This is a genomic window from Actinomadura oligospora ATCC 43269, assembly GCF_000518265.1.
GTDB classification, from domain to species: Bacteria; Actinomycetota; Actinomycetes; order Streptosporangiales; family Streptosporangiaceae; genus Spirillospora; species Spirillospora oligospora.
This window is the reverse complement of sequence record NZ_JADG01000009.1, coordinates 400,041-457,291: the sequence shown is the minus strand read 5'-3', so window position 1 is coordinate 457,291 and position 57,251 is coordinate 400,041. Positions and strand designations below refer to the sequence as shown.

General features: G+C 72.5%; 48 protein-coding genes, 1 tRNA gene and 1 rRNA gene (1 of these 50 only partly in view). 27 read left to right on the top strand and 23 right to left on the bottom strand.

The genetic code is table 11. The annotated features are described in order from the left end of the window. Positions 1-136 precede the first annotated feature (136 nt). From rrf to P696_RS0116035, 7 genes are all read left to right on the top strand, one after another. A 5S ribosomal RNA gene (rrf, locus tag P696_RS0116065) occupies positions 137-253 on the top strand. A 295-nt stretch (positions 254-548) separates the two neighbouring features. After that, a complete protein-coding gene (locus P696_RS0116060; RefSeq protein WP_026413140.1) occupies positions 549-1,262 on the top strand; it encodes an MBL fold metallo-hydrolase in 714 nt (237 codons plus the stop codon). A gap of 258 nt (positions 1,263-1,520) precedes the next feature. Further along, positions 1,521-2,744 (top strand): MFS transporter, encoded by a 1,224-nt coding sequence (locus P696_RS0116055; protein ID WP_026413139.1) that lies wholly within the window; start codon positions 1,521-1,523, stop codon positions 2,742-2,744. Between the two features lie 86 nt (positions 2,745-2,830). Beyond that, complete coding sequence (locus P696_RS52485; RefSeq protein ID WP_157429730.1) at positions 2,831-3,826, top strand: hypothetical protein; 996 nt, start codon at positions 2,831-2,833, stop codon at positions 3,824-3,826. A 138-nt stretch (positions 3,827-3,964) separates the two neighbouring features. After that, positions 3,965-4,633 (top strand): class I SAM-dependent methyltransferase, encoded by a 669-nt coding sequence (locus tag P696_RS0116045; protein WP_026413138.1) that lies wholly within the window; start codon positions 3,965-3,967, stop codon positions 4,631-4,633. Positions 4,634-4,727: 94 nt separating this feature from the next. Then, positions 4,728-5,186: a hypothetical protein gene (locus tag P696_RS0116040; RefSeq protein ID WP_026413137.1), complete on the top strand. Its 459-nt coding sequence runs from the start codon at positions 4,728-4,730 to the stop codon at positions 5,184-5,186. 78 nt (positions 5,187-5,264) lie between these two features. Continuing rightward, positions 5,265-5,675 carry a VOC family protein gene (locus tag P696_RS0116035; RefSeq protein WP_026413136.1) on the top strand — a complete coding sequence of 137 codons (411 nt, stop codon included), beginning with the start codon at positions 5,265-5,267 and terminating at the stop codon, positions 5,673-5,675. Positions 5,676-5,863: 188 nt separating this feature from the next. Here P696_RS0116035 and P696_RS0116030 read toward each other — a convergent pair whose 3' ends face one another. After that, positions 5,864-6,472, bottom strand: a complete 609-nt coding sequence (locus P696_RS0116030) for a TetR/AcrR family transcriptional regulator (protein WP_026413135.1) — start codon at positions 6,470-6,472, stop codon at positions 5,864-5,866. A gap of 114 nt (positions 6,473-6,586) precedes the next feature. Between P696_RS0116030 and P696_RS0116025 the strand changes: the two genes are divergently transcribed. Genes P696_RS0116025 through P696_RS0116010 form a run of 4 tightly spaced genes read left to right on the top strand, consistent with a single transcriptional unit; the run spans position 6,587 to position 13,060 of the window. Continuing rightward, positions 6,587-8,320 (top strand): acyclic terpene utilization AtuA family protein, encoded by a 1,734-nt coding sequence (locus P696_RS0116025; RefSeq protein WP_026413134.1) that lies wholly within the window; start codon positions 6,587-6,589, stop codon positions 8,318-8,320. Between the two features lie 56 nt (positions 8,321-8,376). Further along, positions 8,377-9,912, top strand: a complete 1,536-nt coding sequence (locus tag P696_RS0116020) for an acyl-CoA carboxylase subunit beta (protein WP_157429737.1) — start codon at positions 8,377-8,379, stop codon at positions 9,910-9,912. 2 nt (positions 9,913-9,914) lie between these two features. Next, complete coding sequence (locus P696_RS45875) at positions 9,915-11,909, top strand: acetyl/propionyl/methylcrotonyl-CoA carboxylase subunit alpha (protein ID WP_051467735.1); 1,995 nt, start codon at positions 9,915-9,917, stop codon at positions 11,907-11,909. Then, positions 11,906-13,060, top strand: coding sequence for an acyl-CoA dehydrogenase family protein (locus P696_RS0116010; protein WP_026413132.1), 1,155 nt, complete (start codon positions 11,906-11,908; stop codon positions 13,058-13,060). The genes P696_RS45875 and P696_RS0116010 overlap by 4 nt, the downstream gene beginning before the upstream one ends. A gap of 37 nt (positions 13,061-13,097) precedes the next feature. Here P696_RS0116010 and P696_RS0116005 read toward each other — a convergent pair whose 3' ends face one another. The 6 genes from P696_RS0116005 to P696_RS0115980 all read right to left on the bottom strand — a co-directional run bounded on the left by P696_RS0116005 (position 13,098) and on the right by P696_RS0115980 (position 21,149). Beyond that, positions 13,098-15,095 carry an ATP-binding protein gene (locus P696_RS0116005; RefSeq protein ID WP_157429729.1) on the bottom strand — a complete coding sequence of 666 codons (1,998 nt, stop codon included), beginning with the start codon at positions 15,093-15,095 and terminating at the stop codon, positions 13,098-13,100. A 53-nt stretch (positions 15,096-15,148) separates the two neighbouring features. Continuing rightward, positions 15,149-15,727, bottom strand: coding sequence for a P-loop nucleotide/nucleoside kinase family protein (locus P696_RS0116000; RefSeq protein ID WP_026413130.1), 579 nt, complete (start codon positions 15,725-15,727; stop codon positions 15,149-15,151). Beyond that, a complete protein-coding gene (locus P696_RS0115995; RefSeq protein WP_026413129.1) occupies positions 15,724-16,785 on the bottom strand; it encodes an enolase C-terminal domain-like protein in 1,062 nt (353 codons plus the stop codon). Before P696_RS0115995 ends, P696_RS0116000 begins: the two co-directional genes overlap by 4 nt. A 13-nt stretch (positions 16,786-16,798) precedes the next feature. Further along, positions 16,799-17,302, bottom strand: coding sequence for a hypothetical protein (locus P696_RS45870; RefSeq protein ID WP_051467709.1), 504 nt, complete (start codon positions 17,300-17,302; stop codon positions 16,799-16,801). Between the two features lie 19 nt (positions 17,303-17,321). Next, on the bottom strand, positions 17,322-18,797 hold the full coding sequence (locus P696_RS45865) for an LCP family protein (protein ID WP_051467707.1): 1,476 nt from the start codon (positions 18,795-18,797) through the stop codon (positions 17,322-17,324). Positions 18,798-19,712: 915 nt separating this feature from the next. Further along, on the bottom strand, positions 19,713-21,149 hold the full coding sequence (locus P696_RS0115980) for a GuaB1 family IMP dehydrogenase-related protein (protein ID WP_026413128.1): 1,437 nt from the start codon (positions 21,147-21,149) through the stop codon (positions 19,713-19,715). 649 nt (positions 21,150-21,798) lie between these two features. Between P696_RS0115980 and P696_RS0115975 the strand changes: the two genes are divergently transcribed. Then, positions 21,799-22,719, top strand: coding sequence for an Lrp/AsnC family transcriptional regulator (locus tag P696_RS0115975; RefSeq protein WP_026413127.1), 921 nt, complete (start codon positions 21,799-21,801; stop codon positions 22,717-22,719). 160 nt (positions 22,720-22,879) lie between these two features. Here P696_RS0115975 and P696_RS0115970 read toward each other — a convergent pair whose 3' ends face one another. The 6 genes from P696_RS0115970 to P696_RS0115945 form a co-directional block, all read right to left on the bottom strand. Further along, complete coding sequence (locus tag P696_RS0115970; protein WP_026413126.1) at positions 22,880-24,484, bottom strand: Na+/H+ antiporter; 1,605 nt, start codon at positions 24,482-24,484, stop codon at positions 22,880-22,882. Positions 24,485-24,601: 117 nt separating this feature from the next. Next, complete coding sequence (locus P696_RS0115965) at positions 24,602-25,480, bottom strand: LysR family transcriptional regulator (protein WP_026413125.1); 879 nt, start codon at positions 25,478-25,480, stop codon at positions 24,602-24,604. 125 nt (positions 25,481-25,605) lie between these two features. Continuing rightward, a complete protein-coding gene (locus tag P696_RS0115960) occupies positions 25,606-27,186 on the bottom strand; it encodes an MFS transporter (protein ID WP_034485033.1) in 1,581 nt (526 codons plus the stop codon). Further along, complete coding sequence (locus P696_RS0115955; RefSeq protein WP_026413123.1) at positions 27,186-27,449, bottom strand: UBP-type zinc finger domain-containing protein; 264 nt, start codon at positions 27,447-27,449, stop codon at positions 27,186-27,188. The genes P696_RS0115960 and P696_RS0115955 overlap by 1 nt, the downstream gene beginning before the upstream one ends. Before the next feature lie 97 nt (positions 27,450-27,546). Continuing rightward, positions 27,547-28,584 (bottom strand): GDP-mannose 4,6-dehydratase, encoded by a 1,038-nt coding sequence (locus tag P696_RS0115950; RefSeq protein WP_026413122.1) that lies wholly within the window; start codon positions 28,582-28,584, stop codon positions 27,547-27,549. Positions 28,585-28,771: 187 nt separating this feature from the next. After that, positions 28,772-29,338 carry a CGNR zinc finger domain-containing protein gene (locus P696_RS0115945; RefSeq protein ID WP_026413121.1) on the bottom strand — a complete coding sequence of 189 codons (567 nt, stop codon included), beginning with the start codon at positions 29,336-29,338 and terminating at the stop codon, positions 28,772-28,774. Positions 29,339-29,556: 218 nt separating this feature from the next. Between P696_RS0115945 and P696_RS0115940 the strand changes: the two genes are divergently transcribed. Then, positions 29,557-31,161 (top strand): Na+/H+ antiporter, encoded by a 1,605-nt coding sequence (locus tag P696_RS0115940; RefSeq protein WP_026413120.1) that lies wholly within the window; start codon positions 29,557-29,559, stop codon positions 31,159-31,161. Between the two features lie 266 nt (positions 31,162-31,427). On the opposite strand, the gene P696_RS0115935 is transcribed toward P696_RS0115940, so the two are convergent. Both P696_RS0115935 and P696_RS0115930 read right to left on the bottom strand, forming a co-directional pair. After that, on the bottom strand, positions 31,428-32,000 hold the full coding sequence (locus tag P696_RS0115935) for a hypothetical protein (RefSeq protein WP_026413119.1): 573 nt from the start codon (positions 31,998-32,000) through the stop codon (positions 31,428-31,430). Between the two features lie 226 nt (positions 32,001-32,226). After that, positions 32,227-33,561 (bottom strand): pyridoxal phosphate-dependent aminotransferase, encoded by a 1,335-nt coding sequence (locus P696_RS0115930; protein WP_051467706.1) that lies wholly within the window; start codon positions 33,559-33,561, stop codon positions 32,227-32,229. Between the two features lie 171 nt (positions 33,562-33,732). Between P696_RS0115930 and P696_RS0115925 the strand changes: the two genes are divergently transcribed. After that, positions 33,733-34,659 carry a LysR family transcriptional regulator gene (locus tag P696_RS0115925; protein ID WP_026413117.1) on the top strand — a complete coding sequence of 309 codons (927 nt, stop codon included), beginning with the start codon at positions 33,733-33,735 and terminating at the stop codon, positions 34,657-34,659. 18 nt (positions 34,660-34,677) lie between these two features. Here the strand turns inward: P696_RS0115925 and P696_RS0115920 are convergent, their stop codons facing one another. Beyond that, positions 34,678-35,148, bottom strand: coding sequence for an SCP2 sterol-binding domain-containing protein (locus tag P696_RS0115920; protein WP_051467704.1), 471 nt, complete (start codon positions 35,146-35,148; stop codon positions 34,678-34,680). 229 nt (positions 35,149-35,377) lie between these two features. On the opposite strand from P696_RS0115920, the gene P696_RS45860 reads away from it, so the two are divergent. The 4 genes from P696_RS45860 to P696_RS45855 all read left to right on the top strand — a co-directional run bounded on the left by P696_RS45860 (position 35,378) and on the right by P696_RS45855 (position 40,562). Further along, entirely contained in the window at positions 35,378-36,166 is a 789-nt protein-coding gene (locus tag P696_RS45860; protein WP_157429728.1) for a VC0807 family protein, read from the top strand. Between the two features lie 194 nt (positions 36,167-36,360). Then, entirely contained in the window at positions 36,361-37,500 is a 1,140-nt protein-coding gene (locus P696_RS0115910; RefSeq protein WP_245627678.1) for a L,D-transpeptidase, read from the top strand. 199 nt (positions 37,501-37,699) lie between these two features. Further along, entirely contained in the window at positions 37,700-38,932 is a 1,233-nt protein-coding gene (locus P696_RS0115905) for a L,D-transpeptidase (protein WP_245627677.1), read from the top strand. A 403-nt stretch (positions 38,933-39,335) separates the two neighbouring features. Beyond that, positions 39,336-40,562 (top strand): glycosyltransferase family 4 protein, encoded by a 1,227-nt coding sequence (locus P696_RS45855; RefSeq protein ID WP_051467702.1) that lies wholly within the window; start codon positions 39,336-39,338, stop codon positions 40,560-40,562. A 117-nt stretch (positions 40,563-40,679) separates the two neighbouring features. Here the strand turns inward: P696_RS45855 and P696_RS52480 are convergent, their stop codons facing one another. From P696_RS52480 to P696_RS45845, 3 genes are all read right to left on the bottom strand, one after another. Continuing rightward, complete coding sequence (locus tag P696_RS52480) at positions 40,680-41,885, bottom strand: alpha/beta hydrolase (RefSeq protein WP_051467700.1); 1,206 nt, start codon at positions 41,883-41,885, stop codon at positions 40,680-40,682. A gap of 25 nt (positions 41,886-41,910) precedes the next feature. Further along, positions 41,911-42,939 carry a YncE family protein gene (locus P696_RS0115890; protein WP_034485027.1) on the bottom strand — a complete coding sequence of 343 codons (1,029 nt, stop codon included), beginning with the start codon at positions 42,937-42,939 and terminating at the stop codon, positions 41,911-41,913. Between the two features lie 296 nt (positions 42,940-43,235). Beyond that, positions 43,236-44,342, bottom strand: a complete 1,107-nt coding sequence (locus P696_RS45845) for a carboxylate-amine ligase (protein ID WP_034485024.1) — start codon at positions 44,340-44,342, stop codon at positions 43,236-43,238. Positions 44,343-44,628: 286 nt separating this feature from the next. On the opposite strand from P696_RS45845, the gene P696_RS0115880 reads away from it, so the two are divergent. The 8 genes from P696_RS0115880 (at position 44,629) to P696_RS0115845 (ending at position 53,351) form a co-directional block, all read left to right on the top strand. Then, positions 44,629-46,449 (top strand): methylmalonyl-CoA mutase subunit beta, encoded by a 1,821-nt coding sequence (locus tag P696_RS0115880; protein ID WP_026413112.1) that lies wholly within the window; start codon positions 44,629-44,631, stop codon positions 46,447-46,449. After that, positions 46,446-48,692, top strand: coding sequence for a methylmalonyl-CoA mutase (scpA, locus tag P696_RS45840; protein WP_051467689.1), 2,247 nt, complete (start codon positions 46,446-46,448; stop codon positions 48,690-48,692). Before P696_RS0115880 ends, scpA begins: the two co-directional genes overlap by 4 nt. Continuing rightward, entirely contained in the window at positions 48,689-49,669 is a 981-nt protein-coding gene (meaB, locus tag P696_RS0115870) for a methylmalonyl Co-A mutase-associated GTPase MeaB (RefSeq protein WP_026413111.1), read from the top strand. The genes scpA and meaB overlap by 4 nt, the downstream gene beginning before the upstream one ends. Positions 49,670-49,818: 149 nt before the next feature. Beyond that, positions 49,819-50,799 carry a GNAT family N-acetyltransferase gene (locus P696_RS0115865; protein WP_026413110.1) on the top strand — a complete coding sequence of 327 codons (981 nt, stop codon included), beginning with the start codon at positions 49,819-49,821 and terminating at the stop codon, positions 50,797-50,799. Between the two features lie 207 nt (positions 50,800-51,006). Continuing rightward, positions 51,007-51,633: a GAP family protein gene (locus tag P696_RS0115860; RefSeq protein ID WP_026413109.1), complete on the top strand. Its 627-nt coding sequence runs from the start codon at positions 51,007-51,009 to the stop codon at positions 51,631-51,633. A gap of 133 nt (positions 51,634-51,766) precedes the next feature. Next, the gene (locus P696_RS0115855; protein ID WP_026413108.1) at positions 51,767-52,705 is read left to right on the top strand and encodes a hypothetical protein; all 939 of its coding nucleotides are present in this window, start codon (positions 51,767-51,769) and stop codon (positions 52,703-52,705) included. A gap of 109 nt (positions 52,706-52,814) precedes the next feature. Continuing rightward, positions 52,815-52,885, top strand: a tRNA-Asn gene (locus P696_RS0115850). A 25-nt stretch (positions 52,886-52,910) separates the two neighbouring features. After that, a complete protein-coding gene (locus tag P696_RS0115845) occupies positions 52,911-53,351 on the top strand; it encodes an HNH endonuclease (protein ID WP_026413107.1) in 441 nt (146 codons plus the stop codon). A 367-nt stretch (positions 53,352-53,718) separates the two neighbouring features. Here P696_RS0115845 and P696_RS55940 read toward each other — a convergent pair whose 3' ends face one another. Together P696_RS55940 and P696_RS0115830 are read right to left on the bottom strand one after the other, a co-directional pair. Further along, the gene (locus P696_RS55940; RefSeq protein WP_157429727.1) at positions 53,719-54,159 is read right to left on the bottom strand and encodes a hypothetical protein; all 441 of its coding nucleotides are present in this window, start codon (positions 54,157-54,159) and stop codon (positions 53,719-53,721) included. Between the two features lie 261 nt (positions 54,160-54,420). Beyond that, on the bottom strand, positions 54,421-54,810 hold the full coding sequence (locus tag P696_RS0115830) for a nuclear transport factor 2 family protein (protein WP_026413104.1): 390 nt from the start codon (positions 54,808-54,810) through the stop codon (positions 54,421-54,423). 81 nt (positions 54,811-54,891) lie between these two features. Here P696_RS0115830 and P696_RS0115825 point away from each other — a divergent pair, with 81 nt between their 5' ends. Beyond that, positions 54,892-55,668 carry a helix-turn-helix domain-containing protein gene (locus tag P696_RS0115825; RefSeq protein WP_245627676.1) on the top strand — a complete coding sequence of 259 codons (777 nt, stop codon included), beginning with the start codon at positions 54,892-54,894 and terminating at the stop codon, positions 55,666-55,668. A 101-nt stretch (positions 55,669-55,769) separates the two neighbouring features. Here P696_RS0115825 and P696_RS0115820 read toward each other — a convergent pair whose 3' ends face one another. Together P696_RS0115820 and P696_RS0115815 are read right to left on the bottom strand one after the other, a co-directional pair. Further along, positions 55,770-56,753, bottom strand: a complete 984-nt coding sequence (locus P696_RS0115820) for an aldo/keto reductase (protein WP_157429726.1) — start codon at positions 56,751-56,753, stop codon at positions 55,770-55,772. Between the two features lie 14 nt (positions 56,754-56,767). Further along, positions 56,768-57,251, bottom strand: the 3' portion of a protein-coding gene (locus tag P696_RS0115815) for an alpha/beta hydrolase (RefSeq protein WP_026413101.1). The gene runs 473 nt beyond the window's last position; only the last 484 of its 957 coding nucleotides appear in the window; the start codon falls outside the window, past its right edge; the stop codon is at positions 56,768-56,770.

The following is a 57,251-nucleotide window of genomic DNA, read 5'->3' as shown; positions in this document are numbered from 1 at the left end:
TGCAAGAAACACGAGATGATTCGCGTCCCTGTGTGGTTCCCAGAAAACAACTGGGTACCGCTATAAAGTGAATATCCGAGCTTGACGGCTCGAACGAGACTTGCCAACCCGGTGTTTCAGGGTTGTGCGTTGATCGTTCGGTGGTTATGGCGAGGGGGAAACACCCGGTCCCATCCCGAACCCGGTAGTTAAGCCCCTCAGCGCCGATGGTACTGCATGGGAGACTGTGTGGGAGAGTAGGACACCGCCGGACATATATTGGGTGAGGCCCCGCCAGAAATGGCGGGGCCTCACTTCTTTTTATGGGCCCCGCCACTTGTGGCGGGGCCTTTTTCCTTATCAGGGGAGTTTGGGGGATGGGCGGGCGGTGGCTCTGGGTTGGTTCCCGGCCTCAACAGGGTGGGATCTCGCTGCGGTGACGTTCCTGTCGGGCGGGGTGACCTTGGGGAGCGGTATCGTTCGTGTTTCGAGGATGAAGGGCTATTGACGTGCGTCACGTGGGCTAATTTCATGGCTTCCGACGTTGTTGGAGCCTGTTGGAGGAATCCGTGAAACTTGCACCGCATCTGCATCGTCTTGGCAACGACATCGTGGCGTGCTATCTCGTCGACACCGACGAGGGCATCACGCTCATCGACGCGGGTCTGCCCGGCCACTGGGGAGATCTGCAGAGTGAACTCGGCTCGCTCGGCAAGTCCGTTGACGACATCCGCGGGCTCATCCTGACCCACGGCGACTCCGACCACATCGGTTTCGCCGAGCGCCTGCGGAGCGAGCATGGTGTGCCGGTGTTCGTGCACGCCGCCGACTCGGTCCGCGCGCGGACGGGGGAGAAGCCCAAGACGCCGTTCGGTTCCATGCGGGTCGGGCCGACGCTGGGATTCTTCGGGTACTCGATCCGGAAGAACGGCATGCGCACGCGTTACATCAGCGAGGTCACCGAGATCAGCGAGGGCGACGTCCTGGACCTGCCGGGCACCCCGGTGATCATCGGAATGCCGGGGCACTCGCCGGGGAGCGTGGCGGTGCACGTTCCGATCGCCGACGCGCTCTTCGTCGGCGATGCCCTGACGACGCGGCACGTCCTCACGGGTCGTGAGGGGCCGCAGCCCGCGCCCTTCACCGACGACCCGGAGATGGCGCTGTCTTCGCTCGACCGGATCGCCGAGCTGTCGGCGTCGTGGGTGCTTCCCGGGCACGGTGCCCCCTGGCGGACGTCGCCGGCCGAGGTGAGCGAGGCGGTCAAGAAGGGCGCTGCCTGACGTTCGGCATCAGGCGCCGGACAGGGCGGGCTTGATCCGGTGTCGGGACGGTCGGTGGTGCGCCTTCGTTGGTGTGTCCACTCGGGGGCCGCCCTCGCCCGTCCGGGATGAGACGACCGATCGCTCTGGGCGGCTGAGTCTTGGGCGCGTTGGCGGTGGAGCGGCGACCAGGCTCTTGGTGCGGTGGGGTTGTAATTGCGAATAGTTTGCAACAAGCTGTAGGGGTTCGTGACGGTCGTCCGGAGTGCGGAGCCCCCTGTGCCTCATCTGCTGCCCGAGAGCGCGCCGCAGCGTGTCATCGCGGTCTCGAACTTCCTCTACACGTTGGGTAGCGGTCTGTACTTGACCGCCGGGGTGCTGTACTTCACCGAGGCTGTGGGGCTGCCGGCGGGACGGGTGGGGCTCGGCCTCGGGATCGCGGGGCTGGTCTCGCTGGTGGTCGGCATCGCGGTGGGGCATCTCGCGGACCGGGTCGGGGCGCGTGGCGTGTATGCGGGGACCCTGGTCGTGCGGGGGCTGGCGGCGGCTTCGTTCACGCTGGTGGACGGGTTCTGGCCGTTCGTCCTGGTGGTGTGCGTCGCGACCGGTGCGCAGGCGGCGGGACTGGCGGCGCGCAGTCCGCTGATCCGGCGGTTCGGCGGGGAGCGGCCCCAGGAGTTCCGTGCCTATCTGCGCGCGGTGACGAACGTGGGGATCTCGCTCGGAGCGGTGCTGGCGGGCTGGATCGTCATGGTCGGCACGACGTCGGCGTACCAGATGCTCGTTCTCGGGCTGGCGGTGGCGAACGTGCTGGCGGCGGCTCCGCTGGTCCTGCTTCCTTCGGTGAAGCCGCAGCCGGTGGCCGAGGGGCCGAGGTGGGGCGCGTTGCGGGATCGGCCCTATCTGGTTCTCACGGCGTTGGACGGGGTCATGGCCGTCCAGTTCAAGGTGCTGACCGTGGCGCTGCCGCTGTGGCTGGTGGCGGCGACGTCGGCGCCGCACTGGCTGATCGCGGGGACCATGATCGCCAACACGGTCATCGTGGTGGGCCTCCAGGTGCGGGCGAGCCGGGGCATCGACTCGCCCATGGCGGGCGGGGGCGCCTACCGGCGGGCCGGGGTGGCGTTCCTGGTCTCGTGCACGCTGATCTCGCTGGCGGCGGGGGTTCCGGCATGGGGCGCGGCGACGCTGCTGGTGGGAGGCGTGATCGTTCACACGCTGGGGGAGCTGTGGCACTCCGCGGCGGGGTTCGAGGTGTCGTTCGCGCTCGCTCCCGAGCACGCCACCGGGCAGTACCTGGGGGTCTTCGGGCTGGGGGCGGGGCTGGCCGAGGCGTTCGGGCCGAGCCTGCTCATCTCCCTGTGCATCACGTGGGGGCGTCCCGGGTGGTACGTGGTGGGGGCCATGTTCGCGGTGACGGGCCTTGCCGCTCCTGCCGCCGTCCGGTGGGCGCGGCGTCGTGAGAACGTCGCGCGGGTGCGGCTCGAGTCGGCGACGGCCTGATGGCCTGACGGCGGGTGGTCCGGAGGCCGGGGACGGGTGGCGGTGTTCGTCGGGTTGCTTCCTGATCATCTGGCTAGGCTTTCGTGATGAACTCGGCCGCGTGTGACCACGTGCTCTATGTCGACGACCGTGGCTCGGACGCGGAGCTGCACCTCACGCTGGAGTGCGGCCGGCGTGGTCTCGTGAACGGTCACGAGGTCAACGAGGAGCATTGCGCGGCGGCGCTCGACGGATGGTTGCGCGCGAACCCGGGGAAGGCCCTTTCGGAGCTTCTCGTGACGACGAGCCGGGTCCATCACGGGTCGTTGAGTTCGGTTGTGGACGTCCTTGCAGCTCATCGGCCGGAGGTTGGCCGTCTTGGAGTGGGCGCCCTGACCTTTCCGGGTTCTGGGCGGGGCGATCACATTCCGGAGGACATGGCACGCGACGGTTCGTCCTGGCGGTTGTCGGTGCCTCTCGAAGCGATGCTCAGGGCGGTGCCGTCTCTTCGTGAGCTGGTCGTCCAGTGCAACGACATCAGCGTGCCGCACGACGTTTTCGGCGACGAGCCCCCGCCCCCGTTCCGGGAGATGGCGCATCTGCGGCGGCTGGTGCTGCGTGACGAGGCGATGAATCCCGCCGTGGTGTCCGCGCTGGGGACGAGTGCGTTTCCGAGGCTCGAGTCGCTCGAGCTGTGGCTCGGGCGTTACGAGTACGGCTGGGGTGGTTCTGCGCGGGACCTGGACCCGCTGCTGAACGGACCGGGGTTCGAGGGACTTCGTCGGCTGACGCTGGTGAGTGATCTGGACGGCGCGCTGGTCGATCAGCTCGCTGACGGCGCGCTGGTCGGGCGGTTGGAGTTCCTGGGGCTGCTGTTCGGGGTGCTGGACGCGTCCGGGGCGTCGCGGCTTCGGGAGCGCTGGTCCGCGTTCGGCGGTCTGCGCGGGCTTGATGTCACGGGGAACGCCATCCCCGCGGGGGCGGCACGCGCGCTCCAGGAGGCGGCTCCCGGGGTCGTGAGAGTGGGGAGCCAGCGGATGTGGCTCGATGGGCCTCGCTTCGCGCCGCCGTCGGTCTCCTTCTTCGACGCCTGGGGGAAATGAGGACGCCCGACGGAGTGGATCTTGAGGGGCGGGCGGATCAGGATGGGTGGGTTGCGGCCGGGCGCGGCTAGGCGCGTCCGGCGGGTCCCGGCCCGTGGCGTCGCGTGGCGGTCGCGGGTCCTGGTGAGAGGAGTCGGTATGGCGCATGGAACCGGTCCCGGTCCGATCGCGGAGGACGGCTCGGCCGTCGAGTACTACCTGACGGCGCCCGCGGACGAGGCGAGCGCTTCGCTGGTGCACGAGGCGTTGCCGGACGGCGCGTCCGTCCTCGAACTCGGATCGGGGACGGGCCGGGTCACGGTCCCGCTCGTGGCGCGCGGCCATCCGGTGACGGCCGTGGACGCGTCGGCGGACATGCTCGCGCACATCCCGTCCGGGATCAGGACGGTCCTCAGCGGCATCGAGGAGCTCGCGCTGGACGAGCGGTTCGACTGCGTCCTGCTGATGTCGTTCCTGGTCAACTATGGCGACCGGGACGCGCTGCTGGCGTCGTGCGGGCGGCATGTGAGCCCCGGCGGGCGGGTGCTGATCCAGCGTGAGCCGACCGGGATGTTCGACGAGGTCCCCCGGGAGTGGACGAGCCAAAGTGGCGTCCACACCCGGTTGAGCCAGGTCGAGCGGGTGGGCCCGGACACGGTCACGGCGACCCTGGAGTACGGCTCGGGGGACCGCGCCTGGACCCACACCTTCACCACGCGGCGGCTCGACGACGACGAGCTCCCCCACGTCCTGGCGAAGGCCGGGCTGCGGCTCGACGGGTTCCTCACCGACGACCTCACCTGGGTCGTCGCGAGGCCGCTCGGCTAGGGGCCGGGCCGCGCCCTCGAACGGCTGGGGGGGGCGGCTGGATCGTCGGAGGCCGAGGGGCTCGGGCGCCGGGTGTGATCGCTAACATCTGGGCATGCAGGAGAAGCCGTTCGTTCCCGATGATCTCGTCGTCCCCCTGGGCCTCGCCGGGGACGGGTTCCGCCTGACGCCCCTCGGTCCGGAACACAACGACTCCGACCATGTGGCCTGGACGTCGAGCATCGAGCACATCCGTGCCACTCCCGGCTTCGAGGAGGGGTCCTGGCCGCCCCGGGACGGCATGAGCCCGGCCGCGAACCTGAAGGACCTGGAGCGCCACGCGCGCGACTTCGAGAACCGGTCCGGATTCACCTACACGGTGCTCGACGACGCCGGTGTGGTCATCGGTTGTCTGTACATCTACCCGTCGCGTTCGGCCGAGGGCGTGACGGACGTCCGCTCGTGGGTGCGAGCGGCGAGCGCCGAGCTGGACGGCCCGCTGCATCAGGCCGTGGCGGCCTGGCTGGCCTCGGACTGGCCCTTCGAGAAGATCGAGTACCGGCCGGGTGCTTAGCTGGGGCCTGGTCACGACCTGGGCCTGACGCCTGGGGGCCGTGTCCGTTTTGCTGTGAGTTTGTGGAAGGATCGCGGCATGCTTCGACTCACCGACTTCATCATCGACTGCCCGGACACCATGAAGCTGGCCGCCTTCTACTCCGAGGTGACGGGCCGTCCGGTCAAGGGCGACAGCCACGAGAACTGGGCCGGGATCAAGTTCGGCGAGATCGAGCTGGCCTTCATCCGCGTGGACGACTACCGCGCTCCGCAGTGGCCCGACAGCGAGCACCCCAAGCAGTTCCACCTCGACTTCGAAGTGGACGACATCGAGGCCGAGCAGCGCCGCGTCCTCGACCTCGGCGCGACGCTGCGGCAGGACTTCATCAACGCCGAGGGCTACGGCTGGCGGATCTACACCGACCCGATCGGCCACCCCTTCTGCCTGTGCCGCAACCGGGGCGTCGTCTGGACGGACGAGGGTCCGACCTGGCCCAAGAGCGAGTAGAGGCGGCGACGGCGGCCTGAGGTCGTCTGCTCTACAGCGGGTGAAGCCCTTCCTCGGTGTCATCGAGGAGGGGCTTCAGCGTTTCGTGGACGCGTCCGGGGGCGACGGTGACGATCTCATAGCGGCCGACCCCGGCACGGACGAACGGGCTGGTGGTTCCCCTCGGCTGGGCCTAGCGGTTCTGGGGGTCAGCGGGCGAGGGCGGCGTCCAGGGTTGCGGCCCATTGGTGGAGCAGGCGGGTGCGGCGGGCCGAGTCGTCGGTGAGCAGGTCGGCCAGGCCGAGGCCGCGGACCAGGTCGAGGGTGGCCTGGACGGTCTCCCGGACGCCGGGGACCGACTCGTCCGCGCCGAGGGCTTCGACGGTCAGGCGGTGCGCCTCGCGGCCGAAGCGGGCCTCCAGGGGGACGACCTGGGCGCGCAGCTGGTCGTCCGAGCTGGCCGCGACCCACAGTTGCAGGGCGGCCTTGAACAGCGGGCTGGAGTACATCTCGCCGAGGAGGGTCACCACCTCGAGCGTGTCGGGGCGTCGGCCCGCGAGCTCGTCGAGGCGGGCGCGCATCCGGTCCATGCGGACCTCGGTGCCGTACTCGACGGCGGCCGTGACGAGCTCCTCGCGGGTGCGGAAGTGGTGCTGGGCGGCGCCCCGGGACACCCCGGCGCGTTCGGCGACGACGGTCACGGTCGTCCCGGCCCAGCCGACCGAGGCCAGGCATTCGACGGCGGCCTCCAGGAGGCGGCGGCGCGTGGCGCGGCTGCGGTCCTGGCGGGGTTCGCGGGGGACGGCCCGGGTGGTCATGGTCTCCCATCGGGTGGTGCGGAGGTCGGTGGCGGCCGGTCAGAACCGTACACGCGCGGAGAAAACAATCAAGCGCGATTGATTTTATCGTGCCGGGCTGGCAGGGTGCGGGACATGAGTCGACCGCTGCGCGTCGGGAACGCCTCGGGCTTCTACGGCGACCGGTTCAGCGCCGTCCGGGAGATGCTGGAGGACGGCCCGCTGGACGTCCTCACCGGGGACTACCTGGCCGAGCTGACCATGCTGATCCTCGGCCGGTCGAGGCTGAAGGACCCGGGCGGCGGGTACGCGACGACCTTCCTCCGGCAGATGGAGGACGCGCTCGGGCTCGCCGTCCAGCGCGGTGTGAAGCTCGTGACGAACGCGGGCGGCCTGAACCCGCGCGGACTGGCGGAGCGCCTGGGCGAGCTGGCGGAGCGGCTCGGGCTGGACGTGAAGGTCGGCTACGTCCACGGGGACGATCTGCTCCCGCGCGCGCAGGAGCTCGGCCTGCGGGACGAGCGGTACGGACAGCCGCTCACCGCCAACGCCTACCTCGGCGCCTGGGGGATCGCGGAGTGCCTGAAGGCGGGCGCGGACGTCGTGGTGACCGGGCGGGTCACGGACGCGTCGCTCGTGGTCGGGCCGTCCGCCGCGCATTTCGGCTGGGCGCGCGACGACTGGGACGCGCTCGCCGGTGCGACCGTGGCCGGGCACGTCCTGGAGTGCGGGGCACAGGCCACGGGCGGGAACTACGCCTTCTTCCAGGAAATCCTCGATGTTGAAGCCTCGGGCCCGGTGCGTGCGGCGGGGTTTCCGATTGCCGAGATCCACGCCGACGGGTCGAGCGTCATCACCAAACACGACGGGACCGGCGGTGCGGTGACGGTCGGGACCGTCACCGCACAGCTGCTCTACGAGATCGGCGCGCCTGCTTATGCGGGGCCTGATGTGATCACGCACTTCGACACGATCGAGCTCGCGGACGACGGGGCCGACCGCGTCCGGATCAGTGGAGTGCGAGGGACGCCGCCGCCTCCGACCACGAAGGTGTGCCTCAACCACCTGGGCGGGCATCGGAACGAGATGACGTTCGTCCTGACGGGACTGGACGTCGAGGCCAAGGGCGCTTTCGTGCGCGCGCAGATGGACGCGGCGATGGGGGCGAACCGTCCGCGGCGCGTCGAGTGGACGATGATCGGCGCGGCGAAGGCGGACCCGGAGACGCTGGGGGAGGCGACGGCGTTGTTGCGGTGCGCCGTCCTCGATGCGGATCCGGAGAAGGTTGGTCGGGCCTTCAGCAACGCGGCCGTCGAGTTGGCTTTGGCGGGGTATCCCGGGTTCACGATGACCTCGCCGCCGGGGAAGGGCAGCCCGTACGGCGTGTACCGGCCCGCGTTCGTTCCGAACGAGGAGGTCGAGCACCTGGCCGTCCTGCCTGACGGCACCCAGGTCGTCGTTCCAGCGGTTGCGGCGGAAGCCGTCGCCCCACCTGTGGATAACGTCACACCCCAGGCGCCCCAAGCCCAGCCGGAGGTCGGGAAGAGGATGCCCCTCGGAGAGATCGCCGGTGCGCGCAGCGGCGACAAGGGCGGCGACGCCAACATCGGCGTCTGGGTCCGGACGGACGCGCAGTTCGCCTGGCTCAGCGGATTCCTCACCGAAGCGCGCCTGCAAGAACTCCTGCCGGAGACCAAGCAGCATCGCGTCGTCCGGCACGAACTGCCGAACCTGCGGGCGGTGAACTTCGTGATCGAAGGACTGCTGCAGGACGGCGTGTCCGCCTCGACCCGGTTCGATCCGCAGGGCAAGGCCCTCGGGGAGTGGCTGCGGTCCCGATCCGTCATCGTCCCGGAGGCCGTCCTTTGACCCTCAGAAGCACACTGGACGCCGCCAGCCCCGAGTACCGGGAGCGCAGGGCGGCGATGCTCGGCAAGCTCGCCGAGCTGGACGCCGAGCACGCCAAGGCCCTGGCGGGCGGCGGCGACAAGTACGTGCAGCGGCACCGCAGGCGCGGGAAGCTGCTCGCGCGGGAGCGGATCGAGCTGCTGCTCGACCCCGACTCGCCGTTCCTGGAGCTGAGCCCCCTCGCCGCGTGGGGGAGCGACTTCCCGGTCGGCGCGTCCGTCGTCACCGGCATTGGCGTCGTGGAGGGCGTCGAGTGCCTGATCGTGGCGAACGACCCGACCGTCCGCGGCGGGTCCAGCAATCCGTGGACGGTGAAGAAGAGCTTCCGGGCGTCCGACATCGCGCTGGAGAACCGGCTGCCGGTGATCAACCTGGTCGAGTCCGGCGGCGCGGACCTGCCGACGCAGAAGGAGATCTTCATCCCGGGCGGGCGGATGTTCCGCGACCTGACCCGGCTGTCGGCCGCGGGGGTCCCGACGATCGCGCTGGTGTTCGGCAACTCCACCGCGGGCGGCGCGTACATCCCGGGCATGTGCGACTACACCGTCATGGTGAAGGAACGCGCGAAGGTGTTCCTCGGCGGGCCGCCCCTGGTGAAGATGGCGACCGGTGAGGAGTCGGACGACGAGTCGCTCGGCGGCGCGGAGATGCACGCGCGGACGTCCGGCCTCGCCGACTACATGGCCGTGGACGAGCACGACGCGCTGCGCCTCGGACGGCGGATCGTCAAACGGCTCAACCACCGCAAGCTCGGCCCGGGGCCGTCCGGCCCCGTGGAGGAGCCGCTGTACGACGCGGAGGAGCTCGCCGGGATCGTCCCGGAGGACCTGAAGGTCCCGTTCGACCCGCGCGAGGTGATCGCGCGGATCGTGGACGGCTCGGACTTCGACGAGTTCAAGCCCCTGTACGGGGCGAGCCTGGTCACCGGCTGGGCGCGGCTGCACGGGTACCCGATCGGGATCCTCGCGAACGCGCAGGGCGTGCTGTTCGGCGCGGAGGCGCAGAAGGCGGCGCAGTTCATCCAGCTGGCGAACCAGGCGGACACGCCCCTGCTGTTCCTGCACAACACGACCGGCTACATGGTCGGCGCGGAGTACGAGCAGGCCGGGATCATCAAGCACGGCGCCCTGATGATCAACGCGGTCGCGAACTCGAAGGTCCCGCACCTGACCGTCGTGATGGGCGCGTCCTACGGGGCCGGGAACTACGGCATGTGCGGGCGGGCCTACGACCCGCGCTTCCTGTTCACCTGGCCGAGCGCCAAGTCGGCGGTGATGGGGCCGCAGCAGCTCGCCGGTGTCCTGTCGATCGTCGCGCGCGCCGCCGCCGAGGCGCGCGGCCAGGCCTACGACGAGGACCAGGACCGGGGGATGCGGGAGCTGGTCGAGGCGCAGATCGAGGCCGAGTCGCTGCCGTTCTTCCTGTCCGGGCGGCTGTACGACGACGGGGTCATCGACCCGCGCGACACCCGCACCGTCCTCGGCCTGTGCCTGTCGGTGGTCCACAACGCCCCCGTGCGCGGCGCGGACGGCTACGGCGTCTTCCGGATGTGATGATGATCGAGAAACTGCTGGTCGCCAACCGCGGCGAGATCGCCCGCCGCGTCCTCCGCACCTGCCGCGACCTGGGCGTCGCGACCGTCGCGGTGTTCTCCGACGCCGACTCCGGCGCCCCGCACGTCCGGGAGGCGGACGAGGCCGTCCGGCTCCCGGGGGACGCGCCGTCCGCCACCTACCTGCGCGCCGACAAGATCATCGAGGCGGCGAAGGCGACGGGCGCGGACGCCGTCCACCCCGGCTACGGGTTCCTGTCGGAGAACGCCGACTTCGCGCGCGCCGTCCTCGCGGCGGGGCTGACGTGGGTCGGGCCGCCCCCGGCGGCGGTCGCGGCGATGGGCTCCAAGATCGAGGCGAAGCGGCTGATGGCGGCGGCCGGGGTGCCGGTGCTGCCCGAGCTCGACCCGGCCGAGGTGACCGGGGCTGACCTGCCGATCCTGGTGAAGGCGTCGGCGGGCGGCGGCGGACGAGGCATGCGCGTCGTCCGCGACCCGGCCGAGATGGTCGAGCAGGTCGCGGCGGCCGGACGCGAGGCGGCCTCGGCGTTCGGCGACGCGACGGTGTTCTGCGAGCCGCTGCTCGAGCGCGCCCGCCACATCGAGGTGCAGATCCTCGCGGACGCGCACGGCACGGTCTGGGCGCTGGGCGAGCGGGAGTGCTCGATCCAGCGCCGGCACCAGAAGATCGTCGAGGAGGCGCCGTCCCCGGCGGTGAGACCCGCGCTGCGCGCCGAGCTGTGCGCGGCGGCGGTGAACGCGGCCAAGGCGATCGAGTACGTCGGGGCGGGCACCGTCGAGTTCATGCTCGCGCCGGACGGCCGGTTCTTCTTCCTCGAGGTCAACACCCGGTTGCAGGTCGAGCATCCGGTGACCGAGTGCGTGTACGGGCTGGACCTCGTCCGGCTGCAACTGGAGGTCGCCGAGGGCGCCCGGCTGCCGGACGAGCCTCCCGCGCCGTCCGGGCACGCGATCGAGGTCCGGCTCTACGCCGAGGACCCGGCGCTCGACTGGCGCCCCGCGAGCGGCGTCCTGCACGCCTTCGACGTCCCGGACGTGGACGCCCGGTTCACCGTCCCCGGCGACGGCGGGCTGCGCCTGGACGCCGGGTACGAGACGGGCGGCGAGGTCGGCGTCCACTACGATCCGATGCTCGCGAAGCTCATCGCGTACGCGCCGACCCGCGCCGCCGCCGCGCGCAGGCTCCGCAAGGCGCTGTCGGCGGCCCGCCTGCACGGCGTCACGACGAACCGGGACCTGCTCGTCCGGGTGCTCGGCGAGAAGACCTTCCTCGCCGGGGACACCCACACCGGCTACCTGGACGAGATCGGCCTCGCGACGCTCGCCGAACCCCTGGCGGACGAGCGCGCCGTGAAGCTCTCGGCGCTGGCCGCCGCGCTCGCGGGCGCCGCCGCGAACCGCGCGAGCGCCCGCGTCCTGGGCGGGCTGCCGTCGGGGTGGCGGAACCTCCCGTCCCAGCCGCAGCGCAGGACGTACGACGGCGGGATCGACGTCGAGTACCGGTTCACACGGGACGGCCTGCTCGCAGGGGACGGCATCGCCCTGGTCGACGCGTCGCCCGAACGGGTCGTCCTGGACGTCGACGGCGTCCGGCACGCGTTCGACGTGCGCGCGGCGGGCGGACGCGTCTTCGTCGACTCCACGCTCGGCCCCCTCGCGCTCACGCCCGAGCCGCGCTTCGCCGACCCGAGCGACCTCGTCGCGCCCGGGTCGCTGCTCGCGCCCATGCCCGGCACCGTCGTCCGCGTCGAGGCCCGGGAGGGCGCGGACGTCACCAACGGTCAGACGCTGCTCATCCTCGAGGCGATGAAGATGGAGCACCGGATCGCCGCGCCCGCCGCCGGGACCGTGACCGCCCTCAACGTGACGCAAGGACAGCAGGTCGAGGCCGGATCGGTCCTCGCCGTGATCTCCGACCCCGCCACGACGTCCACCGCGGCCCCCGCCGTGATCTCCGAAGGGACCCCCGACAAGTGAGCTTCATCGAGTCCGAGGAGCGCCGCGCGCTGCGCGCGGCGGTCGCCGAGCTGGGCGCGAAGTACGGGCCGGACTACTACGTCCGCAAGGCCAAGGCAGGGGAGAAGACCGACGAGCTGTGGGCCGAGGCCGGACGGCTCGGCTACCTCGGCGTCAACGTGCCGGAGGAGTACGGCGGCGGGGGCGGCGGCATCGGCGACCTCGCGGCCGTCTGCGAGGAGCTCGCCGCCGCCGGATGCCCGCTGCTGCTGATGGTGGTGTCCCCGGCGATCTGCGCCACGATCATCGCCCGGTCCGGCACCGAGGGGCAGAAGAAGCACTGGCTGCCGCGGTTCGCCGACGGCTCGGTGAAGATGGCGTTCGCGATCACCGAGCCGGACGCCGGGTCCAACTCGCACCGGATCACCACGACCGCGCGCCGGGACGGCGACGGCTGGGTCCTGTCCGGCCAGAAGACCTTCATCTCCGGTGTGGACGAGGCCGACGCCGTCCTGTTCGTCAGCCGTACGCAGGACCAGAAGGGCAACCTGCGGCCGTCGCTGTTCATCGTCCCGACCGACGCGCCGGGCTTCACCTTCACCCCGATCGAGATGGAGATCGTCTCCCCGGAGAAGCAGTTCATCTGCCACCTGGACGACGTCCGGCTGCCCTACGAGGCGCTCGTCGGCGACGAGGACGGCGGGCTGCTCCAGCTGTTCGCCGGGCTCAACCCCGAGCGGATCATGGCGTCCGCGATGGGCGCGGGCATCGGCCGCCTCGCCCTCGGCAAGGCGACCGCCTACGCCAACGAGCGGCAGGTGTTCAAGACGCCGATCGGCGCGCACCAGGGGCTCGCGCACCCGCTCGCGCAGGCCAAGATCGAACTGGAGCTCGCCCGGCTCATGGGCCAGAAGGCCGCCTGGCTGTACGACGAGGGCGACGACCTGGGCGCGGGCGAGGCCGCGAACATGGCCAAGTACGCCACCGCCGAGGCCGCGATCCACTGCGTCGACACGGCCATCCAGACGCACGGCGGCAACGGCCTCACCACCGAGTACGGCGTCGGGATGCTCGCCGGGGTCGTCCGGCTCATGCGCATCGCCCCGGTCAGCCGCGAGATGATCCTCAACTTCGTCGCGCAGCACTCCCTGGGCCTGCCCAAGTCCTACTGATCGACGGGCCCGCCCTCCGACCCGTGGACCTGAACGGCTAGGAGGGCGCGGGCTCGGTGGCGGCGTCCGGGCGCGGGCGGAGGGCGTCCAGGAGCGCGCGCATGTCGGTGAGGGCGGCGCGCGCGTGCTCGGCGACCTCCGTGAGCGCGGCGGAGCGGTCGGCGTCCGGGTCGGCGAGGGCGTCCTCGGCCACCCGGACGAACCGGGCCGTCCGGTCCAGGACGGTGCCGCGCAGCCCCTGCGAGACGCGGTGCCGCTCCGCGGTGACGGCCGCGCCCGCGCGGGCCGCCATGGTCTCCAGCGCCGCGTGCTCCCAGCGGCGCCCGCGGGTCGCCACCGCCTTGCCGATGATCCAGGCGGGCAGGAAGAACCCCAGTCCGAGGCCGTAGCCGATGAGCAGGCCCGAGGGCAGCGCCGAGGTCCCGTTGAGCCGGGCGAACCCGGCTCCGACCGTCGCGGCCCAGGCCAGCGCCGCGAGGAACGGCGCGGGCCAGGCCGGGACGCCGCGCCGGGAGTAGGCGGCGACCGCGTACACGGCGCTGATCAGCGTCGTCCCGCCGACGAGCAGCAGGCCCGTCATGGCGGCCCGCGTGGTCCCGGCCGTGCAGGACCAGACGACGTCGAACCCGGTCGTCCAGGCCAGGACGGCATAGGGCGCGTGGCGCCGCCACCACAGCGGCAGCGCCCGCACCAGGAACGCCACGACCAGCACCGCGCCCGACCACATCCCCCAGCCGGGCAGCACCGGCTCCGGCGGGACGAACGCGACCAGCCCTGGTAGCAGCACCGACTGGGCGATCAGGATGCCGTCCACGACGTCGGGCCAGCCGTGCCTCCGGCCGTCCGGGGCGCTCGTGGGCAGCACGGCCCGGACCCGCCAGCCGCCGCCCTCGGCCGGGCCCGCCTCCAGCGTCCCGCCGAGCGCCAGGGCCCGGGACCGCATTCCGGCGATGCCCCGTCCGGTCCCGAGCGGCGGCACGTACCCCTCGACCTCCGGGACGCCGTTGCCGACGTCGACCTGCACCGCGCCCGGCACGTACCGGACGGCCACCTCCACCGGCGCCCCGGACGCGTACCGCATCGCGTTCGTCAGCGACTCCTGGACGACCCGGTACGCCGCTGTCACCACCTGCGGGGGAAGCCTGCGCGCCCGGCCCTCGACGTCCAGCGCGACCGGGGTCCCGAGCCGCCGGATCCCCTCGCACAGGGGCGGCAGCAGCGCCGGCAGGCCCTCGCCCGCCCGCTCGTCCGGCTCGACCTCGTCCACCAGGCGGGCCAGGGCCGCGAGGACGTCGCGTCCGGTGTCGGCGGCGGCCTCCAGCGCCCGGACGGCCAGCGCCGGGTCCGGGATCGCGGCCACCGCGCCGCTGTGCACGACCACCGCGCTCAGGTGGTGGCCCGCCACGTCGTGCAGGTCGCGGGCCAGCCGCTCGCGCTCGGCGGCGGTGGCGGCGTGGTGCTCGCGCTCGGCCGCCTCCAGCTGCTCGGCGAGCTCGGCCCGCCGCGCCCGGCGCTGCCTCCGCAGCTGGCCGAGCGCCGTGAGCGCCAGCAGGCTCAGGGCGTCGACCGAGACGTCCAGCGTCCAGTCGCCCAGGCTGTCGGCCCGCAGCGCCGTCGCCGCCTCGTGCACGACGTACACCGCCGCGCACCCGGTGACGGCCCGCCACCGCCCGCTGTGCGCCGCCAGCGAGAACACCCCGACCCACAGGGCGATGTCGGTGACGGGCGCCTCCTGGGCGTGGACCAGGATCAGGCCCGCGTCGCCGCCGAGCACGACCACCAGGATCACGGTCAGCGGCCGGACGCGCCGGAAGACCAGCGCGGTGTCCAGCAGCAGGGTCAGTAAGGACAGGGCGATCCAGCCGGGCCGGTCGCGGGGCACCAGGAAGTCGTCCGACAGCGTCATCAGCGCGGGCACGCCGAGCTGCGGCGGGACGAGCAGCAACGGCACCCCGACGTCGGCGAGGTTCGGCCACCCCCGTGAGCCGCGCCCCGACGTCCCCCCGCCTGGTGTGAGATTCCCCCGAACTGTCACAGAATGACCCTAGCGTTCGCCGCCGTCGGCTCGGGCCGCCGGATCGATCCTGATCAGGTGATCCGCGCGATCTGATCGGCCAGCGGAGCGGGCGCGCCGAGCCGGTTGTCGATCTCGTCGTGCGGCACGGGCGGCGGCTCCTCCGGACGCATCCGCTCGGTGAACGCGCGGAACGCGGCCAGCTTCCCCGCGTCGCGCTCCAGCCCGCGCGCCTCCAGCCGGTGCCGCAGCGTCGCCGGATCCGACCTGATCCACACCAGCCGGACGGGCGGACCGCCCAGCTCGTCCACCCACGCCTCCCACCGCTCCGGAGAGCGGATCTGGCCGGTGAACGGGCCGCTGAGCAGCACCGGGCAGCCGTGGGAGCGGATCTCCCGCGCCGTCGCCGTCAGCCCCTCGTACTCGTGGGCCTTGACGTGCTCGTCGTACCAGGGGCCCTCGCGCTCGCCCGGATCACGTCCGGCCACGGCGAGCGTCGCGGCGACGAACGGGCCGTAGAGCGTGTCCTTGTCCAGCAGCGCCGGGACGGGGCGCAGCCGGGCGAGCAGCAGGCCCGCGACCGTGCTCTTCCCCCCGCCGGGCGGCCCGGCCACCACCCACACCGTCCCCGGACGGCCCGGGACGGGGGTCATGCGGGGAGGCGGAGGCGCTCGCGGGCCAGGCGGGCGATGGCCTCCTCGTCGATCCGGTGGCCCAGGCCGGGCTGGGTGAGCGGGACCCCGACCACCCCGCCGGACGACCGGACCGGCGGCGTCACGAACACCGGGCCGCCCGCCGGGTCGGTCACCTCGCTCGGCAGCGTCACGCCCGGCAGGGACGCCAGCGCCACCGCGGCGGCCTGCCCGATCCCGAACGCGCCCGCCCCGGTGCACCACACGTCCCAGCCCGACGCGTACGCCCGGTCGTGCGCCGCCCGCGCCGCCGTCAGCCCGCCGAACCGGCCGATCCGCAGGTTCAGCGCCCGGCCCGCGCCGAGGTCGACCGCGGCCTCCAGGGTGTCCAGGTCGCCGATCTCCGGCGCGACCGCCGAGTCGACCCGGCCCTGCAGGCGGGCGTGCGCGGCGAGGTCGTCCGCCGCGAAGGGCCGCTCGACCGCCGTCACGTCGTAGCCGTCCAGCGCCGCGAGCGCGTCCAGGTGCGCGGAGGACTCGGTGTAGCCGTGCCGCGCGTCGGCCACCAGCGCCAGCGCCGGGTACGCCGCCCGGATCTCCCGGACCGGCTCCACGTCCCAGCCCGGGCGGATCTCCACCGTCACGCGCGTGTGGCCCGCGCCGACCGCCCGGTTCACCCGTCCCACGACCGTGTCCAGGACCGGCTCGGGCGAGATCCGCGCCGCGGTCACGATCGAGGTGCGGGTGCCCCCGAGCGCGTGCGCCAGGGGCTCTCCCCGGCCCCGGCACCACAGGTCCCAGCACGCGGTGTCCACCGCGGCGGCGGCGCCGCTGGTGCCGAGCTCGGCGACCGCCGAGACGTCCTCCGGACGCTCCCACGGCAGTCCGATCAGCCCCGGCGCCATCCGCTCGGCGATGTCGGCCCACGCCGGGCCCGCGCCCGCCGCCTCCTCGGGCACCGCGACCTCGCCCCAGCCCACCGTGCCGTCCACCCCGGTCAGCCGGACCAGGATGCTCTCCGGCCGCCGGGCCCGCGGCATCGCGACCCGGAAGGTCTCACAGCCCTCGATCTGGGGCACGCCGCACCCGTCCTCACGCTCGTCGAACCGTCCCCACCATGATCCACCCTGCCGGGGCCGCGGCGGTCACCGGCCGCCGGGCAGCCACCGGAACACCGGACGCGGGGGGGCGGCGCACGTATCCGCCGTCCGCGAGCCCCGCCAGCCGCTCGAACGGGTTGTAGCTCGCCGGATCACCGCACCACACGAGCGACGCGCCCGCGCACGCCAGGTACGGCGCCAGCATCAGCGGGCCCAGGCACCAGGCGTACTGCGTGGCGTGCCGCGCCTCGTGCGCCAGCAGCGCCGGATCACCGGTCAGCTCCGTCACGTCCCCGCGCGCCAGGATCACGTTGCCCATCGTGAACGCGCCCGCCACCGGCAGCGGCAGCCGGTACCCGCCCGCCAGCAGCAGCCCCTCCGGGCCCCGCGCCGGGACCGCGCGGGGCCGGGTGCCGACCCGGGCCAGGAGCAGCCCGAGCGGCGTCGACAGGTTCACCCAGTTCACGACCCGCCGGAGGCGGTGCACCGCCCTCACACCCGCAGTGTTCCCCGTTTCAGGACGGGCACAGCGAGTCGAGCGAGATCGGCTTGGCCCGGTCCTGGCCGGGCGCGCCGGTGCTCGGCGAGCCGTCCCCGGACGGCGTCTCCGACGGGCTCTCCGAGGGCGACTCGGACGGACTCTCCGACGGACTCCCGGTCGGCGATCCCACCGGACGGCCGGACCCGGACGCAGACCCCGACGGGGTCCCGGCCACGGGCGGCGTCGCCGGACCCGAGCCCGAGCCCGAGGCCGTGGGGGAGGGCGTCGGCGACGGGCTCAACGCCTTCGCCGCCAGCCGCCGGATCAGCGCGAAGTCGGGGTTCCCGGTGTAGATCAGCGGCGGGACGAAGGCCAGCGTGCTGATCTGCGCGCCGTCCTTCACCTTCTCCGACAGCTTCACCAGCGAGGGCAGCAGCTCCTGCGGGATGTCGGTGGAGATCGCCCGCTTGGTCGCCGCGGCCAGCTTGTCGAACCGGGTCAGCACGGTCGCCGGGTCGGCCTGCCGGGCGATCGACCGCAGCAGGCACTTCTGGCGGCCCATCCGCGCGTAGTCGTCGCTGTCGGTGCGGGAGCGCCCGTACCAGAGCGCCTCCTTGCCGTGCAGGGTGCGCTCACCGGGCTGGAGCACCCCGCCGTCCCGGCCGTACGGGATCGGCTGGGTGATCTTGACCTTGACGCCGCCCACCGCGTCCACGATGTCGGCGAAGCCGAACATGTCGACCATGATGTAGTAGTCGACGCGCTGGTGGAGGATGCCCTCGATGGTCTGCTTCAGCAGCGTCGGGCCGCGGTGGTTCTTGGCCACCCCCGGCACCATGTCCGGGTGGTCCTCGGCGTACTGGAAGACCTCGTTGAGCAGGCCGGGCGTCTCCGGGCCGTCCCCGGTGAAGCCGTCGGGGAAGCGGTCGCGCGCCGGGCCGGGCGGCATCTGGAAGTGCTCCAGGTTCCGCGGGACGCCCAGCAGGACGGTCTCGCCGGTGCGGGTGTCGACGCTCGCGACCGTCATCGAGTCGGTGCGGGTGCCCTCGCGGTCGTAGGCCGAGTCGCTGCCGAGCAGAAGCACGTTCACCCGGGACTGCCCGTCCCACGGGTCCTTGGTGTCGATCTGCTTGGCGCCGTTCGTGCCGCCCGCGTGGAAGATGCTGGTGAGCGTGGAACGCGCCACGTAGGTGGTGTGCGCGGCCCACGAGATCGGGACGGCCACGCCGAAGCACAGCGCCGCGACCACGATCGCGCCGACGCCCCGCATCGGGATGGACATCCCGCCCGGACGGGTGATCTGGTACGAGCGGATGATCACGCACAGCCAGGCCAGGCCGACGAGCAGCATGCCGCCCGCGACGGCCTGCAGCAGGTTCGGCCGCACCGCCAGGTGCAGCAGGTCCGGCCGGTAGACCAGGTACCAGGCGGCCAGCGCGGCCACCGCCGCGAGGAACAGCACCGTCAGCGCCGCGCCCAGCTTCCGGCGGCCCGTGCAGAGGTGCGCCACCCCCCAGACCAGCGTCGACGCCAGCGTGAGCCCCAGCGCCCGGAGAAGCCCCCCTTCGGAACGAGACCGCCCCGCCGCCCCCCCGGACCCCGAGCCCTTCTCAACCGTCCCACCCGCTCCGGACGCCGCGTCCGCTTCGGGCGTCGCTTCCGGGCCGGGCCTCACGCCTGTGCCGGGTGCCGCCGGGCCTGGCGTCACATCCGCCTCGGCTGCCGCGTCTGCTTCGAGTGCCGCGTCCGCGTCGGGCATCGCGCTCGTGTCCGATGCCGCGTCCGAGTTGGCCTTCAGATCCGCGTTGGGCGTCGTGCCCGTGTCGGGTTCCTCCGCGGCGGGTGGGACGTCCGCGTCCAGTGCCGTGTCCGCGTCGGCTGTCGCGTCCGGGGCAGGCCCCTCGCCTGCGCCCGGTGCCGCGTCCCCGTCGGGGCTCGTTTCCGCGTCCGGGGTCGTTTCCGCGTCCGGCTCCGTGGTCCGGCGGCGCCGCCTCGCCGGTCGACTCGTCATGGACGCTCCACTTCCCTACGCGCTCAATCCAGGCACTGAACAACATTCAGGACGCGCAAAACCGAGCAGAGGTTGCGGGAGTAGTCGTCCGAATACGAGCAGTACTTCGTCACGTGCAACTCTTGCCTACAATAGGCACTTTGCGGTCGTCGCGCGTCTCCGGGAGCGAGGTCGTGCCCGAATTTTGATCACGTGCCTGCCCTCCGGAGACCGGGGATCTCCGTCCCCGAGGAGAAAGGGTGCAGCTCAGCGCGGGCGGGGCGGCGCATTGCCCCCGGCGTGTCGCACAATCCCGTAAGCCGAGCGCCGCGTGAGCGCCGGGGTCCGAAAATGCGGAACCGCCGGGCTCCCAGGGCACCGGCGGTGTCGGGAGCCCGGCGGCGAGGTCCGTCGGGCAGGTGGTCGCGGAGGCGGCTACCAGGAGGTGGCGAGCGGCATGCCCTCGGCGTAGCCCGAGGACGACTGGACGCCCACCAGCGCGTTCTCGTGGAACTCCTCCAGCGTCCGCGCGCCCGCGTAGGTGCAGGAGCTGCGCAGGCCCGCGACGATCGAGTCGACCAGGTCCTCCACGCCGGGACGCTGCGGGTCCAGGAACATCCGGGAGGTGGAGATGCCCTCCTCGAACAGCGCCTTGCGGGCCCGGTCGAACGCCGAGTCCTCGGCGGTGCGCAGCCGGACGGCCCGCGCCGACGCCATGCCGAAGCTCTCCTTGTACTGGCGTCCATCCGCGGCGCGCTGGAGGTCGCCGGGGGACTCGTAGGTCCCGGCGAACCAGGAGCCGACCATCACGTTGGACGCGCCGGCGGCGAGCGCCAGGGCCACGTCGCGCGGGTGCCGGACGCCGCCGTCCGCCCAGACGTGGCGGCCCAGGCGGCGCGCCTCGGCCGCGCACTCCAGGACGGCCGAGAACTGCGGGCGGCCCACGCCGGTCATCATCCGGGTCGTGCACATCGCGCCCGGGCCGACGCCGACCTTCACGATGTCCGCGCCCGCCTCGATCAGGTCGCGGGTGCCGTCGGCGGTGACCACGTTGCCCGCGGCGACCGGAACGTGCGGGTCGAGCCCGCGCACCGCGCGCAGCGCGCTGATCATCTTGTCCTGGTGGCCGTGCGCGGTGTCCACGACGAGCAGGTCGGCCCCGGCCTCCAGCAGCGCCTTGGCCTTGCCCGCCACGTCGCCGTTCACGCCGACCGCCGCCGCGATCCGGAGCCGTCCGGACGCGTCCACGGCGGGGGCGTACAGGGTGGCGCGCAGCGCGCCCGTGCGGGTCAGCACGCCGACCAGGCGGCCGTCGCCGTCCACCACCGGGGCGAGCCGGTGGCCGTGCGCGTGCAACCGCTCGAACGCCTCGCGCGGGTCGAGGCCCGCCGGGAGCGTCACCAGGTCGCTGGACATGATGTCGCGCAGGTTGGCGAACCGGTCGACGCCCTGGCAGTCGGCCTCGGTCACCACGCCGACCGGACGGCCGTCCTCGACCACGACCACCGCGCCGTGCGCCCGCTTGGGCAGCAGCGCGAGGGCCTCCCCGGCGGTGTCGGTGGGGGCCAGCGTGATCGGAGTGTCCATGACCAGGTCACGGCCCTTCACCCAGGAGATCACCTCGGCCACCACGTCCACCGGGATGTCCTGCGGGATCACCGCGATGCCGCCGCGGCGGGCGATCGTCTCGGCCATCCGGCGGCCCGAGACGGCCGTCATGTTCGCCACGACGAGCGGCACGGTCGTCCCGCTGCCGTCCCGGGTCGACAGGTCCACCTCGAGCCGGGAACCGACCGACGAGCGGCGCGGGACCATGAAGACGTCGTTGTAGGTGAGATCGTGAGCGGGTCGCTCACCGTTCAGCAGGCGCACGGCTCTTCTACACACCAATCGTGGTTCTGAGTGGCTGGGCCACCGTACATTGTGCGGCATACCCGGTCATGCCCGAACCAAGCTCACGAACTGGACGACGGGCTCTCGGACGGTGATGAAACCCTGGCCGGAAGGTGATCATCCGCGGGTCGGAACGATCGCCCTGAAATCCGCCTCTACCAGCGCGGACACCCCCTTGACCGGGAGCTTGCTCGACTTTGCTCTCCGTGAAGTCACCTCTTGACGTTCTTGCGCACTCGATGCACTTTTCTTACATAGCCTCGCGCGGACGGCCGGTCCCCCGTAGGAGGCGTCGCAGCGGAAGGCCGGGAGTGCGCATGTCGGTGACGCCCGTGGCCCCGGTCCGGCCTGCCCGCCGCCGGGGCGGGAGTGACGATCGCCACGTCCGTGCGGGACCCGCGCCCGGGTCGTCCGCCGGGATCCGCGTGGTCCGCCGCAACGCGTTGCGTTGCCGTGCGCCCCTATCCAGCACCGCATTCGTCGCCGTCCGGCCCGTACGCCGACGCTTCGACGGCGGCCGGTCCCGGCGAACACGAGCAAGATCAATATTTGACGGCGGACCGCCGTGAAATGGAATGATCTTGCAGTTCCGACAAAAAGTTTCATCGCATCGCGAAGGAGGACAGCCGTGCTGGATGCGGTCGACGCCGTGCTCGTCCGCGAGCTCCAGCGGGATGGCAGAGCGACCTTCCAGGCGCTCGCCGACCGGGTGGGGCTTTCCCGCACGGCCGTGCGGGCACGGGTGCAGAGCCTGCTCGAGACCGAAGTGGTCCGGGTCGTGGGCATCGTGCACTCGGCCGTGGTCGGGGCGGAGGCGGTCGGCCATGTGTCGATCACCGTGTCGGGTCCGGCGCGGGAGGTGGCCCTCGCGGTCGCCGAGCGGCCGGCCGTCGGGTTCACGGCGCTGACGGCCGGGCCGCACGACCTGGTCGCCCAGGTCCGCACCCGGGACGACGCGGCGCTCGCCGCCGAGGTGGACCACATCCGCTCGGTGCCCGGGGTGGAGGCGACCGAGGTGTTCCGCACCGTCGCCACCGTCCGGGACGCGCACGCCGTGGTCCGGACCCTGGACCGGATCACCCTGGACGACATCGACTGGCGGTTGCTGCAGGAACTGCAGCGCGACGGTCGCGCGCCCTACACCCGGCTCGCCGACATCATCGGACTCTCGCAGGCCGCAACCCGCGCCCGCGTCGTCCGGCTGATGCGGTCCGGCGTCATCCAGGTCACCGGCCTGGCCGACCCCCTCGCACTCGGCGCCGCCGAGCTCGGCGGGTTCGGGCTGCTGGTGACCGGGCCACTGCGCCGGGTCGCCGAGGCGGTCGCCGAGCAGGAGGGCGTGAGGTACCTGGCCACCGGGTTCGGACGCTACGACATCGTCGGCCAGGCCGAGGCGTCGTCGCGGGCCGAGCTGGTCGAGGTCCTGGACGCCGTCCGGGCCATCCCGGGCGTGACGGTCCGGGAGTCCTGGCACCACCTCGACGTGGTCAAGGAGTCCTATGCCGTCGAACTGCCGGACAAACCCCCGAACGGCGCCGGCCCCGCCTGAGCCGTTCGGAACCCCCGCCCCGTCCCGCACGCCGTGAGGGACAACACCGTTCCGTCCCGGACGTCATGTCCGGGACGGCTCGTCCACCACCCCGCTCGCTGACCCCTCGCCCGCGCACCCCGCTCGTTCGAGCCGGGCCCGCGCGCCTCGGGGACGCGCGTCAGTCGCGCTGGAGGGACGCCTCCTCCAGGTCGAGCTCGTGCAGGATGTGGGCCAACACCGCGTCGTCCAGCCGCCGCTCGTCGCGCATCTGGATGAACGTGGCGCGCTCCGCGGCGAGCATCTCGCGCCTCAGCCGCCGGTAGGTCACGCTCGGCACCTCGGCGCCCTCCGGTCCCGTCCCGCCGCCGAGCCTCTCCCAGGCCCGCAGCTGCCGGTGCTCGGCCAGGTGCCGCAGCCGTTCCACGACGTCCTCGTCGAGGTCCTCGGACTCCGCCAGCTCGTCCAGGCGGCTGATCGCCGCCGACGCCGCCGCGTGCTGCGCCCCCGCCTCCGCCACGGTGTCGGTGTAGGTCTCGCGCTCCCCGCCGGCGGCGCCGAGCATCCGGATCAGCGCCGGGAAGGTGAGCCCCTGCACCAGGAGCGTCGCGAGGACGGTCGTGAAGGTCAGGAACAGCACGAGGTCGCGGTCCGGGAACGGCGCGCCGGACGTGGTCGTGAACGGGATCGCGAACGCCGCCGCGAGCGAGACGACCCCGCGCATCCCCGCCCAGCCGACGACCACGTGGCCGCGCCAGCCGGGATCGTGCCCCTCGGACGGCGGACGGAAGATCCCGAGCCTCAGCGGCACGTACGACACCAGGAAGAGCCAGACGAACCGGGCGACGACCGTCGCGGCGAACGTGACCACCGCCCACCACGCCAGGTTCTCCCAGGACCGGTTCGACACCGCGTCCAGGACGGGCGGCAGCTGGAGCCCGATGAGCAGGAACACCACCGACTCCAGCAGGAAGACCACGATCTTCCAGAACGAGTGCCCGATGAGCCGGGTGATCGCGGCGGACTCGGTGAACCGGTGCCCCAGGTACAGGCCGCTGACCACCACCGCGATCACGCCGGAGCCGTGCACGGCCTCGGCCGTCAGGTACGCGGCGTAGGGGGCGAGGACGGCGACGGCGTTCTCCACCAGCGGGTCGTTCAGCCGGGTGCGCAGCCAGTGCAGCGGCGGGCCGAGCACCAGCCCGATGAGCGTGCCCGCGATCGCCGCGTAGGCGAACCGGCCCGCGCCGTCCAGCCAGGTGAAGCCCGCGCCGGTGGCGGCGGCGACCGCGACCCGGAACGCCGTCAGCGCGGTCGCGTCGTTGAACAGGCTCTCCCCGACCAGGATCGTCACCGTCTGGCGGGGCAGCCCGAGCCGTTGCGCGACGCTGACCGCCGCGACCGCGTCCGGCGGGGCGACGATCGCGCCGAGCACCAGCGCGACCGGCAGCGGCAGCCCCGGCACCACCAGGTGGACGGCCCAGCCGACGGCCAGCGTGGTGAACAGGACCAGCCCGACCGACAGGAGCGTGATCGGACGCAGGTTGGCGCGCAGGTCGACCATGCTGCTCTGCCAGGCCGCCGAGAACAGCAGCGGCGGCAGGAACACGTAGAGCACGAAGTCGGGATTGAGCCCGAAGTTCGGCACGCCGGGCAGGTACGAGCAGATGAGTCCGGCGATCACCAGGGCGAGCGGGGCGGCGATCCGGGTGCGCCGGGCCAGCGCCGCCACGGCGAGGGCGACCACCGGCACCGCCAGTAGCCAGAGGGCGTGCTTCGTCTCCACGCCCCGATCATGACACGCCGCCGGAGGTGCCCGATCCGTCGGCGGGCAGGTCAGAGGCGGTGGACGGCACTCGGCTCGTCCGCTCCGGGACGGCGGGGCGGTGCCCGGCCGGTCCTGTCAGGGATGGCGGACGGAGCGCGGATCGTCCTTGGCGAAGGCCAGGAAGTCCCGCGCGGCCGGGGGCAGCTGCCGGTGCGCGTGGACGATCCCGACGAGCCGGGTCAGCGGCGGCATGAACGAGCGCACCGCCAGTCCGTCGGTGTCGTCCAGCTGGTTGCGGTACCAGAGCAGCGAGCCCATGCCCGCGCGGACGCAGCCGAGCCACGCGCCGCGCTCCTCCGACTCCACCGCGGCGACCGGGGACGCGCCGACCCGCTCCAGCATCATGTCGATCTCGGCGCGCGGCGCGGTGCCGCGTCCGGGCAGGATCAGCTTCATCCCGTTCAGCGCGGCGGTCGGGACGGGCTCGCGCAGCTTCAGCGTCGGCGGCGACACCAGCACGACCTCCCGCTGGTCCACCGGGTGGGCGACCAGGTCGCCGGGGACGGGAAGATCCGTCAGGGCGAGGTCGGCGCGGCCCTGCCGGAGCGCCGCCGCCGCGTGCGCCGCGCCCGGGCAGCGCACCACCCGGACCCGGACGGCGGGCTGGTCGCGGGCGAACCGGGGGATGAGCCGCCCGGTGAGCTCCGGCTCCAGGGACAGCGTGGTGGCGATGCGCAGGTCCGCGCCCCGGCCGCCCGCGCCGCCCGCCGACAGGCTCTCGATCGCCTCGACCGCCGACAGCGCGACCCGCGCGTGCCGGACCACCTGCTCGCCCGCCGCCGTCAGCACCACCCCACGTCCGGACCGGGCGAACAGCTCCACCCCGAGCTCGCGCTCCAGCTCCCGGACGGCCCGGGACAGCGCGGGCTGGGCCACGTAGAGCGCCTGGGCCGCCGACGTCATGGTGCCGTGGTCGGCGGTCGCCACGACATAGCGCAGCTGCCGCAGATTCATGCTCGCACCGTATGACAACGAACTGATCCGGTCCTGGACATAGCCGGAATCGGCCCGAGATTCGCGCCGCCGACACCGAGGGTGACGACATCCCGGACGAATCAGTCGGCCGTCACCCGTGCGCGTCAGCCGCCTCCGGTGTCCACGGGGCCCGCCGGGCCTCCGGCCGCGCCCGCCGGACCGGGCTCGGCCGCGGCGCCGGCCGGGACCGCGGACCGCTCGCGTTCCAGCGGCGGCGCGCCGACCGCGCAGTGCATGTGGCACTCGGGCTCCTGCTCCGGGGGCGCGGTCTTCAGGACGTCGTCCCGGACGGTGAACAGGGTCAGCACGGCCCCGGCGAGCAGCATGCCCGCGCAGATCAGCATCGCCGACCGGAACCCGTCGGCGAACTTGGCGGGGTTGCGGTAGGCGTCCCCGGTCAGGCCGACCAGCGGCGGGATCGCCGCGACCGCCAGCAGGCCCGCCGCGCGCGCCACCGCGTTGTTCACCCCGCTCGCGATGCCAGCGTGCCGGACGTCCGCGCTCGCCAGGACCGTCGCGGTGAGCGGCGCGACCATCGCGGACAGGCCGAGCCCGAACACCACCACGCCGGGCAGGACGTCCCGCCAGTAGGACGCGTGCTCCCCGACCCGCGACACCAGCGCCATCCCGAGCGCGGCGAGCACCAGGCCGACCGTCATCGGCCTCCGCGGCCCGATCCTCTGCGCGAGCCCGCCCGCGCGCGGGGACAGCAGCAGCATCAGCGCCGTCACCGGCAGCAGCGCCGTGCCCGCCGCGATCGGCGAGAACCCCGACACGACCTGGAGGTTCAGCACGAACAGGAAGAACATCACGCCCATCCCGCCGTACACGACGAAGGTGACGGCGTTGACCGCGGAGAACTCCCGGTTCGCGAACATCGTCAGCGGCAGCATCGGCTGGGGCCGCTTCCCGTTCCCGTTGCCGCGCCCGAGCCACCGCTCCACCAGGACGAACCCGACCGCCGAGCCGATCCCGACCACCGCGGCGACCATGACCCCGCTGCCCGCGCCCTTGCTCGGGGCCTCGGTGAGCGCGTACGTCGTCCCGGCCAGCGTCAGCGCCGCCAGGACCGCGCCCGCGATGTCGAACCGCCCGGTCGCGTCCGGGTCGCGGGTCTCCGGGACGTGCCGCAGCGCCACCAGCACCACGATCACCGCGAGCGGGGCGTTCAGCAGGAACACCCACCGCCATCCCGCGGCCTCCACCAGCCAGCCGCCCGCGAACGGGCCGACCGCGCCCGCCACCCCGGACAGCCCGGACCAGGCGCCGACCGCGCGCGGACGGTCGTCCTTGTCGAACGACGCCTGGATGATCGCCAGCGAGCCGGGGGTCAGCAGCGCCCCGCCGACGCCCTGCAGCGCCCGCGCGGCGATCAGCGTCCCGACGTCCGGCGCGGCGCCGCACAGCACCGACGCCGTCGCGAACCACACCACGCCGATCACGAACACCCGGCGGCGGCCGAACCGGTCGCCGAGGGACCCGCCGAGCAGGATCAGCCCGGCGAGGGTGAGCGTGTAGGCGTTGACGGTCCACTGGAGATCGGCCATCGAGGCCGACAGGTCGTCCGCCAGCTTCGGCAACGCGACGTTGACGACCGTGGCGTCCAGGGACGCCACGCCCGAGCCGAGCACGGTCGCGAGCAGGATCCAGCGCCCGCGCGCCTGCGACAGCCGGATCTCGGCCATCAGACGATCTGCTCGTCCACGAAGCACCAGCGCCAGTCCTCGCCGGGCTCGAAGGACCGGATCACCGGGTGCTTGTCCGCGGCGGCGTGCGCGCTCGCGTGCCGGTTGGGGGAGGAGTCACAGCACCCCACGTGCCCGCACTCCAGGCACACGCGCAGGTGGACCCACCGGGTGCCGTTCCGCAGGCACTCCTCGCAGCCTTCGGGAGTGCGGGGGGCCGGTTCGGGCGTGGGCAACTGGGACACGTGTTCACAAACGCTCATGGTCCGATCGTCGCATGCCGCCGGAACCGCGGGCACCCCGAGGTGATCTCCCCGGTGGGGGGCCCGACCCGTCAGAACCAGGGGGACGGCCCGGAGGTCACCAGTGGTCGGGGCTGAACGGCTCGTCCTCGGGACGGGCCGACCCGGACAGCAGCCGCAGGTCCGACTCGACCATCATGGTGACCAGTTCCTCGAAGGTCACCGCGGGCTCCCAGCCGAGCTGCGCGCGGGCCTTCTTCGGGTCGGCGCACAGCAGGTCCACCTCGGCCGGACGGGTGTACCGGTCGTCCAGGACGACGTGGTCCTCCCAGTTCAGCCCGGCGGTGCGGAACGCGAAGTCGACCAGGTCGCGCACCGACTGGGTCTTGCCGGTGCCGATCACGTAGTCCTCGGGCGTCTCCTGCGCCAGCATCAGCCGCATCGCCCGCGCGTAGTCGCCCGCGAAGCCCCAGTCGCGGCGCGCCTCCAGGTTGCCCAGGCGCAGCTCGGACGCCAGGCCCAGCTTGATCCGGGCCGCTCCGAGCGTCACCTTGCGGGTGACGAACTCGGCGCCCCGGCGCGGTGACTCGTGGTTGAACAGGATGCCGCTGACCGCGAACATCCCGTACGACTCGCGGTAGTTCTGGGTGATGTAGTGCCCGTAGGTCTTGGCGACCCCGTAGGGGCTGCGCGGGTGGAACGGGGTCCGCTCGTTCTGCGGGGTCTCCCGGACCATGCCGAACATCTCCGACGAGGACGCCTGGTAGAACCGGATCTGCTCGTCCCGGGACGGCGTGCGCGAGCCGCCGATCCCCGACACCACCCGGATCGCCTCCAGGACGCGCAGCACGCCCATGCCGGTGACCTCGGCGGTCAGCTCCGCCTGCTGCCACGACATCGGGACGTAGGAGATCGCGCCGAGGTTGTACACCTCGTCGGGCTGCGCCCGCTCCACGGCGGAGATCAGGCTGCCCTGGTCGAGCAGGTCGCCGGTGGTGATCCGGACGTCCCCGACGTGCTTGCGCAGCCGGGCCACGTGCGGGTTGGCCTGCCCGCGCACCAGCCCCCAGACCTCGTAGCCCTCGGCGAGCAGGTGCTCGGCGAGGTACGAGCCGTCCTGACCGGTGATGCCGGTGATCAGTGCGCGCCTGGACAGGGGATCCTCCAAGGCTTCCTAGTGGTTCACGGGGCCCATCCTGCGGCCTGGACCGGGAGATGAACGAGATTCTGGTTCACGAGGTTAGCGACCTCGCGGGGTGTTCGCCTAGGCGGGGGCCCGGTCGCCTGGGCCTTCGCCCGAGCAGCGGCCCGGACGGCCGGGTCCGGGCGGGCCGGGCCCGCGGCTAGGCGGGGGCCTGGGCGTCCCGCCTGCGGGCCCGGTAGGCCGCCACGTGCATGCGGTTGCCGCAGGTGCGGCTGTCGCAGTACCGGCGGCAGCGGTTGCGGGACAGGTCGACCAGCACCCGGCCGCAGTCGGGCGCCTCGCAGGTGCGCAGCCGGTCCAGCTCCCCGGCGGCGACGACGAAGGCCAGGGCCATCCCGCAGTCGGCCGCCAGGTGCTCGCCGAGGGGCGCGCCCGGCTCGAAGTAGTGCATGTGCCAGTGGTAGCCGTCGTGGTCGGTCAGGTGCGGGGTGGTGCGGACCCCGCCGACGACCTCGTTCACGAGCGCCACGGCGGCCGGCGGGTCGTCCGCGGCGAGGAAGACCGCGTGGAAGCGGTCCCGCAGGCCGCGCACGACCTCCAGGTCCCGCTCGGCCAGCCCGGACACGTCGCTGGTCTCGTTCCGCTCGAGCAGCTCGCGCAGCGCGGCGAGGTCGGGCAGGCCCTCCTCGCCGCCCGCCGCGGGCGCGGTGTTGACCAGGTCGACCACGGTCGCCAGGGCGTGCTCGGTGTCATGGGTGAAGATCACGGTCACTCCAGTCTCGGAGACCGAGGGGGCGGTCCGTCGCGTCGCCACGGCAGGCGCGGACCGGGCCGTGGGGTGCGCGACGCGGTCTCACCCTAGTCCGCCCGGACGACGATCCGTCCCATCCCGGGCATCCCGCGGTTACGCCCCGTCCCTTTCCTGGTCATCGGGCCTGTCCGCATTCCGGATACTCGGCCCGGCGGACGGGGAACGATCACCTCGTGGAGGAGGAACGCCTGTTCGTCGTTCTGCTGGTCGTGGCCGTCGTGGTGCTGCTGGCCCGCGCCCTGGCCCACCGGCTCGGGGTGCCGGACGCGATCCTGCTCGTGGTGCTCGGGATCGCCGCCGGGTTCATGCCCGGGCTGCCGAACGTCGTGGTCTCGCCGCACCTGGTGCTGCTCGGCTTCCTGCCGCCGCTGGTGTACCACGCGGCGTTCTTCTCCGCCCCCAGGGAGACCCGCGCCAACGCCTTCCCGATCTTCACGCTGGCGGTCGGGCTGACCCTGGTCACCACGGTCGCCGTCGCCGGGACCGTGTACTGGCTGCTGCCCGGCACCGGCTGGGCCGCCGCCGTCGCGCTCGGCGCGGCCGTCGCGCCCACCGACGCGGTCGCCGCGACCTCGGTGATGCAGCGGGTCGGGGCGCCGCCCCGGCTGACGACGATCCTGGAGGGCGAGAGCCTGATCAACGACGGGGTCGCGCTGACCGTGTTCGGGCTCGCCGTGGAGGCGATCACCGCGCCGTTCACGGTCGGGCACGGGGCGGTCCGGCTCGTCCAGGTGGTGGTCGGCGGCGTCGGCTACGGCCTGGTCGTCGGGCTGGTCGTGCGCCGGGTGCGGCGGTGGATCTCTGATCCGAGCAGCCAGATCATCGTGTCGATGGCGACGCCGTACCTGGCCTACATCCCGGCGGAGAGCCTCGGAGGGTCCGGGGTGCTCGCCGCCGTCGTCGCCGGGTTCTACCTCGGCACGCACGGCGAGGGCCTGCTGCAGCCCGCGTCCCGGCTGCTGGGAACGATGTTCTGGCGGATCGGGACGTTCCTGCTGGAATCCGCGCTGTTCGTCCTGCTCGGCCTGGAGATCCGCGAGCTGCTGCACCAGCCCGGCGGACGGTCCTGGTGGGAGGTCACCTGGATCGGGCTCGCCGTGTCGGCCGTGGTGATCGGCGTCCGGGTGGCGTGGGAGCTCGGCAACCGCCCGCTCGCCGACCTGCTGCCCGGCGGCCGGGTCAGCCAGGAGGGGATGGGCTGGCACGAGCGCCTGGTCATCGGGTTCTCCGGGATGCGCGGCGCGATCTCGCTCGCGATCGCGCTGTCGCTGCCCGCCGCCGTGGGCCCCGACCGCGAGCTGCACGTCCTGCTGACGGCGCTGGTGGTGCTCGTCACCCTGGTCGGGCAGGCGCCGCTGCTGCCGGTGCTGCTGCGCCGGTTCGGCCTGGTCGAGACCGACCGCCGGCGCCGCGAGTCGATGATCGCCCGGAAGGCCGCGGCGAACGCCGCGCTCGCGCGGCTGGACGAGATGGCCGAGGCCGAGGACGTGGACGAGAAGACCGCCGACGCGTTCCGGCAGATGCTCGAACTGCGGCTGGAGCGCGTCGAGTACTTCCTCGAGGAGATGGAGGAGGACGGCGAGGGCGAGGAGGAGGCCCGCGAGGAGCGGGGGGAGCCGCCCGGCAGCATGCGGGTGCGGGCCGAGCTGGTCCGGGCGCAGCGCGCCAAGCTGGACACGCTCTACCGCAGGGGCAAGATCGGCGCCGGGACGCTGCGTCAGGTGGGGAGCGAGCTCGACTTCGCCGAGCCGATCTCCATGCGGCGGCCCAACGGCTGACGGTCTCGGGGAGGACACGAGGCCGTCACCACGTTCGACCGGAGGGGACGCGCCGAGCAGGACGCGAGCCGGGAGCACCGGCGGGGGGCGAGCCAGGAGCCTGGCGGGGAGTGTGAGCCGGGGGTCGCCGTGGCGGCGAGCGGAAGGACGCTCGGGAGGCGACCGGGGCGCTGTGGGGGGTGTCTCGCCGGGGGCGGGCCGTCGGGCGGCCGGGCGGCGGTGGGGGGCGACCGGGGGCGCCGGCGGGGAGCGCGCCGGCGTCGGGGTCAGCGGGCGTAGCTGGGGTCGGCGATGACCGGGTAGGTCGCGCCCTCGTGCTGCACCCGCATCGTGATGGACTGGCCGTCCAGCACGTAGTCGGCCTTGATCTGGCGGAACATCGAGTCGCCCGCCCACGGGTTGTAGAAGCGGCCGACCGTCGCGCCGTAGCGCAGGTGCACCACGTCGTACCCGCCGGACGGCATCGCCTCGAGCGTCAGCCCGTCGGCCAGCGAGATCGGGAACCGGAACTCCATCGGCGCGTTCGGGCCGTGGATGACCGTCAGCAGCCGCACGCCGTGCGCGGTGGTCTGCGCGACCAGGTCGGTGTCGGCGTCGACGCCGACGAAGACCCGCAGCGTGGGCCGCAGCACCTGCGGGACGGTGTCGGCGGCCGTGAGGTCGACGCCGATGTGGATGCGCTGGCCGTCCTTGGTGGGGACCCACACCCCGTCCCGCGCGCGCTGGCCCCAGGCGACGTCGGGGTTCTCCACCTCTTGCGGCTCGCTCTTGCCTCGGGCGACGAGCACCCGGGACGCGGCGTTCATCGCGGCCGCCGCGCCGTCCCGTGCATGCCTCATGGCGTGCCCCGCCTCCATTGATCACATCCGTGACATCGCAGTGGTTCTGGCTCTACCCTGGGCAATCGCGGCACGACCGTGCTTGGAACCGCACTTGGGTGCTTATCGGCGATTGCCCCACGCGACGACGCAGATTACACCACCGGAAACCGGCCCATCCCGTGATGGCGGCGGGATGGGCCGGTGGTCCCCGGCGGTGGGCGGTCCGGATCCGGTCAGTAATCCGTCAGCACACTTCGGACAGCGGTTCGAGGGCGTCGCGGGTCAGGTCGGAGAGCACCTCCGACAGCCGGTCGAGCGCGGTCGCGATCCACGGCAGGGACGCCGGGTCGGACGATTCCAGGGCGGCGAGCCGCTGCTCGTCGTCCGCGCCGTAGAGCAGGCTCGGCGCGACGCGCATCCGCAGCGCGTCCGTGGCGTCGCCGAAGGCCGATCCGGGCAGCACGCCGACGCCGTAGTCCTTCAGCAGCAGGCCGGTCAGCTCGGCCCCGGTGGTCACGCCGTGGTCGGCGCGCAGGCGGTCGCGCAGCGGGTCCAGGTCCGGGTAGAGGTAGAAGCCGCCGCGGGGCCGCGGCACCGTCGCCCCGGCGACGGTGAACCGGTCGGCGACCGCGCGCACCACCGAGGCGTGCAGGCGGCGGCTCAGGTCGATCCGCTCGACCAGCTCCTCCGGTTCGGTGAACGCGTAGGCGGCGGCGTGCTGGACGGGCGCGGGCGCGCTCGACCAGATCTCGCTGGCGATCCCGACGACCGAGTCGCGCAGCCGCGCGCCGAACGGCCCCTCCGGGAGCCGGAGGACGCCGAGACGCCAGCCGCCCGCGGCGAGGTTCTTGCTCAGCGCGGTGGAGACGACCGTCCGCTCGGGCGCCCACAGGGCGGGGCTCTGCACCGTCTGCGCCGGATCGTGCAGCAGGTCGCGGTAGATCTCGTCCGAGATGATGACCAGGTCGTTGTCGCGGGCCACCTCGCACAGCTTCTGGATCGTTCCAGCGGAGGCCAGCGTGCCCGTCGGGTTGTCCGGGAGCGTCACCACGACCGCGCGCAGCGGACGTCCGGCCGCGCGGGCCCGGACGCAGGCGTCGGCGAGCAGCGCCGGGCTCGGCGTCCCGCCCTCGCCGGGCGGGGTGGCGATCATCACCGGATCGGCGTCCAGGAGCCGGGCCTGTGCCGCGTACGACACCCAGCTCGGCGCGGGCACCGCCACCGCGCCGCCCAGCGCCAGCAGCAGCGCGAACAGCAGCGGCTTGCTGCCCGGACCGGCGACGATCCGGTCGGGCGCGGTGGGCAGTCCGCGCCGCGTCCAGTAGCCGGCGACGGCCTGGCGGAGTTCGTCGGACCCGGCGACCGGGCCGTACCCCCCGCGGTCGGCGGCCTCGGACAGGGCCCGCACCAGCGCGGGATGGATCGGGATCCCGGCCTCGCCGAACCCCAGCGGCAGCACGGGAAGACCGGCCCGGGCGCGGCGGGCCAGGGCCTCGTTGACGGCGAGCGTGGCGGACAGCGCGACGGGTCGCGGCGTGGTCTGGACCGGCCGGAGTGTGGACGGACTCAGGGCAGGCATCAAGAGCTCCTGAAGAGGAGTGAAAAGGGGTGTTCTGAGTGACGGAAAGTGAGGTCGCACTCTGTGAGTGATCGACTCTCTTCGGTGACCCGGCCGGGACACCTTCAATGTTGGTCGGTCGGGAGCATCATGACAAGCTCCTCTCAACGATGGTCACCGTAAGCTGTTCTTATGCTTGAGGTGCGCCGACTGAAACTGCTCTCCGAATTCGCCCGCCGCGGCAGCATCGCCGCGACCGCGGAGGCCCTGGGCTACACGGCCTCCGCGGTCTCCCAGCAGCTCGCCACGCTGGAGCGCGAGGCGGGCGTCCCGCTGCTCGACCGCACCGCGCGCAGCGCCGAACTGACCGACGCCGGACGCCGCCTCGCCGCTCGCGCCGAGGAGATCCTCGGGCTCGTGGAGGTCGCCGAGGCCGAGTTGTCCGCGCAGGCCGAGGCGCCCATGGGCCGGATCGCGGTGACCGCGTTCCCCACCGCCGCCGTGGCGTTCGCCCCGGCCCTGGCCCACGGCCTCGCCGACTACCCGGGACTGACCTTCGTGCTGCGGCAGACCCGCCTTGGCAACGGCGTCTCGCAGGTGCGCGGCGGTGAGGTCGACATCGCCCTCGTGGACGACTGGACCGGCTCCCTCCCCGAGCAGGCCCCGGCGTCCCTGGAGGTGTTCCGGCTGCGCCGCGACCCGCTCGTGCTGGTCGTCCCGGCCGACCACCCGCTGTCCGACCCTGAGCGGCCCGTGGACCTGCGCGCCCTGCGCGAGGAGCCATGGATGGCGGCCCCGCCCGGCGAGCCGTCCAGGCAGGCCGTGGACCGCCTGCTGGACGAGGTCGGCGGCACCGGGCCCGTCCCGTGGGAGTTCGAGGGCCTGCACACCATCCTCAGCCTGGTGGCGCGCGGCCTCGGGATCACCGCCGTCCCGGCCCTCGCGCTCGCCGCCGGGGACCGCGGCGTCGCCGTCCGCCGGATCCCCGACTGCACCCTGGCCCGCGAGGTCTACGCCGTCACCCGGGCCGCGAGCGTCCGCCGTCCCGCCGTCGCGGTGACCCTCCGAACGCTCTACTCGGCCGCCCGCCAGGCCGGCCCCACCCTCCCGGACGCCTGACCGTCCCGGAGGCCTTGGTCAGCTGTAGTCGAACCAGCCCTGCATCTTGGCGCCGAACATCATGTTGCCGGAGACCTTGATCTTGCCGGACATCACGCCGGTGACGCCGTTCAGCTCGCCCGTGCAGAGCCGGAGCAGGTGGGGGAGCGACATGGCGAGGGTGACCGTGGCCTTCTCCGGGGCGCCGCGTCCGCCGGTCGCGCGGCCGGCGGCGATGTCCAGGTGGTAGGTGCGCGGGCCGTCGGGGGTGGTGATGTCCCACTGGACGCTGCCGGCCCCGCCGCCCGCCCTGTCCGGGACGAACCGGGTGCCCATCAGGCCGAAGATCCGGTCGAGGACGCCGTCCACCCCGGCGGCCCGGGCGAACTCGGCGACCACCTTGTCGTCGACGCCGTCGGCGTTGAGCAGCTCCCGCAGCTCGGCGGGGGTGCTCACCGACTCCAGCATCTGATCGAAGTCGCCGGCCTCGGACGGGATCTGCGTGCCCATGACGCCTCCTCGGTGAAGCTTCTCGATGGGGGATCCGCTCGGTGGTGCCGTCCGGCGGGATCCGGTCTCCGCACTGTTAACGATGAGTCCAATACGGTCAAGGGGGACGGACGGACCGGTTCGTCCGGGCGGACGGATCCGGCGCGGCCCGGATCTTCACGTACCGTGGGGCGAACCCTCGGACGATGCCGGGGCCAACGTCGCAAGGCACGCGGGAGCGTGAGGCTCGATGCACGAGACCGTGGCAGAAGGGGGCACCGGCCCGGACGCGGCCGGGGAACCCGTGCCCGTGCGTCCGGCCCTGCCCGCGCGCGGGCCGGACGGCGTCGCCCGAAACGGCGGGCGCAGCTTGGGGCGGCACGGCGGGCAGGCGTTCGGGTGGGACGGCGGGCACGGGTTCGAGCTGCCGCGGCTGGCGGTGCTGCTGCGGCACGCCGCGCCGCGGTTCGTTGAGGGCGTGATCGCGCCCGTCGCGGTCTTCTACGCCGCGTTCGCGCTGTTCGGGCTGAACGGCGGCCTGATCGCGGCGGTGGCGTGGGTGTACTGCGGGATCGCCTGGCGGTGCGCGCGGGGGCACGGGGTGACCGGGATGCTGATGCTCGCGGCGCTCGGCGTGACCGTCCGGGCCGGGCTGGCCGCCGCGACGCAGAGCGCGATGGTGTACTTCCTGCAGCCGACGCTCGGGACGCTCATGGTCAGCGTCTCGTTCCTCGCCTCGGTGCCGTTGCGCCGCCCGCTGGCGCAGAAGCTCGCCACCGACATGGTCCCGATGCCCGAGCCGTTCCTGCGGCACGTCCGGGTGCGGCGGTTCTTCTCGCGGGTGTCGCTGCTGTGGGCGTCGGTGTTCCTGCTGAACACGGGGCTCAGCCTGTGGATGCTGCTCCACCAGTCGATCACGGTGTTCCTGTGGGTGCGGACGTCCCTGGTCGCGGCGATCGGCGCGGTCGCGGTCGCCGCCTCGGTGTGGGGGTTCAGGCGCTGCGTCGGACGGGTCAACGCCGACCCCGCCGCCGCCTGATCCGCCACCTCTGATTCCGGCACGCCCAACCCTGGGCCCACGGCACGGTCGAGCCGTTCCGGTCGGGGTCTGTTCTCGTTTGGGTCATGCCTAAATATCCTATAAATTTCCTTCCGTACGCCATCTGGGGATCTGGGGGGATTTGCATGGCGAAGGGGCTTTTTAGGGCTGTCGTGACCGTGGGGGCGGGAGCGGTGCTCTTCCTGACGTCGGCCTGCGGCGGCGGTGACGAGGCGGCGGCGAAGGGACGGCTCGCCGCCGAGTCGTCCAGCCCCGTGACGATCACCCCCGGGGACGGCGCGACCGCCGTGAAGCCCGACGGGACCGTCGAGGTCAAGGCCACCTCGGGGACGCTGGAGAGCGTCACCCTCCAGGGCGGCGACGGCGCGCCGGTGGCCGGGGAGCTGGCGGCCGACCGCAAGAGCTGGCGGTCGTCCCGGACGCTCGTCCCCGCCACCGACTACACCGTGACCGCCCAGGGGAGGCGCGGCGACAAGCCGGTCAGCGTCACCAGCCGCTTCAGCACCCTCAAGCCGAGCAAGACGCTCAAGGTCGTCGACATCACGCCCAACCGGACGGGGGAGAAGGTCGGCGTCGGCATGCCGGTCTTCGTCCGCTTCAACCGCGCCGTCCCGACCCGGACGGCCAAGGCCGCCGTCGAGCGCGCGCTGACGGTCACGCCGGAGAAGCCCGTCGAGGGCGCCTGGCGCTGGATCGGCGACGACCAGGTCGTCTACCGCACCAAGACGTACTGGGCCCCGTACCAGAAGGTGCGCGTCGACGCGAAGCTCGCCGGGGTCAACGTCGGGAACGGCGTTTATGGTGCCAAGGACTCCAAGGCCACGATGCAGATCGGGGCCGAGCAGATCACCAAGGGGAGCATCTCCTCCCACGGGATGAACGTGTACCGGGACGGTAAGAAGATCCGCCACATCCCGTTCAGCGCGGGCAACGGATCGACCCGCGAGTACACGACCACCAGCGGCGTCCACCTGCTGATGGGAGCCGAGGGCCACGTGACGATGGTGTCCCCGGGGCGCAAGCCCGGCGACCCCGGCTACTACAAGACCGAGGTGGACTGGGCCGTCCGGTTCTCCAACAGCGGCGAGTACACCCACTCCGCGCCGTGGAACGTCGGCATCCAGGGGTCGGCGAACACCAGCCACGGCTGCCTGAACCTCAGCCCGGCCAACGCGCGCTGGTACCACGAGATCGCCCAGCGCGGCGACGTGCTCAGCCTGACCGGCAGCACCCGCCAGGTCGAATGGGACAACGGCTGGAGTTTCTGGCAGATGTCCTTCGACAAGTGGAAGGCGGGCAGCGCCCTCGCCTGAGGGTCCTGACCTGCCGCGTTCCTCCCGAGCCCCGCGGCCTTCCCGGCCCGGCCGACGGACTCCGCGAACCCCCGGGTACACCCCGGGGGTTTTTGCAACGCTTTGATCTCGGACCACGAGAACAATCCGATCAAGCCCCACATTGGCGACAATTGTCGCTAATGTCTCCGCCATACAGCGGGGGTCTCTGGAGGTTGACGTGGGGCGGACGCTCACCGTGGGGGTGCGGACGGGCGCGGGCTTGACCGCGATGGCACTGGCGCTGACCGCGTGCGGCGGCGGGGAGAAACACGAGGGCGCGAACGTCGACGGCAAGGCCGAGGCGGGAACGCCGCAGCTGACGATCACACCGGGGAACGGGGACGGCCGCGCCGCGCCGGACGCCGGCGTGACGGTGAAGGTCGCCGGCGGAACCCTCGACCAGGTCGTCGTCACCCGCAAGGGCAAGCCCGTCGAGGGCGAGATGTCGGCGGACAAGACGACCTGGCAGTCCCGGACGCTGCGTCCCGGATCCCAGTACCAGGTCCAGGCGTCCGCGCGCAGCCCCAAGGGCAAGACGGCGTCGGCCAGCAGCTCGTTCGGCACGGTCAAGGCCGGGAACGAGCTGGCGATCACCGACGTCACGCCGAGCTCGGGCAAGGTCGGCATCGGCATGCCGATCATGGTGGCGTTCAACCGCGCCGTGGGCGACCGCAAGGCCGTCGAGAAGGCCCTCGAGGTGCGCTCGCAGAAGCCGGCCGTCGGCGCCTGGAAGTGGACCGACGACCAGCACGTCGTCTTCCGCACCAAGAACGGCACGTACTGGCAGCCCAACCAGAAGATCACCTTCAGCGCCAAGCTCTCCGGCGTGAAGTCGGGCAAGCGCACCTACGGTGTCGCCGACGTCGACCGCTCGTTCCGGATCGGTGACGCGCACATGGTCACCGTGAACGTCAAGACGCACCGGCTCGTGGTGAAGAAGAACGGCGTCAAGGTCAACGGCTGGGGCATCAGCGCCGGACGCGGCGGGCGGATCCGCAACGGGGTGGACATCTACCAGACCACCAGCGGCGTCCACCTGACCATGGGCAAGGAGAACCCGGCGATCATGACGTCCGAATGGATGGGCGTGAAGCCGGAGGACAAGGCCAACGGGGGCTACAAGGAGGTCATCCCGTTCGCCGTCCGGATCTCCGACAGCGGCGAGTACATCCACTCGATGGCGGCCACGACGTGGGCGCAGGGACGGCAGAACGTCAGCCACGGCTGCGTGAACTCCCCGCCCAGCAAGGCCGAGTGGTACTACGGCTTCTCCTACATCGGCGACCCGGTGGTCATCACCGGCACCGACCGCGAGCTGCCCTGGGACAACGGCTACGGCTTCTACCAGATGTCGTGGGCCAAGTGGCTGCGCGGCAGCGCGCTCGGCCAGGAGGTCAACACCGCCGGCTGATCCGGCGTGCCAGGCGCGACGCCGACTGATGTGGGATCGGTCCGCGTCGTGTCGGCCTACCCAGAACCGGCTGACACGTAGCCGACCGAAAAAGGGAGTGGTCGGCGCGCTGTCAGCCTGCACAAAGCGGTCGGCGATGGGGCGTCGGCCGAAGTCGAACCGGTCGGCGATGGGCGCCGGCCGGTAGAAACGTCGCATCCGGGGCACGACGCGCCCGTGTCGGGGAAACCCTTCTGCTCCACCGTCCGGTCGAGCAGGATGGCCCCGGGAGCACCGTATCTACCTTGAACCGGGGGTTCGGATGGTGGTACGTCAAGCTGCGCAGGCACCCGCCGGGGGCGGGGCCGCGAAAAAACGCCGTAAGCGGCACTGGAAGGCCCGGCTGAAAGACCCGGCCCGGGTCATGCACCGGATCCTCCGGCGGACGGCGTTCGTCCTGTTGCGCCTCTTCACCCGCGGACGACTCGTGCCCGCCCACGGCGAGCGTCCCGTCGTCCGGGTGCTGCTCCAACACGCACATGGTACAGGAGGGACGATCAGGACTGTACTGACCACGTGCGGACATCTCGCCCGCGATTACGACGTCGAGATCGTCAGCGTCCTGCGGACGGCGGACACGCCGTTCTTCCCGATCCCGGACGGCGTCCGCGTCACCTTCGTCGACGACCGCCGTCCACCGCCGCGCGGCCCCGCCCTCGGACGCGTGGAGCGCCTGCTGCGCCGCATGCCGAGCGTCCTCACCCAGCTCGACGAGGCCACGTTCCGGCACGGGAGCCTCTGGACGGACCTGCGGCTCGTCCGCGTCCTGCTGGACCGGCCCGCCGACGTGCTCATCGGCACCCGGCCGTCGCTGAACATGCTGCTCGCCGAGCTGGCCCCGAAGGACGTCGTCACCATCGGGCAGGACCACCGCCACCTGGCCGGATACCGGCCGACGGTGCGCGCGGAGATGCGCCGCCGCTACGGCCGGCTGACCGTCCTGACGACCCTCACCGAGACCGCCCGCGCCGAGTTCGCCGAGGCTCTCGCGGGGACGCCGGTGCGGATCGTCGTGATCCCGAACGCCCTGCCCGAGCTGAACGGCGGCCCGTCCCGGCGGGAGAGGCCCGTGGTGCTCGCCGCCGGACGGTTCGTCCGGGCCAAGGGCTTCGACATGCTCATCGCCGCGTACGCGCCGCTGGCGGACAAGCATCCCGACTGGCGGCTGGTCATCCACGGCGCGGGCTCCCGCGAGGCGAAGCTGCGCAAGCAGATCGCCCAGCTGGGCGTGGGGGACAGGATCGAGCTGAAACCGCGCACCGACATGGGGCGGGCGCTTGAGCAGGCCTCGGTGTACGCGCTGTCGTCCCGGTACGAGGGCATGCCGATGGTGCTGCTGGAGGCGATGAGCAAGGGCCTGGCCGTCGTGTCGTTCGACTGCCCGACCGGCCCCGCCGACCTGATCCGGGACGGCGAGAACGGCCTGCTCGTCCCGCCCCGCGACGTGGACGCCCTCACCGCGGCCCTCGACCGCGTCATGTCCGACCGCGACCTGCGCGACCGCCTCGGCACGGCCGCGCCCGAAGTCGCCGGTTCCTACCATCTGGACCGCATCGGCCCCCTCTGGACCGAACTGCTCGAAGGCCGCTGACCCGTCGCGTCACCCCACGCGTGCGCGGTTCACGGCCCGCGGAATCCGGACGACCCCTGACCGGGCGAAACGGTCAGGGGTCGTTCGCGTCCGGGAGGGCGCCCGGGGCGTGGCCGGTCAGCGGCCCAGGACGGTGCGCGGGCCCTGGTTCGCCGGGGACGCGCCGGTGAGGTGGCCGCCCGCGGCGCGCGGCACGCGGGTGGGGGACGGGGCGGGGCCGGTGCCCGAGCCGCCGGTGAGGTGCTCGGTCATCCACTGGAACATCGGGCGCAGCGCGTTGCGCCAGGTCCGGAAGTCGTGGCCGCTGCCCTTCAGCACGGTCAGCGGCGCGACCTGCCGGTGCGCGCGGAGCAGCCCGGCGAAGCCGCGGGCCGCGGAGGTGTCGCCCGCCGCCTGCGAGCCCGAGGCCAGCCAGAACAGCGGCAGGTGCGCCCCGGCGGCCATGCGCTCGAGGGCCCGCATCGGGGTGTTCTGGTCGCGGACGCGCCGGTCGCCCGCGAACGGGTCGCGCCTGCCGTCCGGCGTCCGGTTCGTCGGCAGCGGCTGGAAGTAGCCGCTCAGCACCGCCGCGACGCCGTAGGTGCGGGTGTGCCGCAGGGCCAGGTTCGCCGCGCAGTAGCCGCCCTCGGAGTAGCCCGCCAGGCCCCAGCCGTCGCCCGGCGGACGGACCCGCAGCGACCCGGCCACGTAGTCGGGGACGTCGCGGGTGAGGAACGTCTCGTCGTGCGGGCCGTCCTTGGCGTCCAGGCACTGCCCGGACAGCCGCCGCCCGCCGCTGATGTCGGGCATGACCAGCACCACCGGGGCTGCCAGACGCTCCCGGACGGCCTGCGCGAGCGTCTGCGGCGCCGGGATGTGCCGGGTCCAGTCGGTGGGCGTGCCGGGGGAGCCGTGCAGCAGCTCCACGGCCGGGAACCGGTAGGCCGCGTAGGCCGGGTCGAAGTACTGCGGCGGCAGGTAGACCAGCAACTGCCGGACGAGCCCGCTCGTGCGCCCGTTCATCCGGACGTTCACCAGCCGCCCGCCCGCCATGCTCTGCCCGTGCGCGTTGGGGTACCCGGCGCTGAACGCCTTCACCTCCGGGACGCCCCGGCCGCTGCTGCCCGACTCCTCGGCCATGTCGCGGTAGATGTCGGTCCAGCCCTGGTAGTAGCCGTAGTAGCGGTTGACCGCCGCGATCCCGAACAGCGCGGCGGCGAGGAAGGCGCAGAAGGCCGCGACGAGGCGCAGCGCCAGGTTCCCGGCCCGGTACTGCCACCATGTGGCGCCGACGAACCCCAGCAACAACAGCAGGAACACCAAGACGTTCTGCGGCCCGATCATGCCGATCCCCGATCCCCGTTTTCGACTAGCGCAGTACCCCCGTGTGCCCCAGGGAGTAACGGCCCGGCTGAGGATAGACGCACAAACCGTGCGGACCCGTACCGACCCGGATCTTTCGGATCAGCCTCCCGTCGGCGGTCGAGATCGCGTACACCACCCCGTCGTACCGTCCCGACAGCCAGAGCACCCTTCCGTCCGCCGAGACTCCCCCCATGTCGGGGGAGCCCCCGCCGGGCAGCCGCCAGGTCCGGTCGACCCGGCCGGTCGCGAACGACACCACCGAGATCGTGCCCTCCCCTCGGTTCGACACGTACAGGACGCGCGAGTCCCGGCTGACGTAGAGGCCGTGCGCGCCCTTCCCGGTCGGGAGGAACCCGGTCTTCCGGAACGTGCGCGCGTCGACCGTCCATACGCCGTTGGACGCCATGTCCGCTATATAGAACGTACGACCGTCCGGTGACAGTTTCACGTCCTGCGGCATCGCCCGATTGCTGAGATTGATCGAGGCGGCCACCCGGCGCCCGGCGGTGTCGATCTTCAGGACGTCCCCGGAGAACTCGCACGCGGTGAGGAAGAAGTCGCCCGCCGCCGAGAAGTCGGCGTGGTTCGGACCCTGGCAGGGGACGTTCACCGAGGTCACGAGCCGCATCGTGTGCGCGTCCCGAAAGTCGATCCGCTCCTTGCGCTCGGCCATGACGACCGCGTGACGGCCGTCCGGGGTGAAGTAGAGGTTGTACGGATCGTCCACCGGGACGGGCCTGCCGTGCCTGCCGGTGCGCGGATCGATCGGGACGAGGTCGTTCGAGTCGTTGTCGTTGACCCAGAGCGTCCTCAGGTCCCAGGACGGCACCACGTGCTGCGGCACGCGGCCGACCTTGAAGCGGTCGACCCGCTTGAAGGTCCTCTGGTCCAGGACGATCACGTCGCCGCTCTTGGTGTCGGGGACGTACACGCGCGCGGGCATGCCCTTCACGACCGGGCTGAGCATCCCCGGCCGGTCGTGCGCGTACACGTCGGTTCCGTCCCCGTCCGGCGGCGTGGGCGGAAGCGCCATCGGCGGAGTGGCGACACCCCGTCCCATCCGCGCCCTGGGCTGCTCACCGGCACAGGCCGCGAGACCGAACAAGAGCGAGACCGCGACCGGAAGCCGCGTCAGGGGCGACGCCGCCACGGCACGGGACCACCGGCTCATGAGGCCAGGAGAACCGAGGCGGTGACGGGTTTCAGGCCACACGCTCGGGATGCCCCGTCGCTCCAGAGTCACGACGGCCAGCGTACGGGCCGTCGGATGAGCGCTCGGTTATTGTCCGATTTCGATGCGTGTCCGCGTCGTCCTTCCCCCTCCGGAGATCAACCGATCTCGGGCGGACGGGGCAGACCGACCGCCGCCGCGTCGACGACGTCGCTCAGCAGTCCGCGCCGCCGGTGGACGCGTCGCTGCCGGTCGGCGCCGGTGCCGTCGGTCAGCAGCCGGTCCAGGCCCGCCTCGACGAGGGCGAGGTCGCCGGAGTCGTCGAGCGCGGGACGGGCGTGCGCGAGCAGCGCGACGGCCAGGTCGGCGAACCGCGCGGGCCGTCCCGTCCGGACGTCCAGGCCCTTCCCGGCGAGGCCGTCGCGGGCGGCGAGCCAGTACGCGGCGCGCAGCATCTCCTGGGACGGCGCGGGCGGCCTCTCCCCGTCCTCGACCGCGGCGAGCGCCACCTGCGCCAGCGCCCGGACGAGCGCGGCGAACAACGCGGCGCCCTCAGTGTCGAGCGCCACGTCCGCGAGCCGGATCTCCAGCGTCGGCAGGCGGGAGGACGGGCGGACGTCCCAGAACACCGTGGCCAGGTCCATCAGCGCGCCGCAGCCGAGCAGCGCCTCGATCAGGTCCTCGTAGTGGGAGAGGGACTCGAAGAACGGCGGCGGCCCGGCGACCGGCCAGCGCGCCCACGACATGACCCGCCAGCAGGCGTGCCCGGTGTCGCGTCCCGCCCAGAACGGGGAGTTCGCCGTCATCGCCAGCAACGTCGGCAGCCACGGCCGCAGGTGGTTGCTGACCTGGACCGCGCGGGCCCGGTCGGGCATCTCCACATGGACGTGGCAGGAGCAGATGCACTGCTCGTCGTCCAGCGCCCGGTAGGTGGCCAGGCTGTCGGCGTAGCGCGGCCCCGGGCTGATCGGCGGCGGGAACAGGTCGCCGAGGACGGGCGTGCCGGTCGCGACCAGCATCAGGCCCTCGGCGCGCGCCGCGTCCGCCATCGTGGCCCGCATCGCGCGGATCTGCTCGGTCAGCTTGTCCAGGTCGTCGCACGGGGGCGTCTTGGCCTCGGCGAGGAAGCAGACCAGCTCGGCGGACGCGCGGTCGCCGAGGGTCTCGGCCGCGCGGGCGACGACGCCCCCGGCGCGCGGCACCACCTGGCGGGACCGGGGATCGACGACGAAGTACTCTTCTTCGATACCGAACCTGAGGGCCATCCCACCACCTCGGTGCCGGGGCCGGCGCGGCGAGGCCTGAGGGGACCCGCCGGACTCGGACGGTCACATACGACGTTACGTTCCCGTTCGTCCGGTTGCACGCTTGAGGTCAGGGTCACGTCACCCGGCCGGGATTCGGGTTTACGGCCCCGGGATTTTGGGGCCCCCGCGGCGCCGCTCCGGCGGGTCCGGGCCCTGTCCGGGGCGCGTCGGAGCCGTGTCCGGGGCGTGTCTGCGGGCACCCCGGTCGTCGGCTCGGGGTCGGCGCTCGCCTACCATCCCTGCCATGACGGTGCCGCCTGAAGAACTCGAACTGGCCGCCGCCTTCCCCCCGGCCGATCGTGACCGGTGGCGGGGAATGGTGCGGGGTGTGCTGCGCAAGACCGGCGCGGCGTCCGAGGACACCCCCCTCGACGAGATCGAAGGGCTGCTCGCCCACGAGACCTACGACGGTGTGCCGATCGCCGCGCTCTACACCGCCGAGGACTCCGCCCCCGGACGGCCCGGACTCGCCCCCCGTGTGCGCGAGATCATGCCCGAGGGCGAGGGCCTCGCGGGCTGGGACGTCCGGCAGCGGCACGGCCACCCCGACGCCGAGACGACCCGCGCCGCGATCCTGGCCGACCTGGAGAACGGCGCCACCTCGGTCTGGCTGACGCTCGGCGAGGGCGGGATCCCCGTGGCGGCGCTGCCGGACGTGCTCCGCGACGTCCACCTGAACCTCGCCCCCGTCGTGCTGGACGCGGGCGCGGAGACCGGCGAGGCCGCCGAGGCGTTCCTCTCGCTGGCCGCCGAGCGCGGCACCGAGCCCGTCGGGAATCTGGGCGCCGACCCGCTCGGCCTGGCCGCCCGCACCGGCGCCCGCGCGATCCTGGACGACGTGGCGGTGCTGGCGATCCGGTGTGTCCGGGAGTTCCCGAAGGTCCGGGCGTTCACCGTCGACGCCACCCCCTACCACGACGCGGGCGGCGGGGACGCCGACGAGCTCGGCGCGGCCGTCGCCGCCGGGGTCGCCTACCTGCGCGTCCTCACCGCCGCGGGCCTCACCGTGGACGAGGCGTTCGGCCAGATCGAGTTCCGGTTCGCCGTCAACGCCGACCAGTTCGCGTCGATCGCCAAGCTGCGCGCCGCGCGCCGCCTCTGGCAGCGCGTCGCCGAGGTGTCCGGCGCCCGGGACGGGACGGTCGCGACGATCCACGCCGTCACGTCCTCGGCGATGATGACCCGCCACGACCCGTGGGTGAACATGCTGCGCACCACCGTCGCGACCTTCGCCGCCGGGGTCGGCGGCGCGGACGCGGTGACCGTCCAGCCGTTCGACGCGCGCCTCGGCCTGCCCGACGACTTCTCCCGGCGTATCGCCCGCAACACCCAGACCCTCCTGCTGGAGGAGTCGAGCCTCGCGCGCGTCGTCGACCCGGCGGGCGGCTCCTGGTACGTCGAGCGCCTGACCGAGGACCTCGCGCAGGCCGCCTGGGCCTGGTTCACCGAGATCGAGAAGGCGGGCGGGCTCGCCGACGCGCTCGCGTCCGGCCTGGTGGCGCGGCGCCTGGGGGAGACCTGGGAGCGCCGCCGCCGCGACGTCGCCCACCGGAAGGCGCCGCTGACCGGCCTGAGCGAGTTCCCGAACCTGGCGGAGACCCTGCCGTCCCGGCGGCCCGCCCCGTCCTCCCCCGACACCGGGGGACTTCCGGTGGTCACCTACGGGCAGGACTTCGAGGCCCTGCGGGACCGCTCCGACGCGCACCGCGACGCGACCGGCGCGCGCCCGAAGGTGTACCTGGCGACGCTCGGCCCGGTCGCCGCGCACACCGGCCGCGTCACCTTCGCGGCCAACCTGTTCCAGGCGGGCGGCGTCGAGACCGTCATCGGCCCGCCCGAGGGGTTCGCCGCGTCCGGCGCGACGATCGCGTGCCTGTGCTCGTCCGACAGGGTGTACGAGGAGCGGGCGGCGGACGCCGCGCGCACCCTGCGCGACGCGGGAGCGGTGAAGGTGTGGCTCGCGGGTAAGGGCTCCTACGAAGGAGTCGACGCGCGGATCTTCGCCGGATGCGACGCGGTGGAGGTCCTCACGACCACCCTCACCGATCTGGGAGTGAACCGATGATCCCCGACTTCTCCGAGATCGAGCTCGGCGCGCCCGTCACGGCCGACGAGGCCGCCAAGCGCTGGCGCGGCGCGGCCGGGGACCGGCCCCTGGTCTGGGACACCCCCGAGGGCATCGCCGTCCCGTCCCTGTACACCGGCGAGGACCTGGCCCCGCTCGACTTCCTGCACACCCTGCCGGGCGTCGCGCCCTTCCTGCGCGGCCCCTACCCGGCCATGTACGCGACCCAGCCGTGGACGATCCGCCAGTACGCGGGCTTCTCCACGGCCGAGGAGTCCAACGCGTTCTACCGGCGCAACCTCACCGCCGGGCAGAAGGGCCTGTCGGTCGCCTTCGACCTCGCCACCCACCGCGGCTACGACTCCGACCACCCGCGCGTGGCCGGGGACGTCGGCATGGCGGGCGTGGCGATCGACTCGATCTACGACATGCGGCAGCTGTTCGACGGCATCCCGCTGGACCGGATGTCGGTGTCGATGACCATGAACGGCGCGGTGCTGCCCGTCATGGCCCTGTACATCGTGGCCGCCGAGGAACAGGGCGTCGCGCCCGAGGCGCTGGCCGGGACCATCCAGAACGACATCCTCAAGGAGTTCATGGTCCGCAACACCTACATCTACCCGCCCGCGCCGTCCATGCGGATCATCTCGGACATCTTCGCGTTCACCTCGCAGCGGATGCCGAAGTTCAACTCCATCTCGATCTCCGGCTACCACATCCAGGAGGCCGGGGCCACGGCCGACCTGGAGCTGGCGTACACGCTCGCCGACGGCGTCGAGTACATCCGCGCCGGACGCGACGCCGGGCTGACGATCGACTCCTTCGCGCCGCGCCTGTCGTTCTTCTGGGCGATCGGCATGAACTTCTTCATGGAGGTCGCCAAGCTGCGCGCGGCGCGCCTGCTGTGGGCGAAGCTCGTGAGGCAGTTCGGCCCGGAGAACCCCAAGTCGCTGTCGCTGCGGACGCACTCCCAGACGTCCGGCTGGTCCCTGACCGCGCAGGACGTGTTCAACAACGTCGCGCGCACCTGCGTCGAGGCCATGGCCGCCACGCAGGGCCACACCCAGTCGCTCCACACCAACGCGCTGGACGAGGCGCTCGCGCTCCCGACCGACTTCTCCGCCCGCATCGCCCGCAACACCCAGCTGCTGCTCCAGCAGGAGTCCGGGACGACCCGGACGATCGACCCGTGGGGCGGCTCGGCCTACGTCGAGCGGCTGACCTACGACCTCGCGCGCCGCGCCTGGGGGCACATCCGCGAGGTCGAGCGCGCGGGCGGCATGGCCCGCGCGATCGACGAGGGCCTGCCCAAGCTGCGCATCGAGGAGGCGGCGGCGCGGACGCAGGCGCGCATCGACTCCGGCCGCCAGCCCGTGATCGGCGTCAACAAGTACCGTCCGGACGCCGACCAGGACATCGAGGTGCTCAAGGTCGACAACGCGTCCGTCCGCGCGCAGCAGATCGACAAGCTGCGGCGGCTGCGCGAGGAGCGGTCCGAGGACGGCGTGCGCTCGGCGCTGGACGCGCTGACCCGCGCCGCGTCCGCCGCCGAGGAGGGCTCCCGCGGCTCCGGCCTGGACGAGAACCTGCTGGCCCTGGCGATCGACGCGGCCCGCGCCAAGGCGACCGTGGGGGAGATCTCCGACGCTCTCGAGCGGGCCTACGGACGGCACTCCGCGCAGATCCGTACGATCTCCGGTGTGTACCGGGAAGAGGCGGGCAAGGTGTCGGCGATCGAGGAGGCGCGCGCCCTGACGGCCGCGTTCGAGGAGGCCGAGGGGCGGCGGCCGCGCATCCTGGTCGCCAAGATGGGCCAGGACGGCCACGACCGCGGCCAGAAGGTCATCGCGACCGGCTTCGCCGACCTCGGCTTCGACGTCGACGTGGGCCCGCTGTTCCAGACCCCGGGCGAGGTCGCCCGCCAGGCGGTCGAGGCGGACGTGCACGTCGTCGGGGTGAACTCGCTGGCCGCCGGGCACCTGACGCTCGTCCCCGCGCTGCGCGCCGAGCTCGCCGCGCTGGGCCGCGACGACATCATGATCGTCGTCGGCGGCGTCATCCCCCCGCAGGACTTCGACGAGCTGCGCGAGGCGGGCGCGGCGGCGATCTTCCCGCCCGGCACCGTCCTCGCCGACGCCGCCCAGGACCTCCTGCGCGACCTCGCCGACCGCTTGGGCCACGGCGACTCCGGTCATGGCGGCTCTGGTCACGGCGTTTCGGGGCAGGGGGAGTCCGGGGCGTGACGCGACCGACGCTGGAGGACTACGTCACCGGCGTCCGGGACGGCTCGCGCGCGTGGATCGCCCGTGCGATCACGCTGGTCGAGTCGTCCCGGCCGGACCACCGCGCGCTGGCGCAGCGGCTGCTGGTCGAGCTGACGCCGTTCACCGGAGGGGCGCGCCGGATCGGCATCACCGGCGTGCCCGGCGTCGGCAAGTCCACCTTCATCGACGCCCTCGGGACGAACCTCACCTCCGCCGGCCACCGCGTCGCCGTCCTCGCCGTCGACCCCTCGTCCACCCGGTCGGGCGGTTCGATCCTCGGCGACAAGACCCGGATGAACCGCCTCGCGGTGGACCCGCACGCCTTCATCCGCCCGTCCCCGACCGCCGGGACCCTCGGCGGCGTCGCCAAGGCGACCCGCGAGGCCATGGTCGTCATGGAGGCCGCCGGGTACGACGTCGTCCTGGTCGAGACGGTCGGCGTCGGCCAGTCCGAGACGACCGTCGCCGAGATGGTGGACACGTTCCTGTTCCTCACCCTCGCCCGGACGGGCGACCAGCTGCAGGGCATCAAGAAGGGCGTCCTGGAGCTCGCCGACGTCATCGCCGTGAACAAGGCGGACGGCCCCCACGAGATGGAGGCGCGGCGGGCGGCGCGCGAACTCGCCGGGGCGCTGCGGCTGCTGCGCAGCGACGAGCGCGCCACCGACACCCCCGTCCTGACCTGCAGCGCCATCGAGAACGTCGACCTGGACAAGGTGTGGGACGCGCTCATCGCCCACCAGGACCGGCTGGCCGCCTCCGGCGACCTCGACCGCCGCCGCCGCGCGCAGCAGGTGCGCTGGACGTGGGCCATGGTCCGGGACCGCCTCCTCGCCGAACTGCACGCGCATCCGGCCGTGCGGGATCTCGCTCCGAAACTCGACGCCGAGGTCGCCGCGGGCACCCTCACACCGGCCCTCGCCGCCGAGCGGATCCTGGCCGCCTTCACCCGCTGACCTCGGACGGCGCGGCCCACCGCCCGGTGGCGCTCCAGTGGGACGGGACGCCTGAGAACGGGCCGAACCGCGCCCCGGGTTTCCCGTCGCGTCGTATCGGTTGGGTAGCGTCCGGCTCGCGGGCCGCCCGGATCCGGTACAAAGTCCAGATGGACGTCATCGCGCTCGATGATCCGACGGACCCCCAGATCCGGGGCTGGCACGCGGTCCTCGCCGCCGTGCACGCCGCCGAGCCGGACGGCGAGCCCGCCCCGCAGCCGCACCAGACCGCCGCCCGGCTGCTCGGCGCGGAACAGGGTTCGCGGCAGCGCCTCTGGGCCGTCCGGTCCGGGCCGGACATGATCGGCGTCGCGTCGCTGCGGCTGCCCGGCGAGCCGGGGGCCGACCGTCCGGGCGAGATCGCCATCCACGTGCACCCCGCGCACCGGCGGCGCGGCGTGGCGAGCCGCCTGCTGGCCGTCGCCGCCGACGCGCTCCGCGCCGACGGCCGCACGAGCGTCATCGCCCAGGTCCTCGCGCGCCCGGCCGCCGTGGGCTTCCTCGAGGCACACGGCTTCCGGCTCGTCCTCACCCTCCAGGGGCTGCTGCTGCGGCTGCCGGACCTCCCGTCCGGCCGGGTGGACGACCTGCTCGCGGCCGGTCCGTACGGATACGACCTGGTCCGCTGGCGCGGCGTCGTCCCGGACGAGTACGCCGACGCCCTCGCGAAGGCCAAGCACGCCATGGCCGACCTCGCCGAGTACGAGGGCGCGCCCTGGAACGCCGACCGCGTCCGCGAGATGGCCGAGATGGTCGCCAAGCGCGGCGACGACCTCTACACCGTCGCCGCCGTCCGTGGCGAGGTGATCGCGGGCTTCACCGAGATCGTCGTCCCGGCGGGCGCGTCCGGACGGGCCGCCCAGTACGACACGGCCGTCGCCCCCGAGCACCGGGGCCGCCGCCTCGGCATCTGGGTCAAGGCCGCCATGCTGACCTGGCTCGCCGGGGAGCGTCCCGAGGTCACCGAGATCGAGACCGACAACTCCGGCGACAACGTGCACATGCTCGCCGTCAACGAGGAGATCGGCTTCCGCCGCGAACGCGAGTCCCGCGAGTACCTGGCCTCGGTGGGCGACCTCCCGACCTCCTGACGCGCGGCGTCCGCCGGTGTCGCCTGACGCGGAGCACAAGGCGAGCCCACGTGATCGTGAGGATGGGCCACGCCCTGGTCAAGAACACGGTGGGTGGCGGATGGGGCAGTGATCCCTCACCTATCGTGACCTTGAGTGAGGTGGGACCCCGGTGTCGGGGGTGCGGCGGGAGCCGTGTCGTCCCGCCTGGGACCGACCGGGGGGATCGTGAGCCTTCAAGTTCTTCCGCTGGCCATCACCATGATGGCGGGCCCGCAGATCATGGCCGCGATCATCCTCGTGACCACCTCGAAGCCGGTGCGCGTCTCGCTCGCGTTCCTGCTCGGCGTGCTCGTCGCGGTGTCGGTGGGCGTGACGATCACGCGGGGCATCTTCTCCCTGATCGGCGGGGACTCGCTGGGCGAGTCGTCCGACAACGGGTCGGCCGGGAAGATCATCCAGTACGTGCTGGTCGCCCTGCTGATCGCCGCGATGCTGAGGAACTATCTGACCCGGGCGACGGTGGAGCCGCCGAAGTGGCTCGGGGCGCTGATGAACGCCGGTCCCCGCCGGGCCCTCAAGACCGGGTTCCTCATGATCCTCCTGATGCCGTCGGACGTCATGGTGATGCTGACGGTCGGGGCCAACCTCGAACAGAACCACGCGGGCTTCGGCTCGGCGGTGGTGTTCATCCTGGCCACCGTCCTGATCGCCGCGCTTCCCCTGCTCGCCCTGCTGCTGTTCCACCACCGCGCGACGCGCGCCATGCCCGCGGTGCGGGACTGGATGAACAGCCACAGCTGGCTGGTCAACATCATCTGCTGCCTGATCTTCATCGTCATCATCCTGGTCTGAGCGGCTCCCTTGATTCGGCGTCGGACGCGCGGGTTGTCCACAGGTCGGCGGTCGACTTCCGACCCGCTGGTGGGCGCGGCCACTCTGAGGGGACAGCGCCCCGCGGTCGGGGCGCCTGACCTGGGAGCAGCGCATGCCGTCACCCCGATCCGCCCGACTCACCACCCGGTTCCTGATCGCGTCCGCGACACCTCAGATCCCGGGCTCGTCCGCCTTACGAGCCCTCCTTCCGGAGCTCACTGCGGACCGTGAGCTGCCCGTCCGGGCCGGGCGCTTCCTGGAGGCCGACGACCCTCCGCTCCTGGGGCCGCCCCTGCCCGCACCTTCCGCCTGGACGGAGCGCCTCCGCGCCTGCGCCGGGCCCGAACCCGACGTGGCCAGGGTTCTGGACGCTCGGTACCACCGTCTGATCGAGACGTCTCCGAGCGTTGCCATGGTGCCGGACGACCTTCGGGCCGTCCGTCTGCTCGCCCGGACGGTCGCGACCGCCATCCGCGGCGCGCTCGTCGACCTCGACTCCGGCCAGGTCCTGGCCGCTGAGCCGGAACCGTCCGGCTTCGTCCTGGGCCACGGCTGGGTCGGCGTCCTCATCTCCCCGGACGGCGAGGGCATGATTCGCGCCGACACCGCTGGGCTGCACCGCTTCGGCCTCCCCGAGGTCTTCGCCCGCTTCGTCCCGCTCGGCTACATCCACCTGGCCGCCAACCTCGTCCGGGGCCTCGCCTACCGCCTGGCCACGGTTCACCACCCCACCCTCCGAGCACCCGACGACGAACCGTCCGCCACCTCCCCGTCCATCAGCCTCACCCGGTGCGCCACCAGTGACGTCCTCCGCTTCTGGGGCCTTCCCGGCGCTTCGGGTCCGTCCGTCATCGTGAGGCTCATCCCTGCGTCCATCTCCTGCTGCCCCGGCTGCCAGTCCGCGCTGGAAGCCATTCCGCCAACCCCCACACCGGCGTCCGAGTGGTGGCGAACCCAAGCTGCCGCACTCCCACCGCACCCCCATCCGAGCCCGCCGTACCGGCCCGTTCCGTTACCCGCCCTCCGCACCACCGCGTCCGGGCGGAGGTGAACGCGAGGCGGAGGAGGTGGGCGGAAAACCCGTTGCTGTGGCGTGGGGGCGGTGGGCAGGCTGTTCTCGGGCTCCGGAATGCCGGAGTTCTGAGGAATTTGCAGTCCATTCCCTTGTGGTTCAAAGGAAGAACGCCGCGCTGTTAGTGCGGAAATCCAGGTTCGAGTCCTGGTGGGGGAGCTGCACGTGGTTGGGGAGGTGAGCGGTGTACGTGCTCGTGCTGAACGCGTCCTATGAGCCCTTACAGAAAGTGGATCTGCGGCATGCCATCCGCATGCTCGTCCGTGAGGTGGCGGTCGTCGAGGAGGCGGAGGAGGGACGCACCATCGGCCGGTTCCCCGTGCCGAGAGTACTCCGTCTCGTCCGCTACGTCGCCATGCGCTGGCGCCACGGCAGGCGGCCCCCGTGGAGCAAGCGCGGCGTCTACCTGCGCGACCGCGGCCACTGCGCCTACTGCGGCGGACGCGGCAACACCATCGACCACGTCCTCCCGCAGTCCCGCGGCGGCACCGACACCTGGGAGAACACCGTCCTCGCCTGCGGGCGCTGCAACAACCGCAAAGCCGACCGCACCCCGTCCGAAGCAGGCCTCCCCCTACGCCTCACCCCCCGCATCCCCCACTGGGAAGAACTCGTCACCCACTGACCACCCCACCGACCGACGACGCCTCCGATGGCCCGGTGCCTCCCCAAGACGCCGGGCCACGGCCGCGACGCCTCGAGCGTCCACCACACTGAGGCGTGTTCGTTGGCCGTCATGGCCACGACAGGATCGGCTGGCCAGGTCTGGAAAACCCGGCAGCGACCTCGACCGAGTGAATCTCTGAATCGAACTGTTGGGCTCGTCCGGCCCTCGGTGGGCTGGACGACATCGCCCTCAGCGCCGGCGACGATCTCGTCGATTACACGTAGCGGATCGATGGCGGCAAGTTCGGCCGCTCCAGGGGCGAACTCCATCGGTCGACGGTCACGTTAAGTGGTCGCGTAGGAGGGCGGTCCAGCCCGGCCGTCAGTCAGTTTTGGCGCATGTAGTCCTCGGATTTGCGGAGGCCTTCGCGGCAGGCGGCTAGGAAGACGTCGCGGCCGGCGGGGAAGGTGCCGCCGCCTTTCACGCCGTCCCGGTAGGACTTCTCGCAGAAGCCGGACGGGGCCTTGTCTCCCATGGTGGCGCGCATGCCCGCGGCCATCTGGACCATCGTCGTGAACGAGTAGCGCTTGCCGTCCGGGTCGATCATGACGATCTGCTTGCTGTTGGTGATCTTGGGCTTGGTGCGGGTGGGCTGGGGCGTCGGCGGAGTGTTCGAGGCCGGCGGGGTGGAGCCTGGGGGCTGCGTGCTCGTCGCGGGTGTGGACGCCGGGGCGCTCGCTGTGTTCTTGCCGTCATCGTTGCACGCGGTGGCGCTGATGAGGAGTAGGCCGCTGATGGCCAGGCGGATCGCGATCGTCTGGGTCACGGGAGACTCCGAAGGGGGGAGGTGATGACGGGCGGACCCTAACAGAACACGCCTGTTTGTAGATGGGCGTCCGGCACTCCCAGCCGCGACGAGCTCACCGGACCGTAGCCGGGCGTGGGTTCCTTCGGCCCGCCCGGCTTCTGCGGCGAGCCCCTCTGATGACGAGGTGCGTGTCCGGGCCGGGCGGTGGTGTCTTTGAGGCGCTTCGGGTTTCGGCCCGGACGATGCGTATGCCGCTGCCGTCCAGCGACCTGCCTGCGGTTAGTGGTCGGCGGGTTCCCACCAGGTCAGGTTGGCGGGGGCCTGGGACGTTGGCTCGATGGTCTCCCAGCACTCGGCTACCAGGCCGTCGGCGATTCGCCAGATGTCGACGACCGTGATCTCCGGGCCGTTGTCGGGAAGGCGGCGTCGTGAGTGCAGCACGACGTGGTCGTCGTCGGCCAGGAGGTGGAGGACCTCGACCTGCATGTCGGCGAGGTGGGTGAGCGCCGTGTTGACGGCGGCGAGCCATTCCTTCTTGGTGGAAGAGGTCGCGTCCGGGCGGTGGTGGATGAAGTCGTCGTGCAGGAAGGGCGCGAGGCCGTCGGCGCTGCCCGTCTCGAGCAGTTCCGCCAGTGCGCGTTGAACGAGGGCCTTGTTGTCCGTGGTCATGGGCGCAGTGTTTCCGCGGTCGTGGTCGGTTGTCGATGAAGTCGGATTTCATGGACTTCGGCTGCGCCGTGAGTACGCTCGATGACCGTGCAGACGGTTGGGGAGCTTTTGCGGCAGTGGCGGCATCGTCGGCGGCTCAGCCAACTCGACCTCGCGATCGCGGCCGATGTTTCGGCTCGTCATGTCAGCCTGGTTGAGACGGGCAAGTCCAACCCGAGCGCCGCCATGGTGCTGAGGCTTGCGGATCAGCTCGATGTGCCGCTGCGGGATCGGAACCGGCTGTTGCTCGCGGCGGGCTTCGCGCCCCGGTACGCCGAGCGGGCGCTTGATGATCAGGCTCTGTCGGCGGCTCGGGCTGCTGTTGAACGGGTGCTTCGCGCACATGAGCCGTACCCTGCGCTGGCCTTCGATCGCCGGTGGGACATCGTGCTGACCAACCGCGCGGTCGAGCCGTTCTTCGTGGACGTCGATCCCGTATTGCTTCGACCGCCGGTCAACCTGGTGCGGCTGGGACTGGACCCGCGCGGGTTTGCTCCAATGGTCGTCAACCTGGGCGACGTGCGTGCGATGTTCCGCTCCCGGGTCAGGCGTCAGCTCGCCGTCGCGCCCGATGCCGAGCTGGCCGCGCTCTATGCGGAGCTGCTGGAACCCGGCGCCGAGGACGCCTCGGAGCTGTCGGTCGAATCGGATGTCGTGATCCCGATGATCCTTCGTGTCGATGGTCGGGAACTGCGGCTGTTCTCGACCATCACCACGTTTGGCACCCCGATGGACCTCACCCTGGACGAGGTCGCGATCGAGTCGTACTACCCGGCGGACGAGGAAAGCGCCGCCTACTTCGAGGACTCCGGCAGGTGATGCTCGGCCGCCCAGCCGTCCGACCTCGTGGAGGGCCTTCACTGCTTGCCGGGAGACTGACGGCGGTGGCGGGCGAGCTGCGAGGAGGCCGACCGCGTCGCCTAGGCCTGGTCGATCAGGCGGATGCCGTGGTCGCCGTAGCGGGCTCCCTTGGCTCCGGTGGCGGGGACGGCGGCTTCGATGTGGCTGAGGTCGTCGGCGGTCAGGTGCACGTCGAGGGCGGCCAGGTTGTCGTGCAGGTGGGGACGGCGTGAGCTGCCGGGGATGGGGATGACGTCGCTGCCGCGGGTGAGGAGCCAGGCGAGGGCGATCCGGGCAGGGGTCGCGTGCTTCACGCTGGCGAGCTTGGTGATGGCCTCGATGATGCTGAGGTTGGCCTTGAGGTTGTCCCCGTTGTAGCGAGGGGCGGTGGCGCGGAAGTCACCGCTGTCGTATTGCGTAGTCGCCTGGACGGTTCCGGTGAGCAGGCCGCGGCCGAGAGGGCTGTAGGCGACCAGGGTGGCGCCGAGGTCCCGGAGCGTGGGCAGGATGTCGTCCTCGACGTGGCGTTCCCACAGCGAGTACTCCGTCTGGACGGCGCTGATCGGGTGGACGGCGTGGGCGCGGCGGAGCGTGGCCGCTGAGACCTCGGACAGGCCGATGTGGCCGACCTTGCCCTGCGCGACCAGGTCGGCCATCGCGCCGACCGACTCCTCCACGGGGACGGCGGGGTCGATGCGGGCGAGGTGGTAGAGGTCGATATGGTCGGTGCGGAGTCGGCGCAGGGACGCGTCGCAGGCGCGGCGCAAGTAGTCGGGTGAACCGTCCGGGACCAGGCCTTCGGCGGTGCGCCGGACGCCTGTCTTGGTGGCGAGCACGACGCGGTCGCGGTGCGGGGCGAGCGTCCTGCCGAGGATTTCCTCGTTCGCTCCGTCACCGTAGAAGTCGCCCGTGTCGAACAGCGTGACGCCGGAGTCGAGGGCGTCCAGCAGGGTGGCCGCGGCCTCGTCCGCGTCGGCGGGACCGTAGCTGCCCGTCATGCTCATGCAGCCGAGACCGAGTCGGGAGACCGCCGGGCCATCGGTGCCGAGTGTGGTGGTGTGCATCGTTCCTTCCTCCGTCATCCGGTCAGAGCCGCGCGGAGGAACTCGAGGATCTCCGCCTGGGCGGCCTTGGCCTGCGGTTCCATGCCCGGCAGCGTGAGGAACGCGTGCCGCGCCTCTGGGTACTCGGTGAGCCGGACGGACGTCCCGGCCGTCCGCAGGCGTTCGGCGTAGCGGCGGCCGTGATCGGCGACCGCGTCATGGGTCGGCACCACGAGCAGCGCGGGGGCGAGCCCGCTCAGGTCGTCCGCGTACAGGGGCGAGAACACGCGGGCGTCGGTTCCCGGCGGGACGGCGAACCGCCGCAGGAGCCGTAGTTGCGACAGCGCGAGGGTCGGGCCGTCCCCGAACTCGGTCATGGAGGGGTAGTCGTACATCGACTCGGTCAGCTCGACCACGGGGTTGACCAGTACCTGCGCTCGGAGCCGCAGGCCGGTCTCCCGGGCCCGGAGGGCCGTCAGCGCGCTGATCAGCCCGCCGAAGCTCTCGCCGAAGACGGCC

What these genes read in the sequence shown, in the direction of transcription:
- P696_RS0115955 (WP_026413123.1), bottom strand. Translation starts at nt 27,449, where the DNA reads ATGAGCGTTTGTGAACACGTGTCCCAGTTGCCCACGCCCGAACCGGCC.
- P696_RS0115855 (WP_026413108.1), top strand. Translation starts at nt 51,767, where the DNA reads ATGCCGTCACCCCGATCCGCCCGACTCACCACCCGGTTCCTGATCGCG.
- P696_RS52485 (WP_157429730.1), top strand. Translation starts at nt 2,831, where the DNA reads ATGAACTCGGCCGCGTGTGACCACGTGCTCTATGTCGACGACCGTGGC.
- P696_RS45845 (WP_034485024.1), bottom strand. Translation starts at nt 44,342, where the DNA reads ATGGCCCTCAGGTTCGGTATCGAAGAAGAGTACTTCGTCGTCGATCCC.
- P696_RS45875 (WP_051467735.1), top strand. Translation starts at nt 9,915, where the DNA reads ATGATCGAGAAACTGCTGGTCGCCAACCGCGGCGAGATCGCCCGCCGC.
- P696_RS0115825 (WP_245627676.1), top strand. Translation starts at nt 54,892, where the DNA reads ATGACCGTGCAGACGGTTGGGGAGCTTTTGCGGCAGTGGCGGCATCGT.
- P696_RS0115965 (WP_026413125.1), bottom strand. Translation starts at nt 25,480, where the DNA reads ATGAATCTGCGGCAGCTGCGCTATGTCGTGGCGACCGCCGACCACGGC.
- P696_RS0116020 (WP_157429737.1), top strand. Translation starts at nt 8,377, where the DNA reads ATGCTCGGCAAGCTCGCCGAGCTGGACGCCGAGCACGCCAAGGCCCTG.
- P696_RS0115935 (WP_026413119.1), bottom strand. Translation starts at nt 32,000, where the DNA reads ATGAGGCATGCACGGGACGGCGCGGCGGCCGCGATGAACGCCGCGTCC.
- P696_RS0115960 (WP_034485033.1), bottom strand. Translation starts at nt 27,186, where the DNA reads ATGGCCGAGATCCGGCTGTCGCAGGCGCGCGGGCGCTGGATCCTGCTC.
- P696_RS0115930 (WP_051467706.1), bottom strand. Translation starts at nt 33,561, where the DNA reads ATGCCTGCCCTGAGTCCGTCCACACTCCGGCCGGTCCAGACCACGCCG.
- P696_RS0115880 (WP_026413112.1), top strand. Translation starts at nt 44,629, where the DNA reads ATGACGGTGCCGCCTGAAGAACTCGAACTGGCCGCCGCCTTCCCCCCG.
- P696_RS0115830 (WP_026413104.1), bottom strand. Translation starts at nt 54,810, where the DNA reads ATGACCACGGACAACAAGGCCCTCGTTCAACGCGCACTGGCGGAACTG.
- P696_RS0116030 (WP_026413135.1), bottom strand. Translation starts at nt 6,472, where the DNA reads ATGACCACCCGGGCCGTCCCCCGCGAACCCCGCCAGGACCGCAGCCGC.
- P696_RS0116045 (WP_026413138.1), top strand. Translation starts at nt 3,965, where the DNA reads ATGGCGCATGGAACCGGTCCCGGTCCGATCGCGGAGGACGGCTCGGCC.
- P696_RS45855 (WP_051467702.1), top strand. Translation starts at nt 39,336, where the DNA reads ATGCACCGGATCCTCCGGCGGACGGCGTTCGTCCTGTTGCGCCTCTTC.
- P696_RS0115865 (WP_026413110.1), top strand. Translation starts at nt 49,819, where the DNA reads ATGGACGTCATCGCGCTCGATGATCCGACGGACCCCCAGATCCGGGGC.
- P696_RS0115925 (WP_026413117.1), top strand. Translation starts at nt 33,733, where the DNA reads ATGCTTGAGGTGCGCCGACTGAAACTGCTCTCCGAATTCGCCCGCCGC.
- scpA (WP_051467689.1), top strand. Translation starts at nt 46,446, where the DNA reads ATGATCCCCGACTTCTCCGAGATCGAGCTCGGCGCGCCCGTCACGGCC.
- P696_RS52480 (WP_051467700.1), bottom strand. Translation starts at nt 41,885, where the DNA reads ATGATCGGGCCGCAGAACGTCTTGGTGTTCCTGCTGTTGTTGCTGGGG.
- P696_RS0115920 (WP_051467704.1), bottom strand. Translation starts at nt 35,148, where the DNA reads ATGGGCACGCAGATCCCGTCCGAGGCCGGCGACTTCGATCAGATGCTG.
- P696_RS0115890 (WP_034485027.1), bottom strand. Translation starts at nt 42,939, where the DNA reads ATGGCGCTTCCGCCCACGCCGCCGGACGGGGACGGAACCGACGTGTAC.
- P696_RS0116040 (WP_026413137.1), top strand. Translation starts at nt 4,728, where the DNA reads ATGCAGGAGAAGCCGTTCGTTCCCGATGATCTCGTCGTCCCCCTGGGC.
- P696_RS0115820 (WP_157429726.1), bottom strand. Translation starts at nt 56,753, where the DNA reads ATGCACACCACCACACTCGGCACCGATGGCCCGGCGGTCTCCCGACTC.
- P696_RS0116000 (WP_026413130.1), bottom strand. Translation starts at nt 15,727, where the DNA reads ATGACCCCCGTCCCGGGCCGTCCGGGGACGGTGTGGGTGGTGGCCGGG.
- P696_RS0116035 (WP_026413136.1), top strand. Translation starts at nt 5,265, where the DNA reads ATGCTTCGACTCACCGACTTCATCATCGACTGCCCGGACACCATGAAG.
- P696_RS45860 (WP_157429728.1), top strand. Translation starts at nt 35,378, where the DNA reads ATGCACGAGACCGTGGCAGAAGGGGGCACCGGCCCGGACGCGGCCGGG.
- P696_RS0116025 (WP_026413134.1), top strand. Translation starts at nt 6,587, where the DNA reads ATGAGTCGACCGCTGCGCGTCGGGAACGCCTCGGGCTTCTACGGCGAC.